Origin of the sequence: Aquimarina latercula DSM 2041, from assembly GCF_000430645.1 — a bacterium.
Lineage (GTDB): Bacteria > Bacteroidota > Bacteroidia > Flavobacteriales > Flavobacteriaceae > Aquimarina > Aquimarina latercula.
The window spans coordinates 115,344-173,014 of record NZ_AUMK01000014.1 but is presented as its reverse complement, the minus strand read 5'-3'; the positions used below and the strand labels follow the sequence as shown (position 1 = coordinate 173,014).

The window sequence follows — 57,671 nt, the reverse complement described above, 5'->3', positions numbered from 1 at the left end:
GTGTAATTTGAACTTGTACATTCTGATTTTCGTAAACATCAGGTGTCGTACAACGTACATAGCACTTTCCTGGTTCAGGGTTAGCAGGCAAATCTTGAGCCTGAGCAGAAATTCCAGCGATTGCAAGAAGTACTAATAAAAAACGATTTTTCATGTTTTGATGATTTAGTGGTTATTATTATGTTACACTTAAAGTTACGAAATTATATATATCAAAAGGAAATGTTAAAATGATCATTTAGAAAAACTATCCGTTTTTCGACGTACTGTTTTTTTTCTCGATAAAAGGCTTAAAAAAACTTATTTGAATTTTAATCTATTTTTCTTTCTGCGTATTATTCTATATTTTTATCAAAATCATTCTAATATTCTTTAAAAAACTCGACAATATGTTTGAACTCAAAAATAAAGAGGGAAATAGTTACCATTTTACTTTAAAAGCTAAAAATGGGCAAGTAATTTTAAGTAGTGAGGTTTACAATAGTAAAGCTGCAGCTGTAAATGGAATTGCATCCGTACAAAAAAATGCTGCTGAAGATGGTAGATATGAAAGAAAAACTGCTAAAGACGGTAGGTTCTTTTTTAATCTTAAAGCAATGAATGGTCAGGTTATAGGAAGTAGTCAGATGTATTCTTCTGAATCTGGAATGGAAAATGGCATCAACTCAGTAAAAGAAAATGCTCCTGGCGCAGATACTAAAGAGGTATAGAGTTTATTAAATAAACATAAAAAAGCCACTCATTTATTATGAGTGGCTTTTTTTATATAGCTTTTAATTCTTCTAAAAAATACTCATGCATTTTCTGAGTATAATCTAAATGGGTAACAAACCTTAACTTACCTTGTCCCATTCCATAGAAATGAATATTTTTTTCCGCCATTTTTGTAATAAATTCTTCTTCATTTCCATCAATAGTAAATATAATAATATTGGTATCTATTGGCTCTACGTTAGTTACAAAAGACAATTTTTCTAGAACTTTACCAATCTCTTGAGCTTTTTTATGATCTTCTTGCAATCGATCTATATGATTATTAATAGCATATAATCCCGCTGCAGCCATATATCCTATTTGACGCATACCACCGCCCAAAACTTTTCTAATCCTAATTGCTTTTTGCATGATTTCTTCATTACCAATCAACACAGATCCCATAGGAGCACCTAGTCCTTTGCTTAAGCATACGGAAATAGTATCAAACAATTGTCCATAATCCTTTGGAGTTTCATTTTTAGCTACCAAAGCATTCCATAACCTTGCTCCATCTAAATGATAGCCCAAATTATGATCATCACAAATCTTTTTTATTTTTTTTATTTCTTCAAAATTATAACAAGCTCCTCCTCCTTTATTAGTAGTATTCTCTAAACACACTAAACTGGTCAAAGGGCTGTGGTAAAAATCCGGCGGATTAATTGATTCTAAAACCTGGTTAGTAGTAATCATACCTCTATGCCCATCAATTAATTTACAAGAAACTCCACTATTGAAAGACACTCCTCCCCCCTCATAATTATATACGTGCGCATACTTATCAGCGATTAACTGTTCTCCTGGTTGCGTATGCATTTTAATTGCTGCTTGGTTAGCCATACTTCCTGTTGGAAAAAACAGTGCATTGTCCATACCAAACATTGTTGCTATCCTTTCTTCTAAAGCATTGACCGTTGGATCTTCCTTATACACATCATCACCAACCTCGGCTTTCATCATTTCATTAAGCATTTCTGGAGTAGGTTTAGTGACTGTATCACTTCTAAGGTCTATTATCATGTACTACTGTAATTATTTTATTATTAACACCTGTTTTTTTTAGAAACTACATTGAAAACTTCCAATTGGAGATCCGTCTGGGATTTTTGGCGAAGGTAATGCTTTGAATTTTTCAGGTCTAGAAATAAAATCATCAATTTGCTTTATATAATAATCATTATATATTTTATTTACCCCTTTTTGTTTTTCAGAATTAAGCAAAGTTCTTATTTTCTTTAGAGTTCCAAATGCAACCGCATTCACCTGCGGATAAGTATTCTTACTATTTGTAAGATTCATTAAATGTTTAAGTACATTATTTTTTACAACATACCTAATTTCATTGTGATAATTATTTTTGGATGCAGTTTCAAAAACTGTATTAATAATTTTATCGAACATTTCTTCAGCACCTAAACTATTGGATTCTAAGCTTTTTTGTTGAATCAATCTAGAAATTCTTTCTGGATGTAGCAAAAGTGATAAACTCATATCACTTGCAGTCGAAGCTGCACTCAATGCATCGAATCCAACTCCTGTTTTACTTCCGAAGGATTCTCTGGTACGATTATATCCAAAAGCTCTTGGAGGAAACAACTTTAGTTTATCCTCTGGAATAGCTAATACTTCCGGCGACAAAGTTTTTAATATTTGTTCTAGGGCATCTTTCTGTTCTTTTGCAGAAATAGTTTCTACAATTGTTTGTTGATCTCCTTTGATAGCATAATTATAATTTAGTCCTCCTACTAATTTTACTGCCGCTTCTGTTTGATATCTATGAAAAAAATATAGCGGAACGAATACATCTTCTAAAACCGAATATGGTTCACCAGTTCTTATATTATCTTTAGAAAAGTTATCAATTGCTTTTGCTCTTACTGACAAGAGATTCTCTAATTCAGCAGAAGCATTTTTCCCATTATCCCATAAATGAGCTAAACCATGAGCTCCCCCTTGCGGTCTAGCATCACTATCTGATATAAAACGCAATCCAGAAGCATAAGCATTATCCAAAATTCTATTTAATGTTGATTCTTCATCTGCATCTTCTTTAAATTCAGAATAGCTATATGCCACTGTTACCTTATCCCAAGAACCTATTTTAGTATCGTAAGCTTCAGAGAAAACTATCTTATCATCATTTATTCTTATCAATGGGTGGGGATAATCCATTACGGAAGCTCTATCACTTGAACTAGCCGCAAAGTTATGAGCAAATCCAATAGTGTGTCCCACTTCATGGGCGGATAACTGTCTAATTCTAGCCAAAGCCATTTCTAACATTGGTTGATAATCATTATCTCCGTTTGCATATGGTTTATCAGATAACGCTTGAGCGATTAAAAAATCCTGACGAATTCTTAAACTACCTAAACTTACATGACCTTTCAATATTTCTCCAGTTCTAGGGTCCACTACACTTGCTCCATAACTCCATCCTCTTGTAGATCTATGCACCCATTGAATCATATTATATCTTAAATCCATTGGGTCAGCATCTTCAGGAAGCATTTCCACCTGAAAAGCATCTTTAAAACCAATCGACTCATACGCTTGATTCCACCATCTAGCACCTTCTAACAATGCAGATCTTACTGGTTCTGGTGTTCCAGGATCTAAATAATAAATAATAGGTTCTTTTGCCTCACTAATCGGTAATTCAGGATTTTTTTTCTCTAACCTATGTCTTTTAATATATCTTTTAACTATTGGTTCTTGTATTGGAGTTGCATAGTCTAAATAAGATATAGATAATGCTCCACTTCTTGGATCAAATTTGCGTTTCTTATAATTATTATCAGGTAATTCTACAAAAGAATGGTGCTGCGTTACTGTAAGCAGTTTTGAATCAGGCGCTACTGACCAAATATTACCACGCTTAGGCGATCCTTTATATGTTATCAAAGCTTCAAACTCAATATTTTTAGGAAAAGCCTTTGTTCTCTCTAAACTCAACGCACTTTTCGATTTATCTATACCATAAGAGCCTTCATTCTGAGCTTGTAATCGATTTATAATCCCATGAGTATCTTGCAATAAAAAAGGTGTTAAATCAATAATATAACTATCTCCTTTTTTTTCTTTTATAGGAAAACCAAACAAAACAGACTTTGCAAATGCTTGCTCTACACTTTTTTTCTCTAACTTATTTTCTGTTATTGCTCTGTATCTTTGATTAGGTTGTACCAATAATAGTTTATTTCCGGCCTTCTTAAACTTTACTATAACTCCATCTCCGATCTGCCCTCTATCTAAACCAATATCATTAGATCCTAAACCGGTAGCAAGTGAATGAACATATAAAAAATCTAAATCCAATTTATTTACCTCTAGATATATTTCGTCCTTACTTTGATTGTAGTAAAAATTAAAATAACCTTTAAAAGTTTTCAAATCTTTTTGTTTTTCTAAAAACTGTCCGGAAAGAAAGTGACTAACTACTAAAAATAAGCAGGTGATATTTATTTTCATTGAAAATGATTTATGTGATTTGCAAAAGCATTAAAACTATAAAATAATAGTAAAATTATTTCCTACTGAAGTGTTAAATCCTATTTTTGTCAAAAATAATTAAATTATGATTAATACTGAGACTTTACAGGATCTTAGGGAGCGCCTGGTTGCGTTAAGGAGGTATCTTTGACATTGATGCCAAATTAATAGAAATAGCGAACGAAGAAGAAAAAACTTATGCTCCTAATTTTTGGGATAATGCTCAAGAAGCAGAAAAATTAATGCGCGCATTAAATGCTGAAAAAAAATGGGTCTCTGAATATGAAAAGAGCGTTACTCTTGTTGACGACTTAGAAATACTATACGAGTTTTACAAAGAAGGTGATGCTACCGAAACAGAAGTTAATGAACGTCATTCCCTCGCTTTAGATCTTATAGAAAATCTTGAGTTTAAAAACATGTTAAGCGAAGAGGGAGATAATATGAGTGCCGTTCTTCAGATTACGGCCGGTGCAGGGGGAACAGAAAGTTGCGATTGGGCTAGCATGCTTATGCGAATGTATATGATGTGGGCAGAAAAGCAGGGTTACAAAATTAGAGAACTTAACTACCAAGGTGGAGATGTTGCTGGAATTAAAACTGTAACATTAGAAATTGAAGGAGAGTATTCTTTTGGTTGGTTAAAAGGTGAAAATGGAGTACATCGTTTAGTACGAATTTCTCCTTTTGATAGTAATGCCAAAAGACATACCTCGTTTGCCTCTATATATGTATATCCATTAGCAGATGACACAATTGAAATTGACATTAACCCTACCGATTATGAAATCATAACATCTAGATCAAGTGGTGCTGGAGGACAAAATGTAAATAAAGTAGAAACAAAAGTACAGCTTACGCATTTTCCTACCGGAATTCAGATATCTTGTTCAGATACTAGATCACAGCAAGAAAATAGGTTAAAAGCATTACAAATGCTTAAATCACAACTTTTTGAACTTGAACTCAAAAAACAACAAGTGCAACGTGATGAAATTGAAGCTTCTAAAATGAAAATTGAATGGGGATCTCAAATTCGTAATTATGTTATGCATCCTTATAAACTAGTTAAAGATGTAAGAACTGCAGAAGAAACTGGGAATGTAGATGCAGTAATGGATGGTAATATTGACGCTTTCTTAAAAGCATATCTTATGATGATGGGGCAAAAAAATGAAGACTAAAAATTAAAACTATGACAACAATTTATCATAATCCAAGATGTAGTAAATCTAGACAATGTCTTGCAATACTTGAGGAAAAAAAAGAAGATTTAGAAATTATCAAATATTTAGAAACTCCAATAACTGAAAAAAAGCTTACCGAAATAATAACCCTTTTGGAAATAAAGCCTATTGATTTAGTAAGAAAAAATGAAGCTATTTGGAAACAGGAGTTTAAAAATAAAGACTTGACAGATTCTGAATTAATTCGAATTATGTGCGAGAATCCTAAACTAATTGAAAGACCAATTGTAATAAAAAATAAAAAAGGGATTATTGGGAGACCACCCGAAAATGTAATCCAGATCTTATAAAATAAAAAAAATGCTGAAAACATAAGTTTTCAGCATTTTTTTTATTGAACTATTCAACTATATCATTATTGGGGTATTTCATTTCCAGGCCCCATGTTTTCATTAAATGTCTCTCCAGCTACCTGAATACTAAAACTGGTTCCACTATTTATACTTGTTCCATCTGGAGTATGTGATCCTGTGAAATTTGCTATTCCGTCTGTGGGCATTATAAATGTAAATCCACTTGTTTCATCGCTGCCATCTCCATCAGCATCTAAACACTGAGCTCCGCCAGTTAACCCCCAACAAGTAATTCCAATACCCAAATTAGTATTATTTGTACTTCGAGCTTCTATTACAGCGTTACCACTTCCTGTTCCTCCAGAACTCATTGAAACTTGGACCGTTGCTCCAGCCGGCGCAGTAAGAACACCTGTTAATCTATTAAAATTAATATTAGATTCTACTATTATTGTTCTAACTACCTCTATCGCATTATTTCCTGCTGCATCCTGTACATTATATTCTATTGTATAAGAAGCTGGAATATTTACATTAACACTACCTGTTGTAACTATTTGAGCAGTTATGTTTCCATCAACATTATCCGAAGCAGTTGCTCCAGAATCGGTATAACTACCTCCTTGTAATATTGTAATAGTAGACGCCCCTACCAAAGTAATAACTGGAGGGATATTATCAATAACTCTTACGGTTCTTGTAATTGTAGCAGAGTTTCCAGAAGAATCCTCCACACTATAAGTCAATACATAATCTCCCGGTGTATTAACATCAACAGTTCCTGAAACTGTAATATTCGCTGTTAAATTACCATCAACATTATCATTTGCATTTGCTCCTGGATCATTAAATACATTACCAATATTTACTAGAAAAGGATTAGTACCTTCTAAAGTGATAACTGGACTTGTGTTATCCACAACATTTACGGTTCTCGTTACTTCTGTAGTATTACCAGAAGAATCACTTACACTATATGTGATAATATACCCTCCAAGTGTATTAACATCAACAGTTCCCGAAGTTTGTATCTGATCAGTAATATCACCATCGATATCATCTGAAGCAGTTGCTCCAGGATCACTAAAAGCCACTCCAAAACTTAATTCTAAAGGATTATCACCTACAAGAGTAATTACTGGTGGATTATCACTAATAACATTAACCGTTCTTGTTTCCGAAACTTCATTACCAGCAATATCACTAACCATATAGGTTAACACGTATTCGCCAACAACATTTACGTTAACAGAACCTGTTAAAGTAATACCAGAACTTATATTTCCATCCACATTATCAGTTGCTGTGGCTCCAGGATCGTTAAAAGCATCACCTAACCTAACCACAAAAGGGTTATCCCCAATAATTGTAATTACAGGAGGAATATTATCCACTACATTAACAATACGCTCAACTGAAGTTGTATTTCCTGATGAATCCTCTACACTATATACTAAAGTATATGAACCAGGAACATTTGTATCAACCGAACCAGAAACTGTGATGTTCGCAGAAATATCACCATCAATATCATCACTTGCTGTAGCTCCAGGATCTGTAAACGAATCTCCAATATTAACCGTTATTTCACTAGAACCAATTAATTCTATAACCGGAGGAGTTCCATCAGGGTCTCTGAAATTCAAAATTAAAGATGCTTCTCTTGATACTGTTACAGTATTAGAATTATCAACTCTAAAATCCAAGGTATGCTCACCTTCTGAAGTTCCTATATAAGTTCCAATACTTGCACCAGCTTGAATTGGAATATTATCTCCAGCTTGATAAGTTTCTCCATTATACATTATATTACCTGTATTAGAAGTTCTATAATTCATTACATAACTAGATGTACCTGTAGTTTCTGTAATAACAAAATTTATAACAGCACCTGAGTTTGTTGTATATACTGTATCACTATCTAATGTTGCGGTAAACGTAAAATCTGGTGTATCTCCAATTTCAATTTGAAGCGTTTTAGTCTTAGAAACACCTAAACTGCTAGTTACAGTAAATTCTATTTCTACCATTCCAATTGTAAGACCTGTAAATTGCCATGAGGTATCACCTACAGGAATTTCTACTAAGGTTTCTGGTTCTATTAATGTATCATCAACACCAATACTACCTGTACCTTGCGTACTTATATCTACAGGAGCATTAAAGACATATTGTACTTCATAAGTAGCTTCGCTAATTTCTGCTATACTTAAGTTTAAGTCAATCTCTCCATTTACATAGGTTCCTTCTTCTGTAGGTACTACATCAAATGTAAAATCAGTATCATTTACATTATATGTTAGTATAAATTCCTCTTCCCTATCTAACCCATCTTTAATTGTAATTGTAACTTTATTCGTACCTATTGATGTTGCAAGATATTCTATGGTATACTCAGGTCCTTCAGGCAAGTCTACAAATTCATTTTCTACTACTTCAATAGTATTTAAAAAATAAGAACCTGTACCCTCTGTTACATTATATTTTATTTGATAATCTCCTGCCTCTATATCTCCAGCACCAACAATTGAAAAACTTGATTCTTCTTTAGTATCAACGAAAGCATCGATATTAGTTTCACTAAACTCAACTTTAAAAAAAACAACTAAATCCTCAGTAATTTCTTTAGTACAAGCAAATACTAAAAATACAAAGGTTAGTCCTGATACTATATATTGTAAAGACTTTTTCATCTCTTATTTATATTATAATTTTAAACAATTTTATTAAAACAAATCTTCTAAATACTTATTTCAATATTAATTTCACTCCAGCACCAAAGTATGGAGTAAGCTCCCCTATTTCACTATTGAAATGATATGTTTCCTGAATTTTTATGTTAATGGCTACCGTAGGAATTAAGAAAATATCCGCATCCAAACCTGCATAAGCCCCGAAAACTAAACTACTAGGTTCTATATTTAATTTTTCTCCGGTTTCTAAATCTTCATCACCATTATTAATAACTTCACTACCTACAGTACCTCCTGCTCCTAATGAAAGTGCGAATGTTCTTTTATTATTCCTAAGAACATCAAAAAAGAAACCTGCATTAAATGCGTAAAGGTTTACCGGTATTTCTATCTCATTAAAATCTAAATTTGTAAAGTTGGTTTGGACACCAAATTGTAAATAATCGAATTCATTTACTTTATAATCCAACGTTACTAAACCTCCAAAACCTCCGTCGACATAACCACCTGTTAAAGACAGCGCCATTTTATGACTTTGAGCATACATTGAAATCGAAGAACTAAGAATAAACGCTACTACCAATAGAGACTTATTCGTCAAAAGTTTTTTCATAAACCCTAATTTATTAATTTGTATTACTATCTATTTAGCTTTTTTTTTAGCAAAATTTGTTTACAAAACTAAAAAACCCTAACGTATTTCACACTATAATTATTGCCTCATTATTGTAACTAAATTCGCTCAAATCCCAATAAATATGCAGTATAATCAACTTTTTGTTAAATTAACTTAATTATTATAACTCATAATGCTTTGATTATAAATAATATACATTATTTAACACGTATTTAACCCTTATGCATATAGCCTAATTATATTTTTGGGCACCCAATCAAAACAGAAAGTATGAGAAAATATATTTTAGTGTTATTAGTCGTATTTTTAGGATTTTCGTCTTTTGCGCAACAAAAAGAAGTAAAAGTAACAGGAAAAGTCATTGATAAAGAAACTAATGAACCTTTAGAATATGCAACAATTTCTTTCTTTAGTATTAAAGAGAATAAAATTGTCACAGGTGGAATTACTCAAGCCAATGGTAGTTTTAATATTCAAGTACCAGCAGGAATATACAATATTTCTATAGAATTTATCTCATTCAAAACAGAAACACTACTAAAGCAAAGAGTCTTTAAAAACACTGCTCTAGGAACAATTGGTCTAGGACTCGATACTGAAGCTTTAGATGATGTTGTCGTAATCGCAGAGAAAACTACAGTCGAAATAAAACTTGATAAAAAAATATATAATGTTGGTAAAGATCTTACAGTTAGCGGAGGTACTGTAAGTGATGTTTTAGACAACGTTCCCTCTGTTTCCGTTGATGTAGAAGGAAATGTTGCTCTGCGTGGAAATGATAATGTACGGATATTGATTAATGGAAAGCCATCTGGTTTAGTAGGATTAAATAGCACAGATGCTTTAAGACAACTACCCGCAGAATCTATAGAGCGTGTAGAAGTTATAACTTCTCCTTCTGCTCGTTATGATGCCGAAGGGACTGCAGGAATCTTAAACATCATATTAAGACGAAGTAAATTACAAGGATTAAATGGAGCTCTTACATTTAACACTGGCTATCCTTTACAAGCTGGTGTTTCGGGAAATTTAAATTATAGGACAGGAGACTTAAATTTTTTCACGACTTCTGGGTACAATTATCGTGAAGTTCCTGGTAATTCATTATCTGAGACACAATTTTTCAATTTTGATTCTGATACTCAGGTTGATGAACCCGATACTTTTTTAAATGAAAAAAGAGATTTCGACAGAATACGTAAGGGTCTTAACACTAATGTAGGATTAGAATGGTATATAAATGATAGCTCATCCATTACAGGGTCCTTTTTATATCGTTCTAGTGATAATGAAAGTAACACATCTAATTTAATAACAGAACCTGATGCTAATGGTAATATTTTAAGCAGTAACCTGCGTTTTGATCCTGAGGTAGAAGATGACATCACTAAACAATATTCTATTAATTACAACAAAAATTTTAATGACAGTGGTCATAAATTAACTTTTGATTTTCAGATAGAAAACAGTGAAGAAGAGGAAGACTCTAGAATTACTCAACAAAATATTTCTACCATAGAATTGGTAAATACTTTAGAAAAACAAGATCGTATTCTTATCCAATCCGATTACGTATTACCTATAGGAAAGAAAAGTCAATTTGAATTAGGTTATAGAGGAAACTTTAATGAATTAGACACTGAATTCTTGGTTCAATTTGATGATAATGGTATTGTAACAACAGATACTAATTTATCTAACAATCTAATTTTTAAAGAACAAGTAAATGCTGCTTATACTCAATTTGGAAGTAAAGCAGGAAAATTTTCTTACTTACTAGGACTTCGATTAGAAAGCACAAGAATAACTATCGATCAACAAACAAGTGGTGATTTTAATAAAAAAATATATACCGATATATTCCCTACCATAAATTTAGGATATAAATTATCAGAAAAACAGAGTGTAACACTTGGTTATAACCGAAGAATAAGAAGACCTCGATCTAGATTTATCAATCCTTTCCCCTCTAGGTCCAGTGCTACCAACATATTTCAAGGAAATTCGGATCTAAATCCTAGTTATTCCAATGTATTTGATCTTGGGTATTTAAATAGAATGGGAAAACTTACTCTTAATTCATCTATTTATTACAATCGTTCTACCCAAATATTTACTTTTATCGCAGAAGATACTGGTGACACCGCTACTATCGGAGATGGAACTATAGTTCCTATTATTAGAAGAAATCCTATAAATTTATCCAGTTCTGATCGCTATGGATTTGAATTTACCTTAACCTATAATCCTAGCAAGAAATGGAGAATTAATGGTAATTTTAATGCTTTTCAAAACAACATAAAAGGAGATTTTAATGGACAAAATTTTGATGCAGATAATTTTAGTTGGTTTGCACGTTTAAATAATAAGATTACCTTGCCTGCTAAAATAGATTGGCAAACTACTGCCTTTTATGCTGGGCCTAATGAAAATGCTCAAACCAAAAGCGAAGGGTTACTAAGTGTGAATTTGGCATTTAGTAAAGATCTATTTAAAGAAAAAGCTTCCTTAACTTTTAATGTTAGTGATTTATTTAATAGCAGAAAACGCCAAAGTGTATCAACTACCGAAACGTTTGTTACAGATAGCGAATTTCAATGGAGAGAACGAAGCTTTACCATGTCATTTACATATAGATTTAATCAAAAAAAGAAAAGACAACGATCTAGAAATAATTTCAATGGTGGCGGCGAAGAATTCGAAGGAAGGCCATAATCAACTGATCTAAAAACAACTCTAGTATTTATAAATAAAACCAAAATTCAATAAAATTAAAAAGAGGGAAATGATTTAATCATTTCCCTCTTTTTAATATATAACTAAGTCTATTATTATCTAAGCTTCTCCTCTAGCCTTTCTTTTAGCCTCTTGCTTTAATTTAAAGTTTTCAATAGTAGCTCCAAAAATCCAATAAGGAACAACAAATGTTAACAAGAATATCATTAACCAAAATCCAATAGTAAGGATCGTTAAAAATGCTAAGAAACCAAGGTATTGATCAAATTCGAACATAATAGTAATCTAATTTCAATTTTTGCCAAAGATAACAACTCTTCTTTTTATCTCATAGCATTAATATAAATTATTTTTAAAACTAAAACTTTAATCAATTTCCTCTCTAAAAAGTACATTCTTTATTCAGAAAAAGCTCTACAAATTCTTAAATTTGCCGTTCGAAAAACAAATCATCATTGCTATGGAATATAGAATAGAAAAAGATACAATGGGCGAAGTAAAAGTGCCTGCTGATAAACTTTGGGGAGCACAGACGGAACGTTCCAGAAATAATTTTAAAATTGGAGCACCTTCATCAATGCCATTAGAAATTGTATACGGTTTTGCTTATCTAAAGAAAGCTGCAGCTTTTACAAATTGTGAATTAGGAGTTCTTCCGATAGAGAAAAGAGATCTTATCGCGCAAGTATGTGATGAAATTCTAGAAGGAAAACACGATGATCAATTTCCTTTAGTTATTTGGCAAACTGGTTCTGGTACACAGAGTAATATGAATGTAAATGAAGTTATTGCTAATCGTGCACATCAAATAGCTGGTAAAACAATCGGTGAAGGTGAAAAAACAATTCAACCAAATGATGACGTAAATAAGTCTCAATCCTCTAACGATACTTTTCCAACAGGTATGCATATTGCTGCCTATAAAAAAATTCTAGAAGTTACAATACCTGGTATTACTCAATTAAGAGATACACTTAAAAAGAAATCAGAAACTTTTAAAAATGTTGTAAAAATTGGACGTACTCATTTTATGGATGCTACTCCACTTACAATAGGTCAAGAATTATCTGGTTATGTTTCTCAGTTAGATCACGGACTTAAAGCTCTGGAAAACACATTACCACATTTAGCAGAAATCGCTTTAGGTGGAACTGCTGTTGGTACCGGTTTAAATACTCCAAAAGGATATGCTAAAAGAGTATCTGAGTTCATTGCTCAGTTTACAGGATTACCGTTCATAACTGCAGAAAATAAATTCGAAGCACTAGCAGCTCACGATGCTTTTGTAGAAACACATGGAGCATTAAAACAAATAGCTGTTTCTTTAAATAAAATAGGAAATGATATTCGTATGTTAGCTTCTGGACCAAGAAGTGGAATTGGTGAACTTATCATTCCAGCGAATGAACCCGGAAGCTCTATTATGCCTGGAAAAGTAAATCCTACTCAATGTGAAGCATTAACTATGGTTTGTGCGCAGGTTATGGGTAATGATGTAGCTATCAATGTTGGTGGAATGCAAGGGCATTTTGAACTAAATGTTTTTAAACCCGTTATGGCTGCAAACTTATTACAGAGTGCCCAGTTAATAGGTGATTCTTGTGTTTCTTTTGATGTTCATTGTGCGCAAGGAATAGAACCAAATCAAGCAAGGATTACAGAGTTATTAAATAATTCATTAATGTTAGTTACTGCTCTTAACACAAAAATAGGATATTACAAAGCTGCAGAAATTGCTAATACTGCTCACCAAAATGGAACTACTTTAAAACAAGAAGCTGTTGCATTAGGTTATGTTACGGAAGAAGAGTTTGATCAATGGGTTAAACCAGAAGATATGGTTGGTGCACTGAAATAATAAATTTCACATCATAAAATAAAGCCAGATTATCAATAAAATCTGGCTTTTTTGTTTTTTCTAATTAAAAAAATTAACATCATACTAACTATCGTAAAATATTCGTTATTCTAGAAATCAACTAACTTGTAAATCTAAGTTCACACAAAATCAAAAAATAATATGTTCTCTTTTAAAACCAAAAAAAATAATCTAATTCAAAAAAAAGCCACCAATTTCCTTTTCATATTTGGTTTTTTTATTGGTGGAATTGCTCAACAAACTATAAACAGCACTTTAGAACATGACGGAATAACAAGAGAATACATTTTATATGTTCCCGCATCATATAGTAATGGATCTTCAGCTCCTTTAGTCTTTAATTTTCATGGATACACATCCAACGCTAATGATCAGATGTTTTATGGAGATTTTAGACCTATTGCAGATACAGAAGGTTTCTTAATTGTTCATCCCATGGGTACTGTCGATAACTCCGGAAATACTCATTTTAATGTAGGTTGGGGTACTAGTACTATTGATGATGTTGGTTTTACAGAAGCATTAATTGATGAAATATCTTCAAATTACACTATAGATGCTAGTAGAATTTATAGTACCGGAATGTCTAATGGAGGTTTTATGAGTTATAAATTAGCTTGTGAGCTTAGTGAGCGTATTGCAGCTATAGCTTCGGTTACGGGGACAATGAATAAAAACCAACCAAATACTTGTAATCCATCACATCAGATTCCAGTAATGGAAATCCATGGAACATCTGATACAACTGTACCTTATGAAGGAGCAAATTGGATAGAATCTACTCCGGATGTAATGAGTTTCTGGGCAAATTTTAATAATTGCGAAACCTCAGCAGAAATTACTAACCTTGCTGATACTGCTCCCGATGATGGTTCTACTGTAGAATATCAAGTATTTAAAAATGGAGATAATGGAGCACGTGTTGAACATTATAAAATAAATAATGGCGGACACAAATGGCCCGGTTCTAATTTCAACTCATCTGGAACTAATTACGACATTGATGCTTCTGCTTTAATTTGGGATTTCTTTTCGAAATATGATATAAATGGTGAAATTACAACATTGAGTATTGATGAAGTTAATGGTGATAATAGAACATTACGTATTCATCCTAATCCCGTAGGCTCTATTATTACGGTAGATTTTAAAGTACAGGAACCTTTAGATTATTCTATTTTTACAATTGAAGGAAAACTAACTTCTAAAGGAACTATATCAATTACAAATAATACCATTGATGTTTCGCATCTTGTATCGTCGACGATTTACTTTTTAAATATTGGAAATACTAGTATAAAGATTCAGAAAAAATAAATATCATTTTTTTCTAATCGGCTTACTAAGTACTGGTTAACTGATCTAAATATTCTTTCAGGCTTAAAGATTCTGACACGTTCATTTTCTTCTTAATCCTACTTCGAGAAGTCTTTACTGTATCAGCAGATACGCCAAGAATACTTGCTGTTTCTTTAGTGGTTAAATTAAGTTTTGTGAATATGCAATATTTAATCTCTGTATTTGAAAGCTGAGGATGAACACTTTTAAGACGAGTAACCATACCTGGATATCTCGATTCTATTCTATCACTAATAGCAGATAAGTTATCTCCAGACACCATTAAGTCCTTTACTTTCTTTTTTAAAATTTTTGTGTTTGGGTCAAATTTATCAAACTTATCAATTTCTTTTTTGATCTCTGCAAACATCTTTTGACGGTTAGCTATTGCGACTAAAGTCATATGCAACTCATTTTCCCTTAATTCAATCTTATCTTCTAAAAGTTGTTTCTCGTTCTTTTTTGTCTCCTTCAATTCTCTATTAACTTTAATATTTTTGAGTAATAAGAAAAAACATAAAACTCCTATTAATGATATAATTGCTACTCCTGTAATTATATTGCTCTGCCTTTTATTTTTTGAAATTAAAAGCTTATTCTCTATATCCAGTTGTTTGTTTAGTAATTCCTCTTCAATAAGTTTAAAACCGATCTCATTATTTTTGATAACAGTTTTATTATTTAATGAAGTTAAACTATCCTTAATAGCATAATATCTATCTTTGTTTTCTTTAGCCTTTTTCCACAAATTTTCTTTAGAATAAACTTCTGAAAGCTTTAGATAGCTCTCCATGCTTTTCCGGTCATCTTTTTCTCTTTCTATATGCTTTAAAAATAGTATCTCCGATTCTTTCAATCTATTCATCCCTAAGTAAATCATACCTAAATAGAAATCTTTGTCCCAATTAAAATCATTACCAACTAAATAATAAACTCTTTCTGCTTCTTCACTTTTATTCATAAGTAAATAAACATCACAAAGGCTAATTAAAATATTATTCTTAATTAGATGATGCTGATACGTTTCTGAAATCACTAAACCTTTATTTAACCAGATTAAAGATTCTTCATATTTTTTTTGTCTCTTTAAATTCAAAGCTATATTTTGATGTAATTGACAATAATGAATAGAACTTTTTTCAAAATCTGGATCCATAAGATTTTGCATATAATAATTGTTAGCTAGCTCATAATCTCCTAACAAACTATAAGTAGAGGCAATATTTATTTGTAATGCACGTAGTATGACATTATGTTTATCATTACCCTGTTTCTTATAATAATTATATGATTTAAGATAAAACTCTAATGATTTTTTATAATTTTTAATTCTACCATATATACTTCCCAATGATAAATAGGAATTGTACAGTTGTTTATCTAAGTTATTTTTTTTGCTGATTCTTATAGAATTATTGATATGGTAAAAAGCACTATCAATTTTATTCAACTTTCTATAATAAAAACTTAGTATTAGATGCATTTTACTAATTCCCCTAGGGTAATCTATTTTAGTACTAGCATCAAGAATATTGTATAACTTTTTTGGTTCATTATAATTTTTATCGAGTACAGATATCAAACTATCAATTTCATTAGTTTTAATGATATTATTTCCTGTTTGTGCAAACGAAAAAGTGGCATAAAAAAACAGAAAGAAAATCACTCTCAATCTTCCACTATCTTCTTTTTTTTTATTTAAATGATATTTCTTTTTGATAGTATGCTAGTTTTCGAATTATCTTTTTATGAAGATATTCCTTGTTCTATATTAATAAAGTAAAAAAGTCATTTTTATTTTCAAAAAAATACCAAAACAAAACTAACAATCAATAATACACTAATAAACAGTGTTTTACACGCCAAAAAACAATCTTTTGTTTACCTTTTATCAACTCCAATGAATCATTCTGATTACACAAAATCAACCTTTTAATAATTGATTTTCTTTTAAATACAAATAGTTTTACAATTCAAGTAATTATCTATTATTAAAACCAGAATTAATTTTAGTTAATCTCTTCTACATCATTTAACTATAACATAATGCCTATGTAAAAAAAAATAAAGCTTACAAATACAATCTTTTCTCCCTCTAGTATTAAAAAGTATTGAACAATCTGAATATAGTTAAACTTAAATAATTGCTATGTTTTTATTCATTTAATATGATTGTTCTTTTCAAAATTCATTAGTCCTTTTCTATAAGGATCTTAACATTAATACTAACGTTTACAAAATCATGAAAAAAACTAATCTCAATAGATATTTCTATCTATTACTTTCCCTAATCTACTTCTCACCTTCGGGATATGCACAAATGATCAATATGTCGGATATCATTCCTGACAATACTGCAACTCATACTTCTATGAAAACTGGCGATTGGAATGACCCAGATACCTGGAATACAGGATCTATACCTGGTTTATCAGCCATTGTAGTAATCAAAAAGGAACACACCATAACATACAATGTAAATAGTAATGCCCACATATTTGCTATAAGAAATGAAGGTAAAATGATATTTAGAGCACCTTCTAATACTCCAAGGAAACTAATTGTAGATACATTTTTCTGTGGTATGATGTCTGAGTTAGATATAAAAGCTAACCTACCAAATGCCGGTACGATTGATATTCATTTTAAACCTTTTGATATAGAAAGTAAAAAACGAGGAGATATTACAGGTACACGCTGGAACAATCAAGCAAGAAGTCACTATTCGGATGGAAAACTTATGAATGATCATTTTAATAATCGACTATTTAGTGATGGCCCTGGTGTTTTAGGAAGATACGAATGGGATCCCGAACAAGCTAGTTTAGGTTTAATGACCATGGGAAAAGTAACAATTTTAGGGCAAGAAAAAACTGGTTTTTTAAGAACTACAGAGGCAACTCTTCGAAGAAAAAACAATGTAACATTAGAGTCCATACCAGAAAACTGGGAAGTAGGCGATCAAGTTGTTTTATCTGGGACTCAATCGATTTTCAGGAACTCTGTAGCTAACCCTACTAGAACCCAAGATGAGGAGTTTATAATCACATCTATCGATGGTACTAATATTACTTTTGATGACCAAACTATTTATGCACATACTGGTATTGTCGAAGAAAACCTTTTTTGTCATTTATCAAATTTAACAAGAAATATTACCTTTAAATCTATAAATTTCACAGACGGAAATAACAATAAAAATGATGATGTTACGCGTCGCGGTCACACCATGTTTATGAGAACAACGGATGTAAAAATACACAACGCATCATTTAAAGACCTAGGAAGATCAAATAAATCGAATATTCTTGATGATTTTAAATTTGACTTAAGAAGAAGAGGAACTGACGGAGATGACTATAATAAACCTATTGTTGAAATAGAAAATTTTATAGAAGAAAAAGCACTACCCCAAAACATCGAGAATCAAAGAGGAAGATATGCAATGCATTTCCATAGAATGAAAGATTCTCAAACCAGAATGGCAGAAGCACATGGATTAGCCGTTTGGGGTTCTCCTGGATGGGGTATGGTACACCACGATAGTCACGCATCATTTAAAGATAATGTGGTTTATTTTATTAATGGAGCAGGTATGGTAGCAGAAAGTGGTTCTGAAACAGGTATTTGGGAAGATAACCTCGTTACGACAGCTAGGGCCGATCATCCCAATTATTATTTTGCAGAATTACATAGAGATGAACCCAGCACTATTAATGCAGCAGTAGAAAGGATTTTAGATGATGATTTCAGAGGTGGTGAGGCTTATGCACTTGTTGGGAGAGCCGTTAGAATGATTAATAATATAGCCGCTTCCTCTAGAGAAGCATATGCATACGATGCTGCTGGTACCGTTGTAGGGTTAAGAGATAAAGTAAGAGCTAATGTCTATCCAGTCGATATGTTTCCTTTACAAGAATATGTAGATCGAGCTGCAGTTCCATTATTAGAGTTTAGGGATAATGAAGCATATGGTTGTAGTAGTGGATTTAGATCCAAATTTAGAGCTGAACAGGCATATCATCATAATTTATCAATAATAGATAATCATAGAGTCTGGAACACAAATAGAGCTTTATATATTACGACTAATTTTGGATATATGATTCGAAATGGAAAATTTTGGGGTGGTAATGCAGCTGGTCTTCTAGGCGGTTCTACAGATAATTTATGCGTAGTAAATACAACCTACTATGATTGGGGAAATGATGGTTTTACTGATGGTTCTGGAACTCAATCGACTCCAGATCATCAATTAAATTTTGTTAATGTAAAAATCCCAGGGTTTACAAGAAATAAAATATACAGGAAATTAGATAACACTAATGAAGCAATATATAGCTCAGATGTGTTCGACACCGACACGAGTATAGACTTAGAACCTAATGCACAAATGGATACTCAAATTAATGTGAATAGAGGAGATTTTATAGTAGCAGTAAGCGGAACTATAACGGATCGTTTAGGAGCATACCCGTTTGGCCATAGCTATTTTCGTCGTTTTCCTACTATAAGAAACAGAACATATGACTTTACAAATAAGGAAACTCTAGAAGAACACATAAGAAGATATGGTATAGAAGAAGATTCTAGAGGTACTTACACTACAATAACAGAATTTATATCGGATAGAGCAACCGGGGAAACTTTTGGTATCGATATTAGGATTAACATTATAGGACTTAATGCCGAAGACTATCGAACAGGTGATGAACCAGAATTAACTGTTCTGCAACCTACGGAAGCAACCACACTATTCGCTGGAGATGATCTAATAGTTAGAGCTGATGCCAATGATCCTGATGGTATTAGGGAAGTTAGATTATATCTCAATCAAGAATTAATCAGAATAGACACTGAAGCTCCATATGGTTGGGGAGGAAACCCTCTGTTACAAAATGTTGCAGAAGGCCGATATAGAATTAAGGTAGTTGCTATAGATAATACAGGCCAAAGAACCAAAAAAATTATAGTATTAACAGCTTTACCAAAAGCACTAAAAGATGTAGGATTTGACAAAGAAAATACAGGAGCTATTGTTGTTACTCCAAATCCTGCAACTGGATCAAATATTACTATATATCAAAAAGGAAATCTATACCTAAGATTGTATGATATTACAGGAAAAAAAATAATGAAATTAGATGTAAATTCTCAAGAACTAAACATAGACATATCAGAACTATCTAGCGGACTATACATCCTTAAATCGGATAAAACTAGTAGGAAATTTATCATTCAGTGATTTAAGAATTGAAGAAAATAAATAAAAAACCGGATGCATAAACATCCGGTTTTTTGTCCCCATTATTATAACTAAGTATTAGAATTTCCCCCAAAATTCTAATATACTGTTTCTTCCAATTGACAATCACATCCTATCTGTGTATCGCATGGCTACAAGCCTTCGGAAGTTCTTTTAAAAATTTTTTTAAAAATTTGAAATTTATACGAAATGGTTTCATAATATTTTGTGTAAAATTGTTTTATATGATCTGAATTTTTATTTAAAAATAAATTTAAGTGGTCTTTTTAATCATATGAAATAATGATATTATTTATTATTTCATATTTAGCTATTATATTATCTATGAATAGCGTGACTGCTTGCTTTAGGTAGTTCTTGTAAAAAATCTAAAATAAAACGAAAGTTAATGCCCAGTAAGTTCATAATGCTGTATGTGTAAAAATTATTAGTTTGTCCTTATTAATTATTTCCGGTACAAATATACTTCAGGAATACAAACAGCGCAATGGGGGAAAACACCCGAAATGCATAGTGAGATATCCCCTAACAACAAACAAAACACTAACAAACAGCTGTTTACGTTGTTTTATTGTATTAAAAAAATATTTAAAATAGCATCATTTTTATAAAATCTATTATAATTTCAGGTGTTTTAATGAAAAACATAAAGCTATTTTTATTTATTATGTAAGTAATTCTAAAATATTATGAAGAAACTATTCTTTATCATTAGCACACTTATTCTTTTGATCAGCTGTAATACTAATAACGAACCTGAGCAAAAGAATAGAAGCCCAATACAATCTAATAATAGTAGTTACATTAGTGATCGTCAATTACAAAATCAGAAATTCGAAAATTATAGCTTTAAAAAAGAATCACAATGGGATAGTTTACATAAAAGAGTACACAAAAAAATAATTCACAAAAAAGGAAAGGTGCATCCAGATATAAAAACATTTGGCTGGCATATATACGCTAACGGCTCTTCCTATAAAAATTATAATTTTTCCATGTTATGGGGACTCTCCTATTTTTCTTATGAGATACAATCAGAAACGGGCTGCTACAAAAGTATTCATCAATGGAAAACTACACCGTTAATTGATAGTGCTAAAACAAAAGGCTGTAAAGTGTTCTTATCAGTTTCTAATTTTGGTGGTAAAAACAACGGTACATTCTTAAAAAATCCAAAAGCTCAAAAAACACTAATAGATAGTATATCAAGTTTACTCGCTTTTAGATCTGCGGATGGTATAAATATTGATTTTGAAGGAGTATCAAAAGAAGATAAAGAAAACTATACTAATTTTATTATCGAAATTTCTAAAAGCCTAAAACAAGATAATCCTAATTATATGATATCTCTATGTCTTTATGCAATTGACTGGAATGATGTTTTTGACATACAAGCTATTGATCCATATATAGATTTTTATACATTAATGGGATATGATTATTATGGTAGTTTTAGTAAAACGACAGGACCTGTAACTCCTTTTAAAACAAGTCAACTATTTGGAAATGGCTTAGAAACATCTGTTGATTATTATAACAAGAAGGGGATACTCCTTAGTAAACTAATTATTGGATTGCCTTACTACGGAGCTGAGTGGTATACTAATAGTTCTGAAATAGGTGCAATAGTTAATAAATTTAAATCCCATCCAAGGTATCATACGATAAAGAATATATATATGGACTCACTAAAAATACCAGTTCAGTTTGATAAAAAAAGTTCTTCAAGTTACCTGATTATTGAAGATAGCAGCAAAAAATACAGACAATTATTTTTCGAAGACACTACATCGCTATCGATTAAATATGATTGGATAAAAAGCAATAAAATAGGAGGCGTTGGTATTTGGGCACTAGGATATGATGATGGTTATACGGAATTATGGGATTTATTAAATGAGAAATTTTCAGAATAACAGTAAAATATAAAAACCCAGACACTTTGTACCTGGGCTTTTTAACTTTGGATAACTATTTTTAAACAGTTTCTACTTCTAAAGCATTGGCTATATCAACCTTTTCCAATGCTTGCTCTAGATCCCATATCAAATCTTTAGCACTTTCTACTCCAATAGACAATCTCACTAATTGATCCGTAATATTCATCTGTTGTTGCTGTTCTTCGTTTACACCAGCATGTGTCATAGTTTTAGGATGTTCTGATAAACTTTCCGTCCCCCCTAAACTTACTGCTAGTTTCATTAATTTAAGATTATTAAGAAACATAAATGCTTCTTTCTCACCACCTATAATATCAAAAGAAACCATTGCTCCTGGAGCAGAACATTGTTTCGTATAAATACTATGCGCCTCTGTTCCTTCTTTTAACAATCCTAAATAATACACTTTTTCTACTTTAGGATGTTTATCTAAATAATCAGCTACAATCTGAGCATTCTTAGTTTGCTGATCCATACGTACTTTTAGTGTTTCTAAGCTCCTTAACAATAACCAAGCTGTATGCGGACTTACCATATTACCTAAAAAAGTACGTAAAGTTTTAACTCGGATCATTAATTCCGCATTTCCTAAAACCGCTCCAGCAATAAGATCACTATGACCTCCTATATATTTGGTAGCAGAATACAATACCAGATCCGCACCACACTGCAATGGATGTTGCCATAAAGGTCCCATATATGTATTATCAACAGCAACCAGTGCTTTTCGATCCTCTGTATTATATTTAGCAGCAATCTGACTAAATTTTTCTATATCTACAATATCATTGGTTGGGTTTGCCGGGGTTTCTAAATAAATCATAGAAAGTTTATCTGCCTTACCCGAAGCTTCTATCATTTGCTCCACTTCTTCTATACTCTGGTTTGGCATTACCCCAATAGTATCAACTCCTATTTTATCTAAGAAATGATGAATAAAGTGATCCGTTCCTCCATAAACTGGATTACTATATACCAATAAATCACCTGGCTTTAAGAATTCTAATAATACCGTACTAATAGCAGACATTCCACTCTCAAATACAGCACAATCATCTGCTTTATCCCAAAGACATAATCGGTTTTCCAAAATTTCTAGATTAGGGTTATTAATTCTACTGTAGATCAATCCCAATTCTTCCTTTTCTGATTTCTCTCTTAGACCATAAGCTAATTCAAAAAATGCTTTCCCCTCTTCTGCTGTTTTAAAAACAAAAGTTGATGTTTGAAATATTGGGCATTTAATGGCTCCTTCAGACAATTCTGGCTTATAACCATATGTCATCATTAAACTCTCTGGATTAAAATTGTGATCTTTCATTTCTTTGGTTTACTGTATTTATTAATTGTTCTAATGAATTTCTATAGAAGAAATAATTAGCGTTTATAACTATATAAAATTAGTTATAAAAGAAATAAAAACTATTTTAATGTCAAATTTTAGAATTAAAACACATTATTATAATTTAAAAAGAATTTTATTCTATTTTTGATTACTTATGACAATTGAAAAAGAAAAATATTATGGATAAAACAGATCGATCTATTCTAAATTTATTACAAAAAGATGGAAAAATAACAATCAAAGAGATTGCAGAAAGATTAAACCTTACTACCACTCCTATTTTTGAAAGAGTAAAAAAATTAGAACGTGAAGGATTTATCAAATCGTATAAAGCGATTCTCGATAGAAAAAAAGTTGGTTTACAACTGATGGTATTTTGCAATGTAACTTTAAACCTTCACCAAACAGATTATCTTAAAAAATTTGAAAAAGACATTCAGCAATTTCCAGAAGTTGTAGAATGCTACCACGTAGCCGGAATGTTTGATTATCTAATTAAGATATATGCAGAAGATATGGAAAGTTATCAGTATTTTCTTTCTAATAAATTAGCTTCACTAGAAAATATTTCTAAAGTACAAAGCTCGTTTGTGATGACTGAAGTAAAAGATTTTTCGTTTTTACCAATTCCTTAGAAAATGCATCTATATTACCTCTGCAGCAGGATTCTCTATTGTCTTAGTATTCCTTGTTCGGATATAATTTATAAACAACAAAAGCAGAATCACTAAAAATATCCAAGAACCTATAATAAAAATAATTACTCCTATACTTTCAAACATAATTCCTCCTAGAACAAGTCCGAATATACTTGCTAAACTTCCCATACTATTTCCATATCCCTGAATTGCTCCTTGCATCGTTGGATTCCCTGTTTTTGACAAAAGGGATAAAAAACTTGGCCACATAAGTCCATTTCCAAGTGACAATATCGTATTTGCTATATAAAGCACAATTAAGTTATTAAAGGAGAGAAAGAAAAAGCTTAGAGATAAAAATAGCGCTCCGATAATAATTAATATGATATTAGAAACCTTACCTGACAAGAAAGACAATAATGGACCTTGTACTAGAATCATTATAAAACTAGAATACGCAAGAAACATTCCTAAATCAATTGCTGTCCATTTTAATGTGGTAGAAGCATATAAAGGCAAACCAGCATAAAATAAACTAAAGGCCAAAAATGTCAAAAAATAAATAGTAAATAATAATGGAATTCCTTTTTGCTTTAATACTCCTTTCAATGTATTATTATCGCTACCCTCTTCTGCAGAATTATTTACAAAACAATCTTTATGCTCTACTTGAAAAAACTTTCTGAAAGATTTAAAGTTTAAACTTCCTGTGTCTACCATACACGGATTGCTTTCTGGCAATTTGATAAAAATAACTAGAATTGCTATTAACGAGATAATAGCGGCTAAACTAATAGGTAATATTTCTCCTAAAACTGTGGAAGCTAAAAGGCCTGCTACAGCAGGTCCTAAAACAAAACCTAAGCTTGTGGAAGCACCCATCATTCCGAAATTCTTATCTCTATCTTCATCTGTTGAGACATCTGATAAATAAGCATTAGCAACAGATACATTACCTCCAGTAAAACCATCAAAAATCCTTGCTAAAAAAAGTAAAACCAATGGCAGTGTCATAATATAATTACCACTAAACCCAGAATCAGAAGACCATAATGGTATTTTTGGAAGAATTAATGCTATTAAAAACAATAACCAAGCTATAAATGTACCTGCTTGGCTAATTACTAATACTTTTTTTCTTCCTATTTTATCAGAAAGTCTACCTAAAATTGGAGCTCCAATAAATTGGAAAAAAGGATACGTAGCACCTAAAATTCCATAAACAAATCCATTGCCCCCAAGATCCGTAACGATAAATATAAGAATAGGAATGACAATACTATATCCTAATATTCCTATGAAATTAACTAAGAGTATTGGAAAAATTGATTTCCTAAAGAAACGAAACATTTTCATTTATTAAATGTAATTGATTCAATTCCTAATTTAGTTAAAATACCATTAATTAGTATTAATATGTATGTTTCATAAAAGATCAGAAAATAGAATACTAAAAAACATAAAATTGTTTGGGATAATTTTAAAAGTTAAAAAGTACATACTCAAAAAGACTGATTTTTTATTTTTACAGGTAAAAGCATAAAAAGTAAGTCTAAATGAATTCAAAAATTACTATATCTCTATTTTTAATTTCTTTAATAACTATTTCTAACCTATTATCCCAGGCTAAGAAAGAAGCTTTTAAATCAGAATTAAAAGTGATTGTAGACAACGATATTTTTGCAGTTTTTCGTGATTCTGATCGATACTATTCTTATGGTATGGGAATAGAATATAGTTTTAACACTACCAAATTCTTAGGACTACAAAAACTATTTAAAAATAAAAAAGATGTGTTTTATTCGCTGGGTGCAAAAATTGAAGGATACACTCCGTCGTTAGTAAGAATATTTGCTGCTACTCCAGAAATAGAAGATAGAGATGATTTTGATCGTCCATTTGCTGGACTCTTATATGTATCATTAGGAACAACGTATACCTTTGAAAGATCTTTCTTAAAATCTGAAATTTTGACCGGTATCATTGGGCCGTCATCACAAGCTGGAGAGATACAAACTTGGTTTCATGAAAATATTACTGATGATCCCGTGTATGATGGTTGGCAGTTTCAATTAGAAGATCAATTCATATTTAATTTAAAAAGCTCTTTCACCTATGACTTACACCCTAATTCTAAATGGTTTAGTACCTACGTGGGTGGTGATGCTTATCTAGGAAATCTATACATTAGGGCTACTCCTCAGGCTGGTTTTAGAATTGGAGAATTTGAAAGTGTTACTAAATCTAGTAGTTTTCAAAACTCATTATTATTACCTAAAAAACATTCCGAATTATTCTTTCAATTTAATGCAGAAACACGTTTTATTGCATATAATGCAACTATACAAGGTAATTTATTCGATGAAAAAGCTTATGGGATAGATGATCTAAATAATATTTCTTGGCATCTACGAAGTGGGTTGTATTATTCCTTGAATAAAATATCAATCAATTTTATTTATCACTGGTCAACAGGAGTATTAAATAGTACAGAAAATCATGGATATGGTACATTTAATATCGCATACCGTTTCTAATAAACGAGCAAAAATTTAATTCATTATTTTTACAAGTAATTCTTTCAGAATATCTCCTGGAGGAAGACCTGTAGCTCCTACTCCTTTACTTTTAACATCTGCTTCTCTTAATAGCGCAATAATTTGACTCACCTTTTTCATAGGATAATTACGACTGGCATCAGAATAATCACTTACAAAATATGGATTGATTCTTAGTGCACTGGCAACACTACGCTGAGATTTATCCGGTAATCCATGATACTGTAAAACCTGAGAAAAAAAACTATAAAGCAATGATATGGTAACTACTAATGGATTATCTTTAGGGTTCTGGGCAAAGTAATTGATAATTCTAAATGCCTTCATAACATCTCTAGTACCTATCGCCTTTCTTAATTCAAAATTGTTAAACTCCTTACTTATTCCAATATTTTCTTCGATTTTATCAGCTGTAATAGGTTGCCCTTTAGGAATAATCAGTTTTAGTTTTTCTAACTCGTTATTGATTTTGTTTAGATCTGTCCCCAAAAACTCCACTAACATCTGAGAAGCTTTTGGTTCTATAGTGTATTTTGATCCAGCTAAAACTCTTCTTATCCAATCAGCTACCTGATTTTCATATAGTTTTTTACTTTCATAGATAATACCATTCTTAGCAACTATTTTATATAGTTTTTTTCGTTTATCTATCTTTTTATATTTGTAACAAACTACTAAAACTGTAGTTGGCTGAGGGTTTTCTGCATAATCCGCTAATTTCTCAATGGTTCTAGAAAGATCTTGTGCTTCCTTTACAATAACTACTTGACGTTCTGCCATCATTGGATATCGCTTAGCATTAGAAACGATATCTTCTACGCTAACATCACGACCATATAAAACCATTTGATTAAAACCTTTCTCCTCTTCTGCAAGCACATTTTTATCAATATATTCTGAAATTTTATCAATATAGTATGGTTCTTCGCCCATTAAAAAATAAATAGGCTTAATATTTCCATTCTTAATATCGCTTACTATCTGTTTTACTTCATCCATTCAGAAAAAATCATCAAATTTGTGCTATGCAAAACCTTAACTTTCCAGCATATCAGTTCAGGTTCAAAAGTAGCGAAAATAAAGTTTCTATTTTTGACAGAATACGCAAAAAATTTATCATTCTTACTCCGGAAGAATGGGTAAGACAGCATACAATTCATTATTTAATTGAAGAAAAGAAATATCCAGAAAGCCTTATTAATGTAGAAAAGCTGATCAAAGTTAATGATCTTAACAAGCGTTATGATATTATTGTTTTTAACCCAGATGGCAGTATCTATTTGATTATTGAATGTAAATCACATTCTGTAAGAATTACGCAAGAGGTGTTTGATCAAATAGCCAGATACAACTTAGTATTGAACTCAGAATATCTTATGATCACTAATGGTCTGGACCATTATTATTGTCAAATGAATTATCAAGAAAAACGTTACACTTTTCTAAAAGATATTCCTGATTATAAATAGCTATTTATTATTATTTGCTTTTTATTTGCATCAGTGAATATAGCTATTGTCATATTAAATTGGAATGGGCGTTCGTTATTAGAACAATTCTTACCATCTGTTGTAAACCATTCAGAAGGAGCATCAGTGTATGTTGCTGATAATGCATCAACTGACGATTCTATAGAATATATTAAAACATCATTTCCTGAAGTACAAATTATCCAAAATGACAGCAATGGAGGATATTCTAAAGGATATAATGATGCTTTAAGCAAGGTCGATGCTGATATTTATTGCCTGCTAAATAGCGATGTAGAGGTTACTAAAAATTGGCTTACCCCTATTGCTGAAGCTTTTAAAAATTCTAAAAAAATTGGTGCAATACAACCAAAAATTTTAGATTATAAAAAGATGAACTATTTCGAATATGCAGGTGCAGCAGGAGGGTTTATTGATAAATTCGGGTACCCTTATTGTAGAGGAAGAATTTTTGATACACTTGAAGAAGATAAAGGTCAATATGATGATACTTTAGATATATTTTGGGCAAGTGGCGCCTGTTTATTTATTAGAAAATCTGTTTTTGAGGAAGTTGGCAAACTGGATGAAGATTTCTTTGCGCATCAAGAAGAAATTGATCTGTGTTGGCGAATACAAAATAATGGCTACCTAATTAAATATATAGGAACATCAAAAGTATACCATCTCGGTGGTGCTACACTAAACGCTATGAATCCAAAAAAAACATTTCTTAACTTCAGAAATAGTTTACTTATGATAGTAAAAAACACTTCTGGAGTTTTTAGTTGGTATATTATTTTAGTTAGATTACTGTTAGATGGAATTGCAGGTGTTAAATTTTTATTAGAAGGAAAACCCTCACATTGTTTAGCAATTCTTAAAGCTCATTTCAGCTTTTACAAAAATTTGCCAACTTTTGTTAAAAAACGTAAAAAATCAAGGGCTACAAGGAAATATTATTCCGTTTCTTCCGTTGTATGGCAGTATTATATTTTAAACAAAAAACTATTTAACCATTTGTAGGGTTATATTCATTAAATTATTGTTAATGGTACGATAATGCGTCACAATTTTAATAATTTTGAGTTATATAACCAGAATAAGACTAAAAACAGATTTTCTAATGAAAAAAGTAATGATTATCGGAGCTTCAATGGCTGTATTATTATCTTCTTGTGTATCACAGAAGAAATTTACAGATCTAGAAGCCAAGCAAAAAGAAACCCAAGATCTTTTAAATACCGCAACAGTTAAATTAAATAATTGTTTAGAAGAGAAAGCAAGTGAAAGTTCTGAATTAAAAGTTTTAAGAGATCAAGTAAGTAATCTTAAAAATCAAAATTCAGCCCTTTTAAATAATGTTGGTAATTTAGCTACATTATCTACCAAAGAGGCTGAGAACCTAGAGAGATCTTTAGAAAGTATTAAAGAAAAAGATCTACAGATAAAAACAATGAATGATGCACTGAATAAAAAAGATTCTGTAACATTAGCATTGGTTACTAGTTTAAAAGGAGCTTTAGGAAACCTTGCTGATGAAGATATTGAAGTAAATGTGGAGAAAGGTGTAGTTTATGTATCTATTTCTGATAAATTATTATTTAAGAGCGGTAGCTACAATGTTTCTACAAGAGCAAAAGAAGTATTAGGTAAAGTTGCTAAAGTAGTAAATGATAAACCTGATATCGAATTCTTAGTAGAAGGACATACAGACAATGTGCCAATTAAGAACAAAGTGTTACTTGATAACTGGGATCTAAGTGTAAAAAGAGCTACTTCTGTAGTCAGAGTTTTACAAAAAGATTTTGGTGTAGATCCAAAACGTATGACTGCTGCAGGAAGAAGTTATTATGTGCCAATAGCTGATAACAATAGTGCAGCTAATAAAGCTAAAAACAGACGTACAAGAATTGTTGTACTTCCTAAATTAGATCAATTCTATAATATGATCGAGGATGGAATGAAAAAAGCAACCGAAGGCGGTAATTAAAAAAATATAAAGTATTTTTGAAAAGGGTTAATGTTACTATTAACCCTTTTTTTATTCTTTATTTTAAGAATGGTATGAAAATTGAATTTTAGTGAATAAAAAAGCCCTTGAGCTTATTAGTTATTAATATTTATAAAAAATAATGAGAAAATTATTTATTGTCGCACTTCTTCTTTGTTTTACAACCATAAAAGCTCAGAAGAACTCGAACACTTCTATCGGTGAAAATGAAAAACTTGTATACACCGCTTCCTATAATATGTCTGGTTTATTAACTAATTTGGCACAAGTAACCATGCAAACCACTCGTATTAATACAGGAAAAAGCAATTATCTTAGGTTAAAATGTAGCGCTTCTACTTATTCTAAATGGGACTCTTTTTTTAAAATTAGAGATGTATATGAAGCATATGTAAATCCAGCTAATCTTACACCTTATTTATATAAAAGGGATATCAATGAAGGTGGATATATAAAGAAGGAAAAATATGTTTATAGTCATAAAAAAAAGACTATAAAAGCTACTATGCAAAAGAAAAAAGAACCTAATACAAAGGTTTTAAAAATGAGTGGTAGTACGTATGATGTAGTCTCTACTTTATATCATATTCGTAATATGGACATAGAAAAAGCACCGGTAGGTACTAACCAAAAAATAACAATTTTATTTGATAGAAAACCTCAAACTGCATATCTAAAACTATTGGGTAAAGAAACTATTAGCACGAAAACAATGGGAAATAAAGAATGTTATAAAATAGCAGTCAATAATAACTCCCTTAAAGGAACTAATAAAAACATTGTTTACCTTACTGCGGATAATAATAAAGTTCCTGTATTAATTAAATTTAGTATTCCAGCCGGAACCGGACAACTAAGCCTAACTCAAGCCTCTGGATTAAAAAATTAAATCATATGAGAATTGTACTAATATCTATAGCTGCCATAGCTGCTCTTTTAGGAATTATAATGGCAATACTGCCATTTGGAACTATAGGTGTATTGCCTGGTATTGTTTCTTTGTTAGCTGGTATTGGAGCTTTTTATATTTCTAAGAAGAAACAAAAACCACAAAAACTATCACTCCTATTTTTAACTATTGGAGTTTTAGTAATTGTAGCTAGTGGATCTAAATCATTATGGGTAAAAGATGAAATTGCTGTTGATGAAGAATTTGAGCAAAAAGAAGAACAAAGTAAAGAAGAAGCTATAGAAGAACTTAAGGAAATAGAAAATGAACTTGAAGAGATCGAAGGAGATCTAGAAGAAATTGAATCTGAATAATCTATACCTAAAGATCTTCTATAACTAAAACTTATATTATTTAGCTAAGTCAATAACCATTGCGGTATGCTTAGCTAAATTTATTTGTTCTAAAGTATCAAACTTTTTTCCTGATAAAATATCTTTTCCTTGACTATATCCTTCTAATGATTCTTGAAAACGAGCTAACTTAAAACTCTTATAATCTTTATCACTATTATTAATAATAATCATTGTGTTTTCTGTATCTGTATATCTAAAATATACATATACATTATCAATCGGTTGGTAATGCACTAGTTTTCCGTTATGAATAGATGATGCATTTTTTCTCCAATTAAGAATTGTTTTCACATATTCAAACAGATCATTTTCTTCTGTAGTTCGACCTTCTTTAGTAAAAGCATTTCTACCATCTTCTTTCCATCCACCAGGAAAATCTTGTCTTACTTTACCATCTGGTCTCCTATTTTTCATTAGAATCTCATCTCCATAATATATCTGGGGAATTCCTCTAGTAGTAAGCGTAAACACCATACTTAGCTTCAGTTTATTTACATCATTATCTAATAAAGCCAATAAACGATCTACATCATGATTACCATTAAAAACTTTATTATTTTCAGGGTTTCCGTATACAAAATCTTCTGCTAGTGTTTTATACAACTCAGAAATATCTCCATTCTTTCCAAAAGCTCTTAACATTGAATAATATAAAGCATAGTCGCTAACACTGCTTACATTAGAAACATATCCATCTCTATTAGCTCTATCATTATTCCAATAAGATAAATAAGATGCTCTTTCTGCCCAGGTTTCTGCTACCATATAAAAGTCAGGATATTCTTTTGTAAGCGCTTTCATCCATTTAGACATTGCTTGTTTATTAGGATATGGATATGTATCTAATCGAATTCCATCTATTTTGGAATATGCAACCCACCAAATAGAATTCTGAATCATATAAGTAGCTAGAAATTCATTTTCTAAGTTTAGATCCGGCATATTAATATCAAACCACCCTTTTGTTAGTAAATTAAAATCACTTTCAGAAGCATAAGGATCAGAAGCGGCTATATTTGTAAAATTACTTTTAGTAAACCTATCCCATTGGTTTACCCAATCTTTTGATGGTAAGTCTTGCATCCACCAATGTCCGGAACCACAATGATTAAAAACTTGATCCATAATTACTTTCATACCTTTTTCATGCGCTACATCAACAAAGGTTTTGTATTCTTCATTTGATCCTAGACGAGTATCTGTTTTATAAAAATCAGAAATTGCATATCCGTGATAAGAATATGTTGGCTGATCATTTTCCAAAAATGGATTTAACCATAATGTAGTAACTCCCAGTTCTTCTAAATAATTAAAATTATCAAGTATTCCTTTCAAATCACCTCCATGTCTACGATCTTCATTATTTCTCTTTATCTTTTCCTTGGTGTCTTTTGTAGAATCATTCGAAGTGTTTCCGTTTGCAAAACGATCTGGTGTAATTAAATAAATCACATCAGCAGGTGTAATTTTTTGTCCTACTTTTTTATCTTTTACCTTTTGTTTTAGTTCATAGTTATAACTAAAAAATTGATCTTTATTTTCAAATTTTATGGATATAATTCCAGGCTGAGTATTCTTAGAAATGCCAAGATCTATAAACAAATAATTTGTGTTTTCTACTTTATTGACTTTTTTTAATTGAACTCCAGGGTATTGAATTGTAACGTTATAAGCACTAATATTCTCGCCATGTAACAATAATTGTAAATCAGGGTTTTCCATTCCTACCCACCAAAATGGCGGTTCTACGTGAGTTAATAATTCCGATTTCTGTGCTTGCCCTAAAAAGGAAACTAGGGTTAAAAGAAATAAACGTAAAAACACTTTTATCAAGTATGTACTCATAAATATCATTTTTTTAATTAATAAACAGCTAATTACCAAGCTTCAAAAAAAATGACAACTTCATTATACAGAAAGCGTGATCTAAAGTATAAACAGTTAAGAATTAAATAAATGATTGAAATATAAATTTTTAGCGTTTTCGAAGAATAATTAATGTTGTACGTAATAAATTGAACGTAATTCGTCCTTAACTTTGTTATTTCATTAAAATTTTTGAGACTTTAGCTCTTCGTAAACAACTTAATGACAAACACATTTTTTAAAAATATATTTTCTCACAGATTATCTAAGCATATACTTTACTGGGTAGGCCTCATCATATTTTTTGGAATTACTTGGGGAACATATGATAATGATTATGTTCGTTCATTTACTATTCAAACTTTTGGTTTACCAGCAAGAATGGTACTTGTCTACATATCTATATACATGCTAATCCCCAAATTTCTATTAAAAAGAAAGTTTATTTCTTTTATAGTTTCTTACCTCATTTTGTTATTAGTAACTAGTATTTGCATCCAAAGACCTATAATTTATTTTTATGTAGAACCTATCTACTTTCCTAGTTGGAACAGTGAAGGCTATTTTACAATAACAGAATTAATGAATACAATTTTAGATGTTAATATTGCCGCTATCATTCCCTTAGGTTTTAGTTTTTTTAAATTCTATTATAACTCACAACAAAGAACCTTAACTCTAGAAAAAGAAAAAATTGAAACCGAACTTATACAATTGCGTAATCAAGTACATCCGCATTTCCTATTTAACACACTTAATACTTTATATGCATTAATCATAAAAAAATCGAATACAGCAGAAACCGCAGTATTAAAATTATCGAAACTCATGCGATATATGTTATACGAGGCCAATACCCCTAAAGTCTCATTAGTAAAAGAAATAGAATATTTAAAAAATTATATAGATCTTGAAAAATTAAGGTTCGAAGATTCTATAGATATTAGTTTTAACTCTGAATCTGACAAAGATTATCAAATATCACCGTTTTTATTGATCCCATTTGTAGAAAATGCTTTTAAGCACGGAACTTCTTCTTCAAAAGGATCCTGGATTGTCATTAATATATTTACCAAGAAAAAAGAACTCATATTACAAGTAGAAAATTCTAAATTTAGCGATACCAATACAGATCATGATTCAGTTGGAGGTATCGGTTTTAATAATGTAAAAAAGAGATTACAATTGTTATACCGTGATCAATACTCATTAAAAATAGATGATAACGAATTATCATATGAAGTTATTTTAAAATTAAATCTCACTAAAAATCTCTAGATGAATACCAAAATAAAATGTCTTATCGTCGATGACGAACCATTAGCTAGAGAAATAATTGAAAATTATATCTCTAGAATTAATCATTTAGAACATATAGCTTCTTGCGCTAATGCATTAGAAGCATTTAATATTATTACTAATAAGAATATTGACTTAATTTTTCTAGATATCCAAATGCCGGAAGTAACGGGAATTGATTTCTTAAAAGATCTAACTCCTTCTACTCAAGTTATTTTTACAACAGCATATAGTGATTATGCAGTAGATGCTTTTAATTTAGAAGCTATAGATTACTTATTAAAACCTATAGATTTTTCACGATTCTTAAAATCAATTAATAAAGTATTAAAACGTTTGGACTCTGCTAATAACATTCCACCAACAATTAACAATACAGAAGAAATTGACTATCAAGATGTTTTTATTTATCTAAAGGTGGAAAAGAAAATGCAAAAAATATTTCTAAAAGATATCTTTTATATAGAAAGTCTAAAAAACTATATCAAAATTAAAACCTCTGAGAGAGAAATAATAGCGTACAAAGGTATTAGTACCATAGAAAATACACTTCCTAGTAAAAAATTTCTAAGAGTACATCGATCTTTTATCATTGCTATTGATAATATCGACGCTTTTTCTACTACTGAAATTGAAATTAAAGGCATCAAAATTCCGGTAGGTAGAAACTACAGAGAATCTGTAAAAGAAACACTTGGATACTTTTAAAAATACTAGGGTTAAATTAGGTATTATCCATTTAAAAATTCATCCGTTTCTAAAGAAAACTCTTCTATTTCAAAAGAGAACTCATTTACTGTATTAGAAAAAGAAACTATAAAAATTGCTGCTACTACTAAATAAACTTCTACTACTTTATTCATAATTATACGTTTTTATCGATTCATTTATCTTTTAAAGGTACTTTATATAGCATAGAATAAAAACATCAAAATTGACCATTATCTATGCTATTTTAACCAAAATATAAAATGAAAAAAGCAGCGTGGTTAGTGCTGCTTTTCAAGTGGTTGAGTTAATAATAAAACAATTAAATACTAACTTTCTTTATAAACGTTCTGTCCTTTAATGCGAAGTAAAACTGATATTCTCCTTTAGGCATTTTAGAAAAATCATATGTTCTTTTTAATACTTCTTCTTCATTTCCTATTACTTCTTCCAATACTCTAAACTCGTTATCATAGATGGTAAGATTAACTGGTGACTTTTCAGTATTATTAAACATTACTTTAATAAATTTACTTTCTGCGCGAACTAATGGTTTAAATACTGTTACTGCTGACGTGTTAATCAATGAAACTCCTTTTTGGTTTTTTAATAAAGGGGTTACTTTTATTTCATATTCAGCTTCTGTTTCTACAAAATACACTCCATCTGGTACATTTCCTAGGTTAAAGTACTTCTGATAACTTGGTGTTGCTTCTAAAGTAACATTGAATAATACTTCACCGTGGTAATCCTTAAGGAATAATTTTTCTCCTTTTATAACTTCTGTCAATGATACATTAACCATCGACGAATTAGTGATCTCAACTGAAACTCTTCCTGCTGCGTTAGCAACACTGCTTGTAATGATTACTAGTGCAATCAAACATAGGTTAATAACTCTCTTCATAACTTAAGGTTTTTGTTGTTGTTAATATTTTACACTGCAAATATATGACAGAGAATATGTCTATAAATACATCTATTTTTGCATATATATGTTCTATATTAACCTATAAAAATCATAAAAACCCCCTTAAAGCTAATTTAACATATGATTTCACATATTTAACAATAAATTAATACTTTAAATATCTTATATTTACAAAAATCTAATATGGAGAAAATTCCCTCAAAATGAAAAAAAGTATTAAACCTTCTTTAGAAAAAATTCTTCCTGAGTTTGGTAGTTCATTTTTTTATGAAAACTTCTCTCAAGAAAAAATGAACAAAGCCCCTATTTGGCATTACCATCCAGAAATTGAAATTGTATATGTCAATGGGGGTACAGGAAAACGTCAAATAGGTAGCCATATGTCCTACTATAGGAATGGAGCTTTAATGCTCATTGGTTCTAATCTACCTCATTGCGGTTTTACAGACAGTCTAACCCTAAATAAGAGTGAAACAATTATACAAATGTTACCCGATTTTTTAGGAAACTCTTTTTTTAATATCCCAGAAATGGCTGGAGTAAATCAATTACTAGAACAGGCAAAAAAAGGTATTGTATTTCATGGAGATACTAAACGTAGAATTGGTGCCCGCATTGAAGCTTTAGAAATGTTAGATCCATTTGATAGGTTATTAGGGATATTGAAGGTATTTAAAGAAATGCAACAAACTAAGGACTACTCTATTCTTAATGCAGAGGGTTTTGTAATTGAAACCTCTTTGCAAGATAATAATCGAATTAATCTAATTTTTAATTTTGTACAAGAAGAATTTACTAGACCAATTCCACTAGAGGAAATTGCCGATAAAGTAAGTATGAGTGTACCAGGATTTTGTAGATATTTCAAAAAAAACACTGGAAAAACTTTTATTCAATTTGTAAATGAATATAGATTAGTACACGCTGCAAAGTTGTTACACGAAAAACAAACTAGTATTACAGATATTTGTTATGAAAGTGGATTTAGTAATTTTTCACACTTTAATAAACTTTTCAAACAATTCTCAGGAAAAACACCTAGTACTTATAGAAATGAGTTAAAATATGTAGTCTCTTAAATAATATCAATTGCCCCTTTTCCTTCTCGCACAAGAACAGGTTCTCCACTAGTAAGATCTATAACGGTAGATGCCATATTACCACCATATCCACCATCTATAACCACATCTACTAGATTATCCCATTTTTCTAAAATCAGTTCTGGATCAGTAGTATATTCTATAACTTCATCTTCGTCATAAATAGATGTAGATACTATAGGATTCCCTAAATTTTCTACTATAGTTTTACAAATATTATTATCTGGAACTCGAATCCCGACGGTTCTTTTCTTTTTAAAAACTGTAGGTAAGTTATTACTTCCGGGAAGTATATATGTATAAGGACCTGGAAGTGTTCTCTTTAACAATTTAAATGTGCTATTATCTATTTGTTTTACATAATCCGATAAATTGCTAAGATCACTACAAATAAATGAAAAGTTCGCTTTAGCCAGCTTAACTCCTTTTATTTTTGCAATACGCTCTAAAGCTCTATTATTCGTAATATCACAACCTAAACCATATACTGTATCCGTAGGATAAATTACTAATCCACCACTTCTTAGGCTATCAACAACCTTTTGCACTTCACGAGGATGAGGATTCTCGTTATATAATTTTATTAGTTCTGCCATATTACCAAAAAGTAGATAAAGATACGGTTTTAAAAGAAATCACTATCTCAAAATACTTGTATATATTAACTGAGTCGTTTATCCTAAGGGCACGAAATACAAAATTTTAAGTCCAATTATAAGATTAAAAATATTATATTATTCGTGTATTGTTATTTATTGATATCAAATAAATTACTTTCGCGTATAAAATTAGTATAATAGTGACTTTTAGAGATCTAAATTTAAGTACACAACTCCTAAATGCATTGGATGACTTGGAGTTTAAAACCCCTACTCCTATTCAGGAGCAAGCATTTTCTGTAGTAATGTCAGGAAAAGACGTTGTAGGAATTGCACAAACGGGAACTGGTAAGACATATGCTTATATGTTACCTATTTTAAGAATGCTAAAATATTCGGTACAACAAAATCCACGAGTTTTAGTATTAGTTCCAACAAGAGAATTGGTAGTTCAGGTAGTAGATGAAATTCAAAAACTTTCTACATATATTAATGTTAGAGTTACCGGAGTATATGGAGGGACAAATATTAATACTCAAAAACAAGCGGTATCAGAAGGTTTAGATATCGTAGTAGCTACGCCTGGACGTTTATATGATCTAGCAGTAAGTAGAGCATTACAGCTAAAATCTATTCAAAAAATAGTGATAGATGAAGTCGATGTAATGTTAGATCTTGGTTTTAGACATCAATTAATGAATATTTTCGATATACTACCTCAACAGCGTCAAAACATCATGTTTTCCGCGACTATGACGGAAGAAGTGGATAAAATGATTTCTGAGATATTCCGAGATCCTAAAAAAATATCAGTTGCCAAAAGTGGTACTCCTTTAGAAAATATTAAACAATTTGGATATAAAGTTCCAAATTTCTATACCAAAGTAAACCTATTAGAACACTTATTAGCTGATAAAGAAACTTACCATAAAACATTAATATTTGTCGGGTATAAAAAGATAGCTGATCGTTTATTCGAAGCATTAGAAAAAAAATACAAAGAAGAAATTTGTATCATACACTCTAATAAAACACAGAACTATCGACTAAGAAGTATTGAGCAATTTAGAAAGGGTGAAAATAGAATTCTTATTGCTACGGATGTAATGGCCCGAGGATTAGATATAGAGAATGTAAGTCAAGTAATCAACTTAGATACGCCTGAATATCCAGAAAACTATATGCATAGAATTGGTAGAACTGGTAGAGCAGAAAAAGAAGGAGTTTCCTTTGTTCTTACTACAGAAAAAGAAGAAGAGTTCTTAGATGCAATTGAAGGGTTAATGGAGATGGAAATAGCACAACTACCTCTGCCTGATTCGATAGAAGTATCCGATCAATTGACACCTGAAGAGCAACCTAAAGTTAAAGAAATATACAATCCTCACAAACGTCCTAATGATGATGAAGCTGGTCCTGCATTTCACGAAAAATCTGCAAAAAATAGTAAAGTCAATTTAGGAGGAAAGTATAAAAGAGAAATCAAAAAGAAGTATAAAAAACCGAAAACGAAAGGTGATAAAACTTTTAACCTGAAACATAAAAAAAAGAAAAAATAATTTCTTGAAAGAAAATTAATGAATTCCTATAAACCAATATGATTAAATAAATGATGATTGTATGAATGAAACTAACAGTGAAAATTTGCCTCCTAAAAATCCTAATAATTGGTTACAACGATTAAAAGATGAAAGTTGGGAAGCTGAGCTATTAGTCTCTGCAATAGCAATTTTTGGTACATTCCAATTATTTAAAGTTATTAATTGGGTAACAAATATGTTTATTGATTGGTTAGTCCCAGAGCAATATATTGTTGGTTATTTCATATCATTTATGGGACTTTTAGCCGTGAGTATTCTAGTATCCATGTTTGTAATTCATTTTTTACTAAGAGCTTATTGGATTGGATTAGTAGGATTAAACTCAGTATTCCCAGATTATAGTCTAAAAGATAGTGTATATTCAGAAATTTACACTAAAAGAATATTAGCTATTCTACCTAAATTAAAGGATTCTATTCAAAAAATAGATGATTTATGTAGTGTAACCTTTTCTGCTGCTTTTGCAATCTTACTCATCTATACCTATTTGGCAGTACTCACTACTTTCTATTTATTTCTTTATAACTTTCTTGTAAAATTCATACCTCCTAGTATCGCTCTAATTCCAGCAATAGCTTCACTTTTTTTAGCATTATTTCAATCAATATTTGTAATGGTTGCCAGTTTAAAAAAATATAAGCAAAATGAAAAAATGCAAATATGGCTTTTCAAAATTGTGAAACTAACTTCTATCATAATATTAGGGCCACTTTATAAGTATCTATTGCAGATCACCATGAGTTTTGCTTCTAATTTCAAACAAAATAAAGCGCTAATTCGCTATGTTATTTTGTTTGTACTATCCGGAATTTTTGTTGCTTCTTATCAAATTTCTAATACTAATATTCTATATCTGGCCAAAACAAGTTATTATTTCGATAGTACAAAAAACTACGCCGGTTATTATGAAACCGAAAATAAAAATATAGACTTTCTATTAACTCCAGAAATCAAATCAGATATCATAGAAAAAAAAGTTTTAAAATTGTTTATCCCAATATTTGAACACGAAAAAACAATAAGAAAAAATACTTGCCCTGACTTTGAGAATAATGATAGTATTTCAAAAAAAGAAAACAGTTTAAACAACAAGATTAATTATCTCAATTGTTATCATTTATACAATGAAGTTTTTCTAAATAACATAAAACTTACTCCGAAATATCGAAAATATTATCACTCTCGAACAAATCAATTTGGTGTTTTGGCTTATATAAAGCTTTCAGATATTGAGGAAGGTGAACAGATAATTACAATTAAAAAAAACTACGAAGACAAAGAACATAACTCCAAATGGAATATCCCTTTTCAATATATAACAAATAATTAATGGCTTCAGTATTTGGACATGCATTAACAGCCTATGCTTTTGGAAAAAGTTTCAATAAAGAATTAGGAACATTTAAGCTTTGGGGATTAGGTATGCTCTGCGCTATACTCCCGGACGCTGATGTAGTTGGTTTTAAATTCGGAATAGCCTATGAAGATTTTTGGGGGCATCGAGGGTTTTCCCATTCGCTTGTATTTGCATTAATCCTTGGCTTTTTAATAACAGTACTATTTTATAATAAAAAACTAAACTCCAGAACTGGAATATTTCTTATACTCTATTTTACTATTTGTACTGCTTCACATGGAGTTTTGGATGCTATGACCTCTGGTGGTTTAGGTATTGCTTTCTTTTCACCTTTTGATAATACAAGATACTTTTTTCCATGGAAACCGATACAAGTATCACCCATTGGAGCTAGTAAATTCTTTAGTACTTGGGGCATTAAAGTATTGTTAAGTGAATTAGTATGGATCGGAATTCCGTCAGGTATTTATATATTAGCTATGCGTTTTTTAAAAAGAAAAAAGTCCTTTTAAATACATGACTAGACAGCATATAAAATCGATCACTTATATATTACTTGTATTTATTATGTCCTGTAAACCTAATGAAGAAGGGGATCTTATAAAAGTTTCTGATAACTTAAAGCTTGCCAAAATAAATGATCATAGCTATGTTCATATTTCTAAAATTTTTCTAGATAATGGCAAGCAATATGATAGCAATGGCTTTATATTCATAAATGATGACGAAGCATACGTATTTGATACTCCTGCTAATGACGTTGCTTCTAAACAATTAATAAACTGGCTACAAAAAGAAAAAAACACAACAATAAAAGGAGTTGTCTTTAATCACTTTCATAGAGATTGTAATGAAGGGATGGATGTCTTTAAAAAATATGGTATTCCATCTATTGCATCAAAAAAGACAGCTAATTTAATGTTAGAAAAGAAATATAATCAACCGGACGAAGTCTTCGAAAATGAATTGATTTTAAACGTTGGAAACAAAAAAATTGTAAACACCTTTTTTGGTGAAGCGCATAGCAAAGATAATATCGTTTCCTATTTTCCTGAAGATCAAATTCTTTTTGGTGGATGTATGATAAAAAGCCTGAAAGCTTCGAAAGGAAACCTTCTGGATGCCAATGTTTCTGAATGGTCAAACACTGTTCGTAAAATAAAAAAAGCGTATCCTAATATCGAAGTTGTAATTCCTGGACATGGTTCATATGGAGACCAAAGCCTTTTGGACTATACTATTTCCCTTTTTAATGCCGAAAACTAACTTATGAGAGAATTCCAAAGCAATAACACTTCCAACGATAAAAAGAAACCAAAAGTTACTATTTTACAAGCATTTAAAACTATTATTTGGCCCAGACGTGGTTTAGTTTTTATAGGGTTAATATTAATTTTTTTTAATCGAGTTGCCGGTTTAATTTTACCCTGGAAAAGTAAAACTTTATTAGATGACGTCGTTCCAAGTAAAGATATGGGACAATTGTATGAATTACTTATCATTGTGGGTTCTGCAATATTAATCCAGGCAACTACATCATTTTTACTAACTAGAGTTTTAAGTGTACAGGCTCAATATCTAATTTCTGAGCTTAGAGCTCAGGTTCAGAAAAAAGTACTCTCCCTACCAATCAGCTTCTTTGACAATACTAAATCCGGTGCTTTAGTATCTAGAATAATGAGTGATGTAGAAGGGGTTCGTAATTTGATCGGAACTGGTTTGGTTCAATTAGTTGGTGGCATATTTACAGCAATTGTATCTGTAGTCTTACTTGTTGACATCAACGGATGGATGACTCTTTTTGTTCTTATTCCTATAACTTTATTTGGTATTGTAGCTCTAAAAGCCTTTAAATATATCCGCCCTATTTTCAGGAAAAGAGGTGTTATTAATGCCGAAGTGAAAGGAAGATTAACAGAAACACTTGCTGGTGTTAGAGTTATTAAAGGCTTTGGTGCAGAAGAACAAGAAAGTAAGGTTTTCGAAGAAGGTGTTGATCGACTGTTTCAAAATGTAAAAAAGAGTTTGACTGCAACTGCATTAATGACCAGTTCTTCTACTTTTTTGTTAGCTGGTATTGCCTCTACAGGAATTATGGGTATTGGTGGTTATTATATGATGGAAGGAACTATGACTGCTGGTCAATTTCTATCTTTCACTATGTATTTGGCTTTTATGATTGCTCCTATTGTTCAAATGAGCAACATAGGATCACAACTTACAGAAGCATTAGCAGGTTTGGATAGAACGGAAGAATTAATGAATATGGACCCTGAAGAAGATGAAAAAAATCGAACGATCAAACTCGAAAATATAAAAGGAGATATTATTTTCGATAATGTATCCTTTTCATACGAAGAAGGAAAAGAGGTACTACATAACATTAGTTTTAAAGCATCTTCTGGTTCGGTTACCGCTTTAGTAGGAAGCTCTGGTTCTGGTAAATCTACAATTGCGGGCTTATCTGCTACTTTCCTTAATCCAGAATCTGGTCTTATCACAATAGATAGTCACGATATTTCTAAAGTGAACCTTAGCAGTTATCGTCGTAACCTAGGAGTAGTATTGCAAGACGAATTCTTATTTGAAGGTAGTATTAGAGATAATATTCTTTTTCCGAGACCTAATGCTACTGAAGAGGAATTACAGCAAGCGGTAAAAGCTGCTTATGTAAATGAGTTTACTGATCGATTTGATGACGGGCTGGATACGTTGATAGGCGAACGAGGAGTTAAATTATCTGGTGGTCAAAGACAACGTATAGCTATAGCACGTGCTATTCTTGCAGATCCAAAAATCATTATTTTAGATGAGGCTACATCCAATTTAGACACTGAAAGTGAAGCGCTGATTCAAAAAAGTTTAAACGAATTAATGAAAGGTCGAACGACATTTGTAATAGCTCATAGATTAAGTACTATCAAAAAAGCGGATCAAATTTTGGTTATTGAATCAGGAGGTATTGCAGAAAGAGGAACTCATGAAGAACTTATCCAAGCAGAAGGAAGATATTTTGATTTATACACCTATCAGGCTAGAATCTAAAATATTACATATAAAATACTAAATATTATTACCTGTATAGACTTACATTATTAGGCACAAACAGAACATTAGATATACTTGCCTCCGATGCATTAAAAAGTGTCTAAATACACCTATTGATAATCTAACATATAATACATAAGAACATAAATACTAAAATTTATCAAAACTTGTCGTGATTAACTAATTCATGCGACTGATTTAGAAAATTGGTCCGATGAAAAATATATTTATAATATTACTTGTTTTATTAAGTCATAACATTCTAATACCTCAACAAAGGACACTAAAGAAAGTTCCCAAAGAAGATCATCAATATTTTTTAGACTTCTTTACATCAACAAACCCCAAAGTACACAAGCTTGCTATAAAACATATTGAAACTAACTGGTCAGAAAGTTTTGAGATTCTAGCTATAGAATCTCTTTATTTCCTTAACCATCAATCAACTACTTTGAAATTATTTAATATTCTAAATAAAAAAACTAGAAAAAATTATGGATATGATTTTAATAAATGGTATCAATATATCTGGAATAAAAAACCTACATATACCAAAGAATACTATTCCTTTAAAGCAGCATTGCACAAATCATTAGATAGTCGATTTAATACTTATTTTTTAAATCGTGAAAATTTATCTACTATTAGATTAGATGAGGTTCGATGGGGAGGTGTTATACAAGACGGAATTCCGCCACTTAGAAACCCTAAAATGATTAGTGCAAATAACGCAAGATATCTTAACAACAATGATATTGTTTTTGGTATTTCTGTTAATGGAGATGTCCGAGCATATCCTAAACGAATTCTAGCTTGGCATGAAATGTTTACTGACATCGTTGGAGATACTCCTGTTGCTGGGGTATATTGTACACTTTGCGGAACTGTTATTCTATACAAAACCGAAAAAGATGGTATCCAATATCAAATGGGAACCAGTGGCTTTCTCTATAGATCAAACAAACTAATGTATGATCAAAAAACACAATCTCTTTGGAATACTCTTTGGGGAAAGCCTGTTATAGGACCATTAGTAGAAAAAGGGATTGAACTAGAATACTTAAGTGTAGTTACTACAACCTGGGGAGCTTGGAAAAAGCGACATCCTAATACTACCGTTTTATCTTTACAAACTGGCCATAAAAGAGATTATGGAGAAGGTGTTGCTTATAAAAACTATTTTTCAACAGATCAACTAATGTTTTCCGTTCCCAAAAAAGATAAACGATTAAAAAACAAACAAGAAATACTAGCAATAAGATTACCTACTGAAACTGATGAAAACATTGCAATTTCTTCTAAATTTCTTAAGAAAAACAACATATATCAAAATCAAATTAATAATAAAAACATTACTGTATTTACGGATAAAAGTGGATCACATAGAGTATACTTCACAGCAAAAACTAAATTTATCTCCTATAATAAGCAATCTACCGCTACCGATCAAAAGGGAAATACCTGGACCATATATGAAGATCGTTTAGAAAATAATAAAACTAAAGAAATAGCATATCGTTTACCTACACATAATGCGTTTTGGTTTGGATACAAAGCTGCTTTTCCCGATACAAAATTGATTAAATAACAAGGCCTCCTTTTTTAGGAGGCCATTTTTTGATTAAGATTACTTCTGACTAAAAAGAACTAAACCGCTTGTAACGCTTCTTTCCTCAATTGTTTAGCAGCACCTACCATAGTTTTAAGAGCTTTTTCTGTTTCTTCCCAACCACGGGTTTTTAATCCACAATCTGGATTGATCCATAATTGATCCACAGGAAGGTATTTTTGTGCTTTATGCATTAATTCTATAATCTCATCTTTATGAGGAACTCTTGGCGTATGAATATCATAAACGCCTGGTCCTATTTCATTAGGATATTTATAATCTGCGAAAGCATCCAACAACTCCATTTGAGATCTAGAGCATTCAATTGTTATTACGTCTGCATCTAAATTTGCTATTTGATCAATAATATCATTAAATTCAGAATAACACATATGGGTATGTATTTGTGTAGTATTGGATACTATAGATGAGGCAATTTTAAATGATTGAATTGCCCATTCAAAATAATCACTATGATATTTACTCTTTAAAGGAAGACCTTCTCTTAATGCTGGTTCATCAATCTGAATTATATTAATCCCATTATCTTCTAAATCCTTTACCTCATCTCTTATCGCTAAAGCAATCTCATTACAAGTTATAGATTCAGGTTGATCATTTCTTACAAAAGACCATTGCAAAATAGTTACAGGCCCTGTAAGCATGCCTTTTACCGGTTTTGAAGTTAATGATTGTGCGAATAAAGTCCAATCTATCGTCATTGGATTTGGTCTCTTTACACTACCATAAATAATAGGAGGTTTTACACAACGAGATCCATAACTCTGGACCCAACCGAATTTAGTAAAAGTAAAACCATCTAGCTTTTCTCCAAAATATTCTACCATATCATTACGCTCAAACTCCCCGTGAACTAAAACATCCAATCCTATTTCTTCTTGCCAACGAATTACTTTTATGATTTCTTCTTTTATGTATTCTTCGTACTGCATTAAAGAAATATTTCCTTTTTTATATTGATATCTCCAACTTCTTACTTTTTTTGTTTGTGGAAACGATCCAATAGTCGTAGTTGGGAAAACAGGTAGGTTTAAATTTTTATGTTGCACTTCTTTACGAAGGTTAAAAGAATTTTTTCTTACTATATCCTGCTTCGAAATTGCTTTGACTTTTTCATCAACCTCTGAATTATGAATTCTTTCTGAACTACTCCTATTCGCATGAGAAATTATGTTTTTTTCTAATTCTTCAAATACTTTATCTTCTTTTTCTAAAAGAGTAATCTCCTTTAAAGTAACTACTTCTTTTAATTTTTGTTTTGCAAAAGATAACCAGTCTTTAACCTCTAAGGATAATTTCTCATTATTTGCTTCTAAATCTAAGTCACATGGTGAATGAAGTAATGAACAAGAAGGTGCTATCAAAACAGTGTTTTCTTCTCTCTTTTCTTTCGCTCTATTTATATATGATAATGACTCTTGATAATTGTTTTTCCATATATTTCTTCCATCTACAACCCCTAATGAAAGATGTATCCGTTCGGGAATACTATCCAATACACTATCTAATTGTTCTGGACACTTGACTAAATCAATATGAATCGCATCAATAAGAAGTTTATTTGCTATTAATTCTAAATTATCTTGGATACTCTCAAAATAGGTTGCTATCATTATTTTTAAATCCGGAAAAGAGCTTTTTAATTTAAGATATGCTTGTTTGTATACTTCTTTCTCTTTTTTGGTTAGATCAAGTGCTAAAAAAGGCTCATCGAATTGTATCCATTCCACCCCTAAAGAAACCAATTTCTTTATTAAATCTATATATACTGGTATTAACTTATCCACTAGATCAATTGTTTCAAAACTTTCTCCTTTTGCTTTTCCTAATAACAGATAAGACACAGGACCAATTAATACTGGTTTTGTTTGTATACCAATTTCTTTTGCTTCATAAAACTCATCAATTACTTTCGTAGAAGACAAGGTAAACTCTTGATTTTTATAAAACTCTGGAACAATATAATGATAGTTAGTATCAAACCATTTTGTCATTTCCATCGCTGTAATATCATAACTATCCTTTTGATATCCTCTAGCCATTGCAAAATACAAGTCTAAATAACTAAGCTTATTAACTAATAGGCTCTGATATCTTTTGGGGATCGCTCCAACCATCAATGACATATCTAAAACTTGATCATAAAATGAAAAATCATTAGACGGTATTAAATCTATACCTGCTTCTTTTTGTAATAACCAATTCTCTTTTCGGATGTTTTTTCCTACCTGTAGTAAATTCTTCCTACTAGTTTTTCCAGACCAATATTGTTCTGAAACTTTTTTTAATTCCCTTTCGCTACCAATACGCGGATAGCCAAGATTGTGTGTAAGCATAACTTTAAACTTTTAAAAATTAATATTAATTTTTAAAGCTCTTTGTATAAATTAGTGTGCTTATAGAAATGAAGAGAATTAAAATAATGCATATAGTTATATCACCAAAAAAGTTAAAAACCCTTTTAGTGTGCATCAAACTTAACCAAAACTTCAATTCGCGAAAGCATAGTCAATTCAATAATAGGCAGGTCTCCTGACTTATAACATTTTTATCATCCTTCCCATTTTTTATAATAAAACAGTGGATATAAATTGATAAAAACTATATGGTTACTTACAGTTGCGCGACAGCTCGTGATTCTCACACGATTCCCTATTAATTCACAATTAAGCAAAACCTATATTGGTTGATATAAAATTTTATCTAAAGAACTTTAATTCTACATAAAAATACTTTAAATAATCTGATGACACTCCTAAAACAGCATTAAAAGAAGATTATTTAAACATTCTTAATTTAAAATCAATCTTAATTTAGGAATTAATAATTTTAATATCAAAATAATTAAGATTATGGAGAATAACATACGAGGTGGTGACTCACCAGTTCCTTGTGAATTAGAAGCTAATAAAAATTACGCCTGGTGTACCTGTGGTCATAGTGAAAACCAACCTTTTTGTAACGGAGCGCATAAAACAACTGGAGGCACTCCTCCAACTATTTTTACTGTGGAAGAAGCAAAGGAAGCATATTTATGTACCTGTAAATTAACTAGTAACCCACCATATTGCGATGGATCACATAAATAATAGAAAAACCTCTGTTTATTATTGTAACTAGAGAAACAGAGGTTTTTTTTATATTATTTATTTTCTTTTAAAAGATACTTTATTTCCATTTAACTCTAGTACCATTGTACTTTCATCTGTATTAAAGTTAATAGTCGCTCCTGCTCTATCTGATTTAAATCCATTCTTCTGATATCCAACTAATGGAAATGTAGGACCATCTTTAGCACTGGCAATCAACGTTGTATTTTCTTTTGTAAAAGTAATTTGAAAAGGGAAGGACTTGCTAATATAAACCCCTAAAAAAACATCCAATTCTTCTGTAGCAAACTCTAATGGTGCATTAAACACTGGAAGTTTATAATCCTGATCATAATAGCTTTTTAATACATTTACAATACAATTATTTGGTGACATTACTACTCCATTACCTATATAAGAAACCACTATTTTTTCCTCTGGCAGGTACATTGTAAGGGATTGGAAACCATCAATACCTCCATTATGACCATAGGCTTGTTTTCCAAAAAAGGTCTCTCCTCCTAGACCGATTCCCATTCCTGTAGATGTATCCATCATAATTTCTAAAGAGGCATTTGATACTAGTTTCCCAGAAAATAAACTATTGTAAAAAATATTAACCTCTGTTGGTGTAGATACTATTGCTCCAGCTCCTATCGGCACGCTCATATCAGTATGCTTTTCTATTTTAACCCACTTATTATCATTCTTAACATAAGAAAGAGCTTCATTGTTACTTGTATCAATATTTTTTCCGTAAGCAGTTCTTTTTAGACCTAAAGGGTGTATTATTCTCGACTGCAAAATTTCTGAATATGTTTTACCTTCAATTTCTTCGGCGATGTACGAGAGTAACAAATAATTCGTGTTAGAATATGCTGTCTTTTCTCCAGGTTCAAAACTCCCTTCTTTTTTCAACAATCTATCTATCATCTGTTTTCTAGTATTAGGTACAATCATCCATTTCATAAAATCTTCATCCTCTGTTAAATTAAATAAACCGCTACGATGACGCAACATATGTCCAATTGTTATTTTATCAGCATTAGAAACTTTTGGGAAATAATCACTTAATAAGGTTTCTAAATCCAACTTATTATCTTCTATTAATTGCATGATTATTGTTGCTGTAAAAGTTTTTGTAATAGACCCAATTCTATATATCGTCTCAGAATTTGCCTTTGTTTTATGTGCTAAATCAAGATAACCAATGGAATTTTTATAGATTTCTTTTCCTTGTCTATAAATAGAAATGCTTCCCATACCTTTATCATTAGCATCCAATAATTCAAAAAAACTGTCTAATGTAGATTTATTAAATGTTTGTGCCTGTATGGTCACAATGTTTATCAAAAGAACTGTTATTATTACTTTTCTAATCATATCTATCTTATTTATTTGTTTGAAAAATAACACACGTTAATACCTGATCAAAAAACATTTTGATCTATAATAACATCATGTTTATTAAGTGTTTTTGATATTGATAACCTAGTGAGGTTATACTATTTTTGGTAGGTAAGGTTACTGTTATTTATTCGGATTCTTTACTAATCCAAGTAAATACTATAGAAGCCGCTCTAGAAATTATAAATACACAAAAACCAAAAATTGGAGGAAGTGCGGATACTTTTAATCCTCCTGCAAAAACATCAGAAGATATTTCACTAATTGCCTCCATTTTGTCAAACATACCAACAATACCGATAAGTTGTCCAAGCATACCCCATACTACAGAAAAAAGACCAATCGAATTTAGTAATTGAATATTCTTATTAAGTCCTACATGATTTTTACGAATCGAAATGATTGCTTTAACAATTAAAAAAAACACTAGTAATAACATGATTAGAATAGGAAACATAAAAAACATCCCTCCTTCCTCTAAACGTTGGAAAAATTGAAAAAAAAGAATTGGATTTTGTGATTGAATAATGGATAATGATATCATCGTGTATATTTTTTTAAATTAAACATACTCAAAACTAGTATCTAAATTCTCTGAAATATTTTTTTTGCGCTTGTTTACCAAATTTGTTGTGTTTTTAACATAATCAATACTTACTAGAGAAACATCCATTTTTATTATGCTATAACGGTCATTAAAATGGTTATTCGCCCAAAAATACATTATGAAAAGTAAAAAATACTGATATTGTACTCCAATATGATCTCTAAAGATACAATTCTTAAAAAAATTGCTTCCATATTACTACACGTTATTTTCTGGGTGGTAGTATTGTTTTCCTATACCTATTTTTTTGGTTACAACACTGATGATATCAGTTATGTTTTCTCCTTTTCTCTATTTCTAATGCCAGTAACAATAGGAACTACATATGCTGTAACAGACATCTTAATACCTAAATATTTAATTAATGAAAAATATATTCTATTTATAATTTATTGTATTTATACAATTATCATTTCTACCTTTTTTATAGTAATTTCCTTTTTTTATGGATTGATTTTTTTATCATCACTAAAATATGAAGGAATGGCACCTATGACCAGAAGTCCTTTTTTCCTATTTATTGCAGTCTATTTTGTTGTTTTTATAGCAAGTGCATTAAATCTAGCGCAACATAACTATAAGTCCAGAACAGCTAATCAAGAACTTAAAAACAGAATTCTAGAAGCTCAACTAAAACTAAAGGAGCAAGAATTGAATTATCTAAAGATGCAGATACATCCTCACTTCTTATTTAACACTTTAAATACGTTATATGGATTTGCACTAAAGAAATCCGATGACACTCCAGAAATGATACTAAAACTATCTAATTTATTAGATTATTTATTGTATCAATCCGACAAACCTTTGGTTTCATTACAAGAAGAAATAAATCATATTGAAGACTATGTAGCCTTAGAAAAAATGCGATTTAGTGATGTTCTAGACATTTCTTTACAGGTAGAAAACATAAAAAACACTATACAAATAGCTCCAATGCTATTAATCCCATTTGTAGAAAACAGTTTTAAGCACGGTCAAATTGTAGATCAAAAATTATCTATCTATATCCATTTAAAATATATCGATAATGAAATTCATTTTTCAATAAAAAATTCTATTCACTCTTTTACAGAAAAAAGTAAAAAAGGAATTGGGTTAAATAATATAAAAAAACGATTATCATTAGTATATCGGGATAATCATGAACTTACCGTTTTAGAAAATCAGAACTGGTATACTGTACAATTAATATTAAAAAACTTAAAAGCACCTACTAATGAGTTCTAAAATATCATGCATCATAGTAGATGATGAACCTACTGCTCGAGATATTATTGCAAGTCATATAGCAAAAATCGATCGTTTAGAAGTTGTTGCCATATGCAATAGCGCTTTAGAAGCATTTAATCACATTAATTCGAAACAAGTAGATCTTATTTTTTTGGATATTAATATGCCTGAAATATCCGGAATTTCATTTGCCAAATCTATCAATAAAGAAATTAAGATTATTTTTACTACTGCTTATAGAGAATATGCCATAGAAGGTTTTGATTTACACGCAGTAGATTATTTACTAAAACCAATTTCTTTCGAACGATTATTAAATGCAGTAAATAATTATTTTGAAACTCATCATAAAGTATCCTCCACAAAAACTCAAGAAACAGTAGTAAACGATTTCATTTTTGTAAGATCGGACCGAAGAATGAAAAAAATAGATTTCTCAGAGATTATTTATATAGAAAGTTATAATGATTATCTAAAAATTCATTGCGATAATGCAACTATTGTTACCAGAGAAACTATTAGTAACATAGAGGCTAAACTGCCCGTAAAACAATTCATGCGAACCCACAGATCATTTATTATTTCCATTAAAAAAATAGATTCTTTCTCTAATGAAGAATTAGTTCTTAATAACAAATCAATTCCTATTAGTCGAAACTATAAAACTGAAGTTCTAAATAGATTAGAAAATATATAAAAAATCCCACTTCAAATTAAAAGTGGGATGATATATAAGATTTAAAAAAAGCTCCTTTTAAACATGCAATGCTCTATTATCTGTTGCAGCTAAAGCCGCCTCTTTAATAGCTTCTGTAAAGGTAGGGTGCGCGTGAGACATTCTACTAATATCTTCTGCAGATGCTCTAAACTCCATAGCTGTGACAGCTTCGGCAATTAAATCAGCACAACGTGCGCCAACCATATGTACACCTAATACCTCATCTGTTGTCTCGTCCGCAAGAATTTTCACAAACCCATCTAAGTCTGCACTTGCTCTTGATCTACCTAACGCTCTAAACGGGAATTGTCCAGATTTATACTTAATTCCAGCTTCTTTAAGTTCTTCTTCAGTTTTACCAACTGCAGCAACCTCTGGCCAAGTATATACTACTCCTGGAATCAAGTTATAATCAATATGTGGTTTTTGTCCAGCTAATATTTCTGCAACAAAAACTCCTTCTTCTTCTGCCTTATGAGCTAACATTGCTCCTTTTATTACATCACCAATGGCATAGATATTACTTACAGAAGTCTGTAAATGATCATTTACTTCTACCTGTCCTCTATCCGTTAACTTTACTCCTGCAGCTTCAGTATTTAATCCATCGGTATATGGTTTTCTACCAACAGAGACCAAACAATAATCACCTTTAAACTCTACAGGATTTCCTTTTTTATCATCAGCAGTAATCGTTACTTGTTTTGCTGTAGCCTTTACTCCAGTAACCTTATGCGATGTATAAAACTTCACTCCTTGTTTTTTCATTACCTTTTGTAGTTCTCTGGATAATGCTTTATCCATTCCAGGGATAATTCTATCCATATATTCTACAACAGAAACCTCAGCTCCTAAACGACGATATACTTGTCCCAACTCCAATCCGATTACACCTCCACCGATAATAACCATATGTTTAGGTACTTCTTTAAGCTTTAAAGCCTCTGTAGAAGTGATCACTCGTTTCTTATCTAACTTGATAAAAGGTAAAGAAGATGGTTTAGAACCAGTAGCTATGATTATATTCTTAGCTTCAATTGTTTCTACAGAATTATCAGATTTCGTAATATTTACGTGTGTAGCGTCCTTAAAAGATCCAACACCTTCATACCTATCAATCTTATTTTTTTTCATTAAGAAATCAACTCCACCTGTGGTTTGATCAACTACAGCTTGCTTACGAGCAATCATTTTTTCTAGATTGATCTTTACATCACCCGGAATTTCGATTCCATGATCAGCAAAGTGCTTTACCGCATGCTCATAATGATGAGAAGAATCTAGTAACGCTTTACTAGGAATACATCCTACATTAAGGCAAGTTCCACCAAGTGTTGAATATTTTTCGATTATCGCAGTTTTCATTCCTAGTTGTGCGCAACGGATAGCTGCAACATACCCACCAGGTCCAGAGCCAATTACGGCTACATCATATGTACTCATAAGAGATTTTTATGTTGGCATATTAAATTCGAATAACAAATGTACAAATGTTTTGCTTCTTACAGAAGCGAAGATCTTGTCAAATTTTTATTAAAAAAGCAATATTAGTAGTGATTAAAAAGTTATACATTTAGTCCATTGATAAACTTATTAGAAATTAGTAATTTCTCTGAGTAGGTTTGTCAATCAAATTTTAATAAAAAACAGCTATTAAATAATGCGCTACTTATCATCTCTTTTTCTTCTTGCTATTATAGTTTTGTGGAGTTCTTGTCGTAAAGATTTTGAATCTGGACCAAGTACCGGAAATCTCCAATTCTCTACAGATACTCTATTTCTAGATACTATTTTCACTAATATTGGATCTAGTACGTATAGTTTTAAAGTGTATAATAGAACTAATGATGATTTTACAATTCCTAACATTGCTTTAGAACGAGGAGAAACTTCTAATTATAGATTAAATGTAGATGGAATTCCTGGTAAATCTTTTGAAGATATTCAGGTTTTAGCTAAGGACAGTATTTTTGTTTTTGTAGAAACCACAACGGATATAACACAACAGACAGGGGATTTAGAGTTTATATATACAGATCGTATTCTTTTTGACCCTAATGGAAGTCAACAAGACGTAGATCTAGTTACTTTAGTTAAAGACGCTGTATTCTTATTTCCCTCTAGAGATGAAAACGGTATTGTAGAGACATTGCTTTTAGGAGAAGATGATAATATGGAAGAAATAAGGATAGAAGGCTTTTTTCTAGAAGATGATCAATTAAATTTTACTAACGAAAAGCCTTATGTAATTTATGGTTTCGCGGCCATACCTCCAGATCGAACCTTAACTATTGATGCAGGAGCAAGAATACATTTTCATGATCAGTCTGGAATTATAGCAGCTAATAACTCCACGCTATTGGTAAATGGTGATGTGAGTAGTGATCCTGATTTGTTAGAAAATGAAGTAATTTTCGAAAGTGATCGATTGGAGCCTGGTTTTAGTGATATTCCTGGTCAATGGGCATTTATCTGGCTCACTGCAGGAAGTACTGGACACCTTATTAATCATGCAACTATAAAGAATGGCTCTGCAGGTATTATTATGGACTCTAATGATGGAGGAGCAGATCCGACACTTACTATCACTAATTCTCAGATTTACAATAATTCTGCGTATGGAATATTAGCACGAACTGCTAATATTTCGGGAGAAAATTTAGTCATCAACAACTCAGGAATAAATTCATTATACGCCTCTTTTGGTGGTACTTATAATTTTAATCACTGTACATTTGCCAACTATTGGAATACTAGTTTTAGGGATACTCCAGCAGTAGCATTTGATAATATATTTGTGGTCACAGATGAAAATGGAACTATAACGGATATTCGTACAGAAAACCTTTTAGAAGCAAACTTTACTAATTGTATTATTTATGGCAATGAAAATATTGAATTAGGTATCACTAGAGCTGAGGGAACAATTTTTAATTACAATTTTACCAATTCTCTTATCCGTTTTGAAGATCCTACAGGACAATTCTTAGATAACCCCTTGTATGATTTCACAAACAATAGTTTATATGAAAATACTATTTTTAGTGAAAATCCTGACTTTAAAGATCCATTTGATAATCTATTAAATATCGGAGAAGACTCTGCTGCTAATGGGCAAGCTTCTACTCCTACTATGGGTACAGATATCTTAGGAACTATGCGCAGTGCTACCGCTCCGGATATTGGAGCCTATGAAAGTGTTATCTTTGAAATGGATGAGAATTAAACAATGTTAAAAAACAAGCATCAAGAAAAAGAATAACATTAAGTGTTTTTGGAGATAATAGATATTCTTCAAAAAATAACATTAGTATCTGATAATTCATTTTTGATACGTTCTTTTTCCGTTTGGGAAAAGTTATTTTTACTTAATTCTAAAACCTTAAGCGAAGAAAATCCCTTTAAATCTTTTGGCAAAAACTTCAAATTGTTATCTCTAAGTAACATCACTTTAATATTTGGACAGTCTTTTAAAACAGTAACTAATTTTGAAATAGAAAGATTAGGATTATTGTCTAACATCAAACCTTCAAGACTGTTTAAAGAATTTAATTTTTCAGGAATTACAGTAAGATCATTTTCAGATAATGCCAAAACTTTAAGCGAATTAATGCCACTTAAAACACTGAATACTTGCTCTAAATCTAGATCAGGATTTTTTTTAAGATGTAATTCTGTAAGTTTATTTAAATGCATAAAATTGCCTGGGATATTCTTTAACTTATTTTCGCTTAAATATAGAAAGTCAAGATTTTTTAGCCCTATTAGAACTTCAGTAGCTTGCGCTATGTCTAAATCCGGATTATTAGCCAAATCAATTTCTCTAAGATTCGATAACTGAATCAAGAATTTAGGTAATTGTTCTAATTTATTTGCTCTTAAATTTAATACTGACAACTGATGTAATTGCCTAAATTCTATGGGTACCGTAGAAAGCTTATTACCTTTTAGGTTTAAGAGTTTTAACGTATTCAATCGTACAATCTGCTTTGGGATTTGCGTTAGATTACAGTCAGTCAGATATAAGGATTGTATATGTTCTAATTTCTTTATTTTCGTAGAAAAATCCTCCAACTCATTGCAATCGAGATATAAAGAGGTTAGTTGACCTCCTGCACTAATAACTTCTGCAATAGATGTTTTTTTATCAACCTGCGCGAAACATATAATTCGAAATAGAAAGAAGCAAGTAACAAATTGTAATTTTCTCATTAATATGTTCTTATTAAATATTTCTTTTCCATAACCGTTAATCATCAAATATAATATCTTTTATTCTCAATTATCGAAATTATATGTACCTTCTCATTCTTTATTTTTAGTGCCCATGAATTCATATTTATTTCAATCAGAGAGACTTGGTTTCCGAAACTGGGATGTTAGTGATGTAGGTGTTTTTTTTAGTGAAATCAATAACGATGACGATGTCATGGAATTCTTCCCGTTTAAACCTACACGAGAACAAACAAAAGAATTTATTTTACGTATGCAACATATGTATAGTAAAATCGGTTTTTGTTATTTCGCAGTAGACTTATTAGAAACTAAAGAATTAATTGGTTTTATCGGTCTAAGCGAACAAACTTACATAAAAGAACTAGGAACTTTTGTTGATATTGGTTGGAGGCTTAAAAAATCAGTTTGGAGAAAAGGATATGCTACAGAAGGTGCAGTAGCTTGTTTACAATACGGTTTTAAGCATCTAGGGTTGAATACAATTTATTCGGTAGCTTCTGAGACAAATATAAACTCCATTGCTGTAATGAAGAAAATTGGAATGCAACAAATTAAAACATTTGACCATCCTAAATTAGTTAACTATCCTGATTTAATATCTTGTGTTTTGTTTTCTGTAACTTCATAAATTATTCT

At 30.9% G+C, this 57,671-nt stretch carries 48 protein-coding genes and 1 riboswitch (1 of these 49 only partly in view); of the genes, 29 read left to right on the top strand and 19 right to left on the bottom strand.

Annotated elements, in window-relative coordinates:
* Positions 1-154: the 5' end (the start) of an OmpA family protein gene (locus tag H526_RS0114515; RefSeq protein WP_027393675.1), read on the bottom strand. 950 nt of this gene lie to the left of the window's left edge; only the first 154 of its 1,104 coding nucleotides appear in the window; it begins with the start codon at positions 152-154; the stop codon falls past the left edge of the window.
* A gap of 235 nt (positions 155-389) precedes the next feature.
* On the opposite strand from H526_RS0114515, the gene H526_RS0114510 reads away from it, so the two are divergent.
* A complete protein-coding gene (locus H526_RS0114510) occupies positions 390-710 on the top strand; it encodes a YegP family protein (RefSeq protein WP_027393674.1) in 321 nt (106 codons plus the stop codon).
* A gap of 52 nt (positions 711-762) precedes the next feature.
* On the opposite strand, the gene H526_RS0114505 is transcribed toward H526_RS0114510, so the two are convergent.
* Positions 763-1,776 carry a threonine aldolase family protein gene (locus H526_RS0114505; RefSeq protein WP_027393673.1) on the bottom strand — a complete coding sequence of 338 codons (1,014 nt, stop codon included), beginning with the start codon at positions 1,774-1,776 and terminating at the stop codon, positions 763-765.
* A gap of 39 nt (positions 1,777-1,815) precedes the next feature.
* The gene (locus tag H526_RS0114500; RefSeq protein WP_027393672.1) at positions 1,816-4,227 is read right to left on the bottom strand and encodes a zinc-dependent metalloprotease; all 2,412 of its coding nucleotides are present in this window, start codon (positions 4,225-4,227) and stop codon (positions 1,816-1,818) included.
* Between the two features lie 106 nt (positions 4,228-4,333).
* Between H526_RS0114500 and prfB the strand changes: the two genes are divergently transcribed.
* Both prfB and arsC read left to right on the top strand, forming a co-directional pair.
* Positions 4,334-5,432, top strand: a protein-coding gene (gene prfB, locus H526_RS0114495) for a peptide chain release factor 2 (RefSeq protein WP_155839701.1) whose coding sequence is annotated in 2 segments (ribosomal slippage) — positions 4,334-4,396 and positions 4,398-5,432 — 1,098 coding nt in all. Because the reading frame shifts where the segments join, the coding sequence is not laid out codon by codon here.
* 11 nt (positions 5,433-5,443) lie between these two features.
* Positions 5,444-5,785: an arsenate reductase (glutaredoxin) gene (arsC, locus tag H526_RS0114490; RefSeq protein ID WP_027393670.1), complete on the top strand. Its 342-nt coding sequence runs from the start codon at positions 5,444-5,446 to the stop codon at positions 5,783-5,785.
* A gap of 65 nt (positions 5,786-5,850) precedes the next feature.
* Here the strand turns inward: arsC and H526_RS0114485 are convergent, their stop codons facing one another.
* Together H526_RS0114485 and H526_RS0114480 are read right to left on the bottom strand one after the other, a co-directional pair.
* The gene (locus H526_RS0114485) at positions 5,851-8,481 is read right to left on the bottom strand and encodes a DUF5011 domain-containing protein (RefSeq protein WP_027393669.1); all 2,631 of its coding nucleotides are present in this window, start codon (positions 8,479-8,481) and stop codon (positions 5,851-5,853) included.
* Positions 8,482-8,536: 55 nt separating this feature from the next.
* Complete coding sequence (locus H526_RS0114480) at positions 8,537-9,094, bottom strand: conjugal transfer protein TraO (RefSeq protein ID WP_035085647.1); 558 nt, start codon at positions 9,092-9,094, stop codon at positions 8,537-8,539.
* 294 nt (positions 9,095-9,388) lie between these two features.
* Here H526_RS0114480 and H526_RS0114475 point away from each other — a divergent pair, with 294 nt between their 5' ends.
* Positions 9,389-11,833, top strand: a complete 2,445-nt coding sequence (locus H526_RS0114475; RefSeq protein WP_027393667.1) for a TonB-dependent receptor — start codon at positions 9,389-9,391, stop codon at positions 11,831-11,833.
* A gap of 120 nt (positions 11,834-11,953) precedes the next feature.
* Here the strand turns inward: H526_RS0114475 and H526_RS32170 are convergent, their stop codons facing one another.
* On the bottom strand, positions 11,954-12,130 hold the full coding sequence (locus H526_RS32170) for a hypothetical protein (RefSeq protein ID WP_091412127.1): 177 nt from the start codon (positions 12,128-12,130) through the stop codon (positions 11,954-11,956).
* A 184-nt stretch (positions 12,131-12,314) separates the two neighbouring features.
* On the opposite strand from H526_RS32170, the gene fumC reads away from it, so the two are divergent.
* A complete protein-coding gene (gene fumC / locus H526_RS0114465; RefSeq protein ID WP_027393666.1) occupies positions 12,315-13,712 on the top strand; it encodes a class II fumarate hydratase in 1,398 nt (465 codons plus the stop codon).
* A gap of 162 nt (positions 13,713-13,874) precedes the next feature.
* Positions 13,875-15,050 (top strand): extracellular catalytic domain type 1 short-chain-length polyhydroxyalkanoate depolymerase, encoded by a 1,176-nt coding sequence (locus H526_RS29225; RefSeq protein WP_051336169.1) that lies wholly within the window; start codon positions 13,875-13,877, stop codon positions 15,048-15,050.
* Positions 15,051-15,075: 25 nt separating this feature from the next.
* Here the strand turns inward: H526_RS29225 and H526_RS0114455 are convergent, their stop codons facing one another.
* Positions 15,076-16,521 carry a tetratricopeptide repeat protein gene (locus H526_RS0114455; protein ID WP_211237841.1) on the bottom strand — a complete coding sequence of 482 codons (1,446 nt, stop codon included), beginning with the start codon at positions 16,519-16,521 and terminating at the stop codon, positions 15,076-15,078.
* A gap of 792 nt (positions 16,522-17,313) precedes the next feature.
* On the opposite strand from H526_RS0114455, the gene H526_RS0114450 reads away from it, so the two are divergent.
* Positions 17,314-20,316, top strand: a complete 3,003-nt coding sequence (locus tag H526_RS0114450; protein WP_081415630.1) for a T9SS type A sorting domain-containing protein — start codon at positions 17,314-17,316, stop codon at positions 20,314-20,316.
* A 710-nt stretch (positions 20,317-21,026) separates the two neighbouring features.
* Complete coding sequence (locus H526_RS0114445) at positions 21,027-22,253, top strand: glycosyl hydrolase family 18 protein (RefSeq protein WP_027393663.1); 1,227 nt, start codon at positions 21,027-21,029, stop codon at positions 22,251-22,253.
* A gap of 61 nt (positions 22,254-22,314) precedes the next feature.
* Here H526_RS0114445 and H526_RS0114440 read toward each other — a convergent pair whose 3' ends face one another.
* On the bottom strand, positions 22,315-23,598 hold the full coding sequence (locus H526_RS0114440; protein WP_027393662.1) for a cystathionine gamma-synthase family protein: 1,284 nt from the start codon (positions 23,596-23,598) through the stop codon (positions 22,315-22,317).
* Positions 23,599-23,801: 203 nt separating this feature from the next.
* Between H526_RS0114440 and H526_RS0114435 the strand changes: the two genes are divergently transcribed.
* The gene (locus H526_RS0114435; protein ID WP_035085641.1) at positions 23,802-24,257 is read left to right on the top strand and encodes an Lrp/AsnC family transcriptional regulator; all 456 of its coding nucleotides are present in this window, start codon (positions 23,802-23,804) and stop codon (positions 24,255-24,257) included.
* 9 nt (positions 24,258-24,266) lie between these two features.
* Here H526_RS0114435 and H526_RS29220 read toward each other — a convergent pair whose 3' ends face one another.
* Positions 24,267-25,610, bottom strand: coding sequence for an MFS transporter (locus tag H526_RS29220; RefSeq protein WP_211237840.1), 1,344 nt, complete (start codon positions 25,608-25,610; stop codon positions 24,267-24,269).
* A gap of 206 nt (positions 25,611-25,816) precedes the next feature.
* On the opposite strand from H526_RS29220, the gene H526_RS0114425 reads away from it, so the two are divergent.
* Positions 25,817-26,797, top strand: a complete 981-nt coding sequence (locus H526_RS0114425; protein WP_027393660.1) for a lipid A-modifier LpxR family protein — start codon at positions 25,817-25,819, stop codon at positions 26,795-26,797.
* 15 nt (positions 26,798-26,812) lie between these two features.
* Here H526_RS0114425 and holA read toward each other — a convergent pair whose 3' ends face one another.
* Positions 26,813-27,817 (bottom strand): DNA polymerase III subunit delta, encoded by a 1,005-nt coding sequence (gene holA / locus H526_RS0114420; RefSeq protein ID WP_027393659.1) that lies wholly within the window; start codon positions 27,815-27,817, stop codon positions 26,813-26,815.
* A 26-nt stretch (positions 27,818-27,843) separates the two neighbouring features.
* On the opposite strand from holA, the gene H526_RS0114415 reads away from it, so the two are divergent.
* From H526_RS0114415 to H526_RS0114395, 5 genes are all read left to right on the top strand, one after another.
* Positions 27,844-28,287 (top strand): type I restriction enzyme HsdR N-terminal domain-containing protein, encoded by a 444-nt coding sequence (locus H526_RS0114415; RefSeq protein WP_027393658.1) that lies wholly within the window; start codon positions 27,844-27,846, stop codon positions 28,285-28,287.
* Positions 28,288-28,320: 33 nt separating this feature from the next.
* Positions 28,321-29,313: a glycosyltransferase family 2 protein gene (locus H526_RS0114410; protein WP_027393657.1), complete on the top strand. Its 993-nt coding sequence runs from the start codon at positions 28,321-28,323 to the stop codon at positions 29,311-29,313.
* Between the two features lie 100 nt (positions 29,314-29,413).
* Positions 29,414-30,280: an OmpA/MotB family protein gene (locus H526_RS0114405; RefSeq protein ID WP_027393656.1), complete on the top strand. Its 867-nt coding sequence runs from the start codon at positions 29,414-29,416 to the stop codon at positions 30,278-30,280.
* A 142-nt stretch (positions 30,281-30,422) separates the two neighbouring features.
* Entirely contained in the window at positions 30,423-31,190 is a 768-nt protein-coding gene (locus tag H526_RS0114400; protein ID WP_027393655.1) for a DUF3108 domain-containing protein, read from the top strand.
* A 5-nt stretch (positions 31,191-31,195) separates the two neighbouring features.
* Positions 31,196-31,564, top strand: coding sequence for a hypothetical protein (locus H526_RS0114395; protein WP_027393654.1), 369 nt, complete (start codon positions 31,196-31,198; stop codon positions 31,562-31,564).
* A 36-nt stretch (positions 31,565-31,600) separates the two neighbouring features.
* On the opposite strand, the gene H526_RS0114390 is transcribed toward H526_RS0114395, so the two are convergent.
* Positions 31,601-33,451, bottom strand: coding sequence for a glycoside hydrolase family 13 protein (locus H526_RS0114390; protein WP_035085636.1), 1,851 nt, complete (start codon positions 33,449-33,451; stop codon positions 31,601-31,603).
* 243 nt (positions 33,452-33,694) lie between these two features.
* Here H526_RS0114390 and H526_RS0114385 point away from each other — a divergent pair, with 243 nt between their 5' ends.
* Positions 33,695-34,750: a sensor histidine kinase gene (locus H526_RS0114385; protein ID WP_027393652.1), complete on the top strand. Its 1,056-nt coding sequence runs from the start codon at positions 33,695-33,697 to the stop codon at positions 34,748-34,750.
* Entirely contained in the window at positions 34,751-35,479 is a 729-nt protein-coding gene (locus H526_RS0114380; RefSeq protein ID WP_027393651.1) for a LytR/AlgR family response regulator transcription factor, read from the top strand.
* Positions 35,480-35,502: 23 nt separating this feature from the next.
* Here the strand turns inward: H526_RS0114380 and H526_RS32505 are convergent, their stop codons facing one another.
* Both H526_RS32505 and H526_RS0114370 read right to left on the bottom strand, forming a co-directional pair.
* Entirely contained in the window at positions 35,503-35,634 is a 132-nt protein-coding gene (locus H526_RS32505; protein WP_255420148.1) for a hypothetical protein, read from the bottom strand.
* Between the two features lie 167 nt (positions 35,635-35,801).
* Positions 35,802-36,386 carry a hypothetical protein gene (locus tag H526_RS0114370; RefSeq protein ID WP_035085634.1) on the bottom strand — a complete coding sequence of 195 codons (585 nt, stop codon included), beginning with the start codon at positions 36,384-36,386 and terminating at the stop codon, positions 35,802-35,804.
* Between the two features lie 227 nt (positions 36,387-36,613).
* Between H526_RS0114370 and H526_RS0114365 the strand changes: the two genes are divergently transcribed.
* Positions 36,614-37,489 (top strand): AraC family transcriptional regulator, encoded by an 876-nt coding sequence (locus tag H526_RS0114365; protein ID WP_027393649.1) that lies wholly within the window; start codon positions 36,614-36,616, stop codon positions 37,487-37,489.
* On the opposite strand, the gene H526_RS0114360 is transcribed toward H526_RS0114365, so the two are convergent.
* Positions 37,486-38,106 carry an L-threonylcarbamoyladenylate synthase gene (locus H526_RS0114360; protein ID WP_027393648.1) on the bottom strand — a complete coding sequence of 207 codons (621 nt, stop codon included), beginning with the start codon at positions 38,104-38,106 and terminating at the stop codon, positions 37,486-37,488. The two genes, H526_RS0114365 and H526_RS0114360, sit on opposite strands and share 4 nt — an antisense overlap.
* A gap of 203 nt (positions 38,107-38,309) precedes the next feature.
* On the opposite strand from H526_RS0114360, the gene H526_RS0114355 reads away from it, so the two are divergent.
* The 6 genes from H526_RS0114355 to H526_RS30935 all read left to right on the top strand — a co-directional run bounded on the left by H526_RS0114355 (position 38,310) and on the right by H526_RS30935 (position 45,703).
* A complete protein-coding gene (locus H526_RS0114355; protein ID WP_027393647.1) occupies positions 38,310-39,668 on the top strand; it encodes a DEAD/DEAH box helicase in 1,359 nt (452 codons plus the stop codon).
* A gap of 61 nt (positions 39,669-39,729) precedes the next feature.
* Positions 39,730-41,040: a hypothetical protein gene (locus tag H526_RS0114350; protein ID WP_027393646.1), complete on the top strand. Its 1,311-nt coding sequence runs from the start codon at positions 39,730-39,732 to the stop codon at positions 41,038-41,040.
* Positions 41,040-41,579, top strand: coding sequence for a metal-dependent hydrolase (locus H526_RS0114345; RefSeq protein ID WP_027393645.1), 540 nt, complete (start codon positions 41,040-41,042; stop codon positions 41,577-41,579). The genes H526_RS0114350 and H526_RS0114345 overlap by 1 nt, the downstream gene beginning before the upstream one ends.
* A 4-nt stretch (positions 41,580-41,583) precedes the next feature.
* Positions 41,584-42,333 carry a subclass B1 metallo-beta-lactamase gene (bla, locus tag H526_RS0114340; protein ID WP_051336168.1) on the top strand — a complete coding sequence of 250 codons (750 nt, stop codon included), beginning with the start codon at positions 41,584-41,586 and terminating at the stop codon, positions 42,331-42,333.
* A 3-nt stretch (positions 42,334-42,336) separates the two neighbouring features.
* Positions 42,337-44,112: an ABC transporter ATP-binding protein gene (locus H526_RS0114335; RefSeq protein ID WP_027393643.1), complete on the top strand. Its 1,776-nt coding sequence runs from the start codon at positions 42,337-42,339 to the stop codon at positions 44,110-44,112.
* Between the two features lie 217 nt (positions 44,113-44,329).
* Positions 44,330-45,703: a DUF3179 domain-containing protein gene (locus H526_RS30935; protein ID WP_051336167.1), complete on the top strand. Its 1,374-nt coding sequence runs from the start codon at positions 44,330-44,332 to the stop codon at positions 45,701-45,703.
* Positions 45,704-45,762: 59 nt separating this feature from the next.
* On the opposite strand, the gene metE is transcribed toward H526_RS30935, so the two are convergent.
* Positions 45,763-48,081 (bottom strand): 5-methyltetrahydropteroyltriglutamate--homocysteine S-methyltransferase, encoded by a 2,319-nt coding sequence (gene metE, locus H526_RS0114325; RefSeq protein WP_027393642.1) that lies wholly within the window; start codon positions 48,079-48,081, stop codon positions 45,763-45,765.
* 169 nt (positions 48,082-48,250) lie between these two features.
* Positions 48,251-48,441: riboswitch (cobalamin riboswitch) on the bottom strand.
* Positions 48,442-48,597: 156 nt separating this feature from the next.
* Here metE and H526_RS0114320 point away from each other — a divergent pair.
* On the top strand, positions 48,598-48,834 hold the full coding sequence (locus tag H526_RS0114320) for a CDGSH iron-sulfur domain-containing protein (protein ID WP_027393641.1): 237 nt from the start codon (positions 48,598-48,600) through the stop codon (positions 48,832-48,834).
* Positions 48,835-48,891: 57 nt separating this feature from the next.
* Here the strand turns inward: H526_RS0114320 and H526_RS0114315 are convergent, their stop codons facing one another.
* On the bottom strand, positions 48,892-50,217 hold the full coding sequence (locus H526_RS0114315; protein ID WP_027393640.1) for a serine hydrolase domain-containing protein: 1,326 nt from the start codon (positions 50,215-50,217) through the stop codon (positions 48,892-48,894).
* 151 nt (positions 50,218-50,368) lie between these two features.
* The gene (locus H526_RS0114310) at positions 50,369-50,785 is read right to left on the bottom strand and encodes a MotA/TolQ/ExbB proton channel family protein (RefSeq protein WP_051336166.1); all 417 of its coding nucleotides are present in this window, start codon (positions 50,783-50,785) and stop codon (positions 50,369-50,371) included.
* A 216-nt stretch (positions 50,786-51,001) separates the two neighbouring features.
* On the opposite strand from H526_RS0114310, the gene H526_RS0114300 reads away from it, so the two are divergent.
* Positions 51,002-52,078, top strand: coding sequence for a sensor histidine kinase (locus H526_RS0114300; protein ID WP_027393638.1), 1,077 nt, complete (start codon positions 51,002-51,004; stop codon positions 52,076-52,078).
* Positions 52,068-52,778 carry a LytR/AlgR family response regulator transcription factor gene (locus H526_RS0114295; RefSeq protein WP_027393637.1) on the top strand — a complete coding sequence of 237 codons (711 nt, stop codon included), beginning with the start codon at positions 52,068-52,070 and terminating at the stop codon, positions 52,776-52,778. Before H526_RS0114300 ends, H526_RS0114295 begins: the two co-directional genes overlap by 11 nt.
* A 57-nt stretch (positions 52,779-52,835) precedes the next feature.
* Here the strand turns inward: H526_RS0114295 and lpdA are convergent, their stop codons facing one another.
* Positions 52,836-54,242 (bottom strand): dihydrolipoyl dehydrogenase, encoded by a 1,407-nt coding sequence (gene lpdA / locus H526_RS0114290; RefSeq protein ID WP_027393636.1) that lies wholly within the window; start codon positions 54,240-54,242, stop codon positions 52,836-52,838.
* A gap of 217 nt (positions 54,243-54,459) precedes the next feature.
* Between lpdA and H526_RS0114285 the strand changes: the two genes are divergently transcribed.
* Positions 54,460-56,025 (top strand): hypothetical protein, encoded by a 1,566-nt coding sequence (locus tag H526_RS0114285; protein ID WP_027393635.1) that lies wholly within the window; start codon positions 54,460-54,462, stop codon positions 56,023-56,025.
* Positions 56,026-56,093: 68 nt separating this feature from the next.
* Here H526_RS0114285 and H526_RS0114280 read toward each other — a convergent pair whose 3' ends face one another.
* Positions 56,094-57,011: a leucine-rich repeat domain-containing protein gene (locus H526_RS0114280; protein ID WP_162144498.1), complete on the bottom strand. Its 918-nt coding sequence runs from the start codon at positions 57,009-57,011 to the stop codon at positions 56,094-56,096.
* A 115-nt stretch (positions 57,012-57,126) separates the two neighbouring features.
* Here H526_RS0114280 and H526_RS0114275 point away from each other — a divergent pair, with 115 nt between their 5' ends.
* Positions 57,127-57,663, top strand: coding sequence for a GNAT family N-acetyltransferase (locus H526_RS0114275; protein ID WP_027393633.1), 537 nt, complete (start codon positions 57,127-57,129; stop codon positions 57,661-57,663).
* Positions 57,664-57,671 lie beyond the last annotated feature (8 nt).

Bases quoted from the DNA above. Each gene is read 5' to 3' on its own strand.
- H526_RS0114510 (WP_027393674.1), top strand. From the start codon at position 390: ATGTTTGAACTCAAAAATAAAGAGGGAAATAGTTACCATTTTACTTTA.
- H526_RS0114505 (WP_027393673.1), bottom strand. From the start codon at position 1,776: ATGATAATAGACCTTAGAAGTGATACAGTCACTAAACCTACTCCAGAA.
- H526_RS0114500 (WP_027393672.1), bottom strand. From the start codon at position 4,227: ATGAAAATAAATATCACCTGCTTATTTTTAGTAGTTAGTCACTTTCTT.
- arsC (WP_027393670.1), top strand. From the start codon at position 5,444: ATGACAACAATTTATCATAATCCAAGATGTAGTAAATCTAGACAATGT.
- H526_RS0114485 (WP_027393669.1), bottom strand. From the start codon at position 8,481: ATGAAAAAGTCTTTACAATATATAGTATCAGGACTAACCTTTGTATTT.
- H526_RS0114480 (WP_035085647.1), bottom strand. From the start codon at position 9,094: ATGAAAAAACTTTTGACGAATAAGTCTCTATTGGTAGTAGCGTTTATT.
- H526_RS0114475 (WP_027393667.1), top strand. From the start codon at position 9,389: ATGAGAAAATATATTTTAGTGTTATTAGTCGTATTTTTAGGATTTTCG.
- H526_RS32170 (WP_091412127.1), bottom strand. From the start codon at position 12,130: ATGTTCGAATTTGATCAATACCTTGGTTTCTTAGCATTTTTAACGATC.
- fumC (WP_027393666.1), top strand. From the start codon at position 12,315: ATGGAATATAGAATAGAAAAAGATACAATGGGCGAAGTAAAAGTGCCT.
- H526_RS29225 (WP_051336169.1), top strand. From the start codon at position 13,875: ATGTTCTCTTTTAAAACCAAAAAAAATAATCTAATTCAAAAAAAAGCC.
- H526_RS0114450 (WP_081415630.1), top strand. From the start codon at position 17,314: ATGAAAAAAACTAATCTCAATAGATATTTCTATCTATTACTTTCCCTA.
- H526_RS0114445 (WP_027393663.1), top strand. From the start codon at position 21,027: ATGAAGAAACTATTCTTTATCATTAGCACACTTATTCTTTTGATCAGC.
- H526_RS0114440 (WP_027393662.1), bottom strand. From the start codon at position 23,598: ATGAAAGATCACAATTTTAATCCAGAGAGTTTAATGATGACATATGGT.
- H526_RS0114435 (WP_035085641.1), top strand. From the start codon at position 23,802: ATGGATAAAACAGATCGATCTATTCTAAATTTATTACAAAAAGATGGA.
- H526_RS29220 (WP_211237840.1), bottom strand. From the start codon at position 25,610: ATGTTTCGTTTCTTTAGGAAATCAATTTTTCCAATACTCTTAGTTAAT.
- H526_RS0114425 (WP_027393660.1), top strand. From the start codon at position 25,817: ATGAATTCAAAAATTACTATATCTCTATTTTTAATTTCTTTAATAACT.
- holA (WP_027393659.1), bottom strand. From the start codon at position 27,817: ATGGATGAAGTAAAACAGATAGTAAGCGATATTAAGAATGGAAATATT.
- H526_RS0114415 (WP_027393658.1), top strand. From the start codon at position 27,844: ATGCAAAACCTTAACTTTCCAGCATATCAGTTCAGGTTCAAAAGTAGC.
- H526_RS0114405 (WP_027393656.1), top strand. From the start codon at position 29,414: ATGAAAAAAGTAATGATTATCGGAGCTTCAATGGCTGTATTATTATCT.
- H526_RS0114400 (WP_027393655.1), top strand. From the start codon at position 30,423: ATGAGAAAATTATTTATTGTCGCACTTCTTCTTTGTTTTACAACCATA.
- H526_RS0114395 (WP_027393654.1), top strand. From the start codon at position 31,196: ATGAGAATTGTACTAATATCTATAGCTGCCATAGCTGCTCTTTTAGGA.
- H526_RS0114390 (WP_035085636.1), bottom strand. From the start codon at position 33,451: ATGAGTACATACTTGATAAAAGTGTTTTTACGTTTATTTCTTTTAACC.
- H526_RS0114385 (WP_027393652.1), top strand. From the start codon at position 33,695: ATGACAAACACATTTTTTAAAAATATATTTTCTCACAGATTATCTAAG.
- H526_RS0114380 (WP_027393651.1), top strand. From the start codon at position 34,751: ATGAATACCAAAATAAAATGTCTTATCGTCGATGACGAACCATTAGCT.
- H526_RS32505 (WP_255420148.1), bottom strand. From the start codon at position 35,634: ATGAATAAAGTAGTAGAAGTTTATTTAGTAGTAGCAGCAATTTTTATA.
- H526_RS0114370 (WP_035085634.1), bottom strand. From the start codon at position 36,386: ATGAAGAGAGTTATTAACCTATGTTTGATTGCACTAGTAATCATTACA.
- H526_RS0114365 (WP_027393649.1), top strand. From the start codon at position 36,614: ATGAAAAAAAGTATTAAACCTTCTTTAGAAAAAATTCTTCCTGAGTTT.
- H526_RS0114360 (WP_027393648.1), bottom strand. From the start codon at position 38,106: ATGGCAGAACTAATAAAATTATATAACGAGAATCCTCATCCTCGTGAA.
- H526_RS0114350 (WP_027393646.1), top strand. From the start codon at position 39,730: ATGAATGAAACTAACAGTGAAAATTTGCCTCCTAAAAATCCTAATAAT.
- H526_RS0114345 (WP_027393645.1), top strand. From the start codon at position 41,040: ATGGCTTCAGTATTTGGACATGCATTAACAGCCTATGCTTTTGGAAAA.
- bla (WP_051336168.1), top strand. From the start codon at position 41,584: ATGACTAGACAGCATATAAAATCGATCACTTATATATTACTTGTATTT.
- H526_RS0114335 (WP_027393643.1), top strand. From the start codon at position 42,337: ATGAGAGAATTCCAAAGCAATAACACTTCCAACGATAAAAAGAAACCA.
- H526_RS30935 (WP_051336167.1), top strand. From the start codon at position 44,330: ATGAAAAATATATTTATAATATTACTTGTTTTATTAAGTCATAACATT.
- metE (WP_027393642.1), bottom strand. From the start codon at position 48,081: ATGCTTACACACAATCTTGGCTATCCGCGTATTGGTAGCGAAAGGGAA.
- H526_RS0114320 (WP_027393641.1), top strand. From the start codon at position 48,598: ATGGAGAATAACATACGAGGTGGTGACTCACCAGTTCCTTGTGAATTA.
- H526_RS0114315 (WP_027393640.1), bottom strand. From the start codon at position 50,217: ATGATTAGAAAAGTAATAATAACAGTTCTTTTGATAAACATTGTGACC.
- H526_RS0114310 (WP_051336166.1), bottom strand. From the start codon at position 50,785: ATGATATCATTATCCATTATTCAATCACAAAATCCAATTCTTTTTTTT.
- H526_RS0114300 (WP_027393638.1), top strand. From the start codon at position 51,002: ATGATCTCTAAAGATACAATTCTTAAAAAAATTGCTTCCATATTACTA.
- H526_RS0114295 (WP_027393637.1), top strand. From the start codon at position 52,068: ATGAGTTCTAAAATATCATGCATCATAGTAGATGATGAACCTACTGCT.
- lpdA (WP_027393636.1), bottom strand. From the start codon at position 54,242: ATGAGTACATATGATGTAGCCGTAATTGGCTCTGGACCTGGTGGGTAT.
- H526_RS0114285 (WP_027393635.1), top strand. From the start codon at position 54,460: ATGCGCTACTTATCATCTCTTTTTCTTCTTGCTATTATAGTTTTGTGG.
- H526_RS0114280 (WP_162144498.1), bottom strand. From the start codon at position 57,011: ATGAGAAAATTACAATTTGTTACTTGCTTCTTTCTATTTCGAATTATA.
- H526_RS0114275 (WP_027393633.1), top strand. From the start codon at position 57,127: ATGAATTCATATTTATTTCAATCAGAGAGACTTGGTTTCCGAAACTGG.